This window comes from Mucilaginibacter gracilis (genome assembly GCF_003633615.1).
Taxonomy (GTDB): Bacteria; Bacteroidota; Bacteroidia; order Sphingobacteriales; family Sphingobacteriaceae; genus Mucilaginibacter; species Mucilaginibacter gracilis.
In genome coordinates this window covers 5,132,233-5,189,903 of sequence record NZ_RBKU01000001.1, presented here as the reverse complement: position 1 = coordinate 5,189,903, position 57,671 = coordinate 5,132,233, and the positions used below count along the sequence as shown (strand labels likewise).

At 42.0% G+C, this 57,671-nt stretch carries 56 protein-coding genes and 3 pseudogenes (2 of these 59 only partly in view); 45 read left to right on the top strand and 14 right to left on the bottom strand.

The features are described from left to right. Positions 1-106, top strand: the end of a protein-coding gene (locus BDD43_RS23025; RefSeq protein ID WP_121200153.1) for a hypothetical protein. It extends 398 nt beyond the left edge of the window; 106 of the gene's 504 nt are visible here — the last part of the coding sequence; its start codon lies off the left edge, out of view; its stop codon occupies positions 104-106. A 56-nt stretch (positions 107-162) separates the two neighbouring features. Here the strand turns inward: BDD43_RS23025 and BDD43_RS23020 are convergent, their stop codons facing one another. Both BDD43_RS23020 and BDD43_RS23015 read right to left on the bottom strand, forming a co-directional pair. Next, entirely contained in the window at positions 163-1,386 is a 1,224-nt protein-coding gene (locus BDD43_RS23020) for an IS4 family transposase (protein WP_121200151.1), read from the bottom strand. Between the two features lie 162 nt (positions 1,387-1,548). Then, positions 1,549-1,899 (bottom strand): helix-turn-helix domain-containing protein, encoded by a 351-nt coding sequence (locus BDD43_RS23015; protein WP_121200149.1) that lies wholly within the window; start codon positions 1,897-1,899, stop codon positions 1,549-1,551. Positions 1,900-2,042: 143 nt separating this feature from the next. On the opposite strand from BDD43_RS23015, the gene BDD43_RS23010 reads away from it, so the two are divergent. The 5 genes and pseudogenes from BDD43_RS23010 (at position 2,043) to BDD43_RS22990 (ending at position 7,232) form a co-directional block, all read left to right on the top strand. Next, entirely contained in the window at positions 2,043-3,665 is a 1,623-nt protein-coding gene (locus tag BDD43_RS23010) for a P-loop NTPase family protein (protein ID WP_121200147.1), read from the top strand. A gap of 3 nt (positions 3,666-3,668) precedes the next feature. Beyond that, positions 3,669-4,565, top strand: a complete 897-nt coding sequence (locus tag BDD43_RS23005) for a tyrosine-type recombinase/integrase (protein WP_121200145.1) — start codon at positions 3,669-3,671, stop codon at positions 4,563-4,565. After that, a complete protein-coding gene (locus tag BDD43_RS23000; protein WP_162847154.1) occupies positions 4,549-5,511 on the top strand; it encodes a tyrosine-type recombinase/integrase in 963 nt (320 codons plus the stop codon). The genes BDD43_RS23005 and BDD43_RS23000 overlap by 17 nt, the downstream gene beginning before the upstream one ends. 190 nt (positions 5,512-5,701) lie before the next feature. Beyond that, positions 5,702-6,481 (top strand): annotated as a pseudogene (locus BDD43_RS22995) (RHS repeat-associated core domain-containing protein); the annotation flags it as partial. After that, the gene (locus tag BDD43_RS22990; protein WP_121200140.1) at positions 6,471-7,232 is read left to right on the top strand and encodes a hypothetical protein; all 762 of its coding nucleotides are present in this window, start codon (positions 6,471-6,473) and stop codon (positions 7,230-7,232) included. The pseudogene BDD43_RS22995 and the gene BDD43_RS22990, both read left to right, overlap by 11 nt. Before the next feature lie 45 nt (positions 7,233-7,277). Here the strand turns inward: BDD43_RS22990 and BDD43_RS22985 are convergent, their stop codons facing one another. Continuing rightward, positions 7,278-7,658, bottom strand: a complete 381-nt coding sequence (locus tag BDD43_RS22985; protein WP_211339717.1) for a helix-turn-helix domain-containing protein — start codon at positions 7,656-7,658, stop codon at positions 7,278-7,280. 309 nt (positions 7,659-7,967) lie between these two features. On the opposite strand from BDD43_RS22985, the gene BDD43_RS22980 reads away from it, so the two are divergent. The 5 genes and pseudogenes from BDD43_RS22980 (at position 7,968) to BDD43_RS22960 (ending at position 13,028) form a co-directional block, all read left to right on the top strand. After that, positions 7,968-9,581, top strand: coding sequence for a hypothetical protein (locus BDD43_RS22980; RefSeq protein ID WP_121200137.1), 1,614 nt, complete (start codon positions 7,968-7,970; stop codon positions 9,579-9,581). Between the two features lie 6 nt (positions 9,582-9,587). Further along, positions 9,588-10,487 carry a tyrosine-type recombinase/integrase gene (locus tag BDD43_RS22975; protein WP_121200135.1) on the top strand — a complete coding sequence of 300 codons (900 nt, stop codon included), beginning with the start codon at positions 9,588-9,590 and terminating at the stop codon, positions 10,485-10,487. Continuing rightward, the gene (locus BDD43_RS22970) at positions 10,471-11,433 is read left to right on the top strand and encodes a tyrosine-type recombinase/integrase (RefSeq protein ID WP_121200133.1); all 963 of its coding nucleotides are present in this window, start codon (positions 10,471-10,473) and stop codon (positions 11,431-11,433) included. Before BDD43_RS22975 ends, BDD43_RS22970 begins: the two co-directional genes overlap by 17 nt. 327 nt (positions 11,434-11,760) lie before the next feature. After that, positions 11,761-12,573 (top strand): annotated as a pseudogene (locus BDD43_RS22965) (RHS repeat-associated core domain-containing protein); the annotation flags it as partial. A gap of 11 nt (positions 12,574-12,584) precedes the next feature. Then, positions 12,585-13,028: a hypothetical protein gene (locus BDD43_RS22960; RefSeq protein ID WP_121200129.1), complete on the top strand. Its 444-nt coding sequence runs from the start codon at positions 12,585-12,587 to the stop codon at positions 13,026-13,028. Positions 13,029-13,153: 125 nt separating this feature from the next. Here BDD43_RS22960 and BDD43_RS22955 read toward each other — a convergent pair whose 3' ends face one another. Then, complete coding sequence (locus tag BDD43_RS22955) at positions 13,154-13,507, bottom strand: helix-turn-helix domain-containing protein (protein WP_121200127.1); 354 nt, start codon at positions 13,505-13,507, stop codon at positions 13,154-13,156. Positions 13,508-13,650: 143 nt separating this feature from the next. Between BDD43_RS22955 and BDD43_RS22950 the strand changes: the two genes are divergently transcribed. From BDD43_RS22950 to BDD43_RS22930, 5 genes and pseudogenes are all read left to right on the top strand, one after another. Next, a complete protein-coding gene (locus tag BDD43_RS22950; RefSeq protein WP_211339716.1) occupies positions 13,651-15,273 on the top strand; it encodes a P-loop NTPase family protein in 1,623 nt (540 codons plus the stop codon). 3 nt (positions 15,274-15,276) lie between these two features. Then, positions 15,277-16,173 (top strand): tyrosine-type recombinase/integrase, encoded by an 897-nt coding sequence (locus BDD43_RS22945; RefSeq protein ID WP_121200125.1) that lies wholly within the window; start codon positions 15,277-15,279, stop codon positions 16,171-16,173. Then, complete coding sequence (locus tag BDD43_RS22940; protein ID WP_162847153.1) at positions 16,157-17,119, top strand: tyrosine-type recombinase/integrase; 963 nt, start codon at positions 16,157-16,159, stop codon at positions 17,117-17,119. The genes BDD43_RS22945 and BDD43_RS22940 overlap by 17 nt, the downstream gene beginning before the upstream one ends. Before the next feature lie 190 nt (positions 17,120-17,309). After that, positions 17,310-18,038: pseudogene (locus BDD43_RS22935) on the top strand (RHS repeat-associated core domain-containing protein); the annotation flags it as partial. Positions 18,039-18,041: 3 nt separating this feature from the next. Then, on the top strand, positions 18,042-18,554 hold the full coding sequence (locus BDD43_RS22930; protein ID WP_121200122.1) for a hypothetical protein: 513 nt from the start codon (positions 18,042-18,044) through the stop codon (positions 18,552-18,554). Positions 18,555-18,622: 68 nt separating this feature from the next. On the opposite strand, the gene BDD43_RS22925 is transcribed toward BDD43_RS22930, so the two are convergent. After that, positions 18,623-18,955 carry a helix-turn-helix domain-containing protein gene (locus BDD43_RS22925; protein ID WP_121200120.1) on the bottom strand — a complete coding sequence of 111 codons (333 nt, stop codon included), beginning with the start codon at positions 18,953-18,955 and terminating at the stop codon, positions 18,623-18,625. A 142-nt stretch (positions 18,956-19,097) separates the two neighbouring features. Here BDD43_RS22925 and BDD43_RS22920 point away from each other — a divergent pair, with 142 nt between their 5' ends. The 15 genes from BDD43_RS22920 (at position 19,098) to BDD43_RS22845 (ending at position 32,924) form a co-directional block, all read left to right on the top strand. Further along, complete coding sequence (locus tag BDD43_RS22920) at positions 19,098-20,204, top strand: hypothetical protein (RefSeq protein WP_121200118.1); 1,107 nt, start codon at positions 19,098-19,100, stop codon at positions 20,202-20,204. Between the two features lie 106 nt (positions 20,205-20,310). Further along, on the top strand, positions 20,311-20,550 hold the full coding sequence (locus tag BDD43_RS22915; protein ID WP_147425722.1) for a hypothetical protein: 240 nt from the start codon (positions 20,311-20,313) through the stop codon (positions 20,548-20,550). A 69-nt stretch (positions 20,551-20,619) separates the two neighbouring features. Further along, positions 20,620-21,573 (top strand): fibronectin type III domain-containing protein, encoded by a 954-nt coding sequence (locus BDD43_RS22910; RefSeq protein ID WP_121200114.1) that lies wholly within the window; start codon positions 20,620-20,622, stop codon positions 21,571-21,573. Positions 21,574-21,583: 10 nt separating this feature from the next. Then, positions 21,584-22,078 (top strand): hypothetical protein, encoded by a 495-nt coding sequence (locus BDD43_RS22905; RefSeq protein ID WP_121200113.1) that lies wholly within the window; start codon positions 21,584-21,586, stop codon positions 22,076-22,078. Further along, the gene (locus BDD43_RS22900; protein ID WP_121200111.1) at positions 22,075-22,656 is read left to right on the top strand and encodes a toxin-antitoxin system YwqK family antitoxin; all 582 of its coding nucleotides are present in this window, start codon (positions 22,075-22,077) and stop codon (positions 22,654-22,656) included. The genes BDD43_RS22905 and BDD43_RS22900 overlap by 4 nt, the downstream gene beginning before the upstream one ends. Positions 22,657-22,704: 48 nt before the next feature. Further along, positions 22,705-23,964, top strand: a complete 1,260-nt coding sequence (locus tag BDD43_RS22895; protein ID WP_121200109.1) for a hypothetical protein — start codon at positions 22,705-22,707, stop codon at positions 23,962-23,964. Next, positions 23,946-24,323 carry a hypothetical protein gene (locus tag BDD43_RS22890; RefSeq protein ID WP_121200108.1) on the top strand — a complete coding sequence of 126 codons (378 nt, stop codon included), beginning with the start codon at positions 23,946-23,948 and terminating at the stop codon, positions 24,321-24,323. The genes BDD43_RS22895 and BDD43_RS22890 overlap by 19 nt, the downstream gene beginning before the upstream one ends. Beyond that, on the top strand, positions 24,310-24,840 hold the full coding sequence (locus BDD43_RS22885; RefSeq protein ID WP_121200106.1) for a PulJ/GspJ family protein: 531 nt from the start codon (positions 24,310-24,312) through the stop codon (positions 24,838-24,840). The genes BDD43_RS22890 and BDD43_RS22885 overlap by 14 nt, the downstream gene beginning before the upstream one ends. Beyond that, on the top strand, positions 24,827-25,972 hold the full coding sequence (locus BDD43_RS22880; RefSeq protein WP_121200104.1) for a type II secretion system F family protein: 1,146 nt from the start codon (positions 24,827-24,829) through the stop codon (positions 25,970-25,972). The genes BDD43_RS22885 and BDD43_RS22880 overlap by 14 nt, the downstream gene beginning before the upstream one ends. 1,555 nt (positions 25,973-27,527) lie before the next feature. Continuing rightward, positions 27,528-27,851: an ArsR/SmtB family transcription factor gene (locus BDD43_RS22870; protein ID WP_121200102.1), complete on the top strand. Its 324-nt coding sequence runs from the start codon at positions 27,528-27,530 to the stop codon at positions 27,849-27,851. A gap of 44 nt (positions 27,852-27,895) precedes the next feature. Further along, positions 27,896-28,387 carry an SRPBCC family protein gene (locus BDD43_RS22865; RefSeq protein WP_121200100.1) on the top strand — a complete coding sequence of 164 codons (492 nt, stop codon included), beginning with the start codon at positions 27,896-27,898 and terminating at the stop codon, positions 28,385-28,387. 44 nt (positions 28,388-28,431) lie between these two features. Continuing rightward, positions 28,432-28,866 (top strand): VOC family protein, encoded by a 435-nt coding sequence (locus tag BDD43_RS22860; RefSeq protein WP_121200098.1) that lies wholly within the window; start codon positions 28,432-28,434, stop codon positions 28,864-28,866. A gap of 449 nt (positions 28,867-29,315) precedes the next feature. After that, entirely contained in the window at positions 29,316-29,657 is a 342-nt protein-coding gene (locus BDD43_RS22855) for a hypothetical protein (RefSeq protein ID WP_147425720.1), read from the top strand. Between the two features lie 81 nt (positions 29,658-29,738). Continuing rightward, complete coding sequence (locus BDD43_RS22850; RefSeq protein ID WP_121200094.1) at positions 29,739-31,907, top strand: TonB-dependent receptor; 2,169 nt, start codon at positions 29,739-29,741, stop codon at positions 31,905-31,907. 63 nt (positions 31,908-31,970) lie between these two features. Next, on the top strand, positions 31,971-32,924 hold the full coding sequence (locus tag BDD43_RS22845) for an alpha/beta hydrolase (RefSeq protein WP_121200093.1): 954 nt from the start codon (positions 31,971-31,973) through the stop codon (positions 32,922-32,924). Positions 32,925-33,095: 171 nt separating this feature from the next. On the opposite strand, the gene BDD43_RS22840 is transcribed toward BDD43_RS22845, so the two are convergent. Continuing rightward, a complete protein-coding gene (locus BDD43_RS22840; RefSeq protein WP_246001747.1) occupies positions 33,096-33,257 on the bottom strand; it encodes a YiaA/YiaB family inner membrane protein in 162 nt (53 codons plus the stop codon). Positions 33,258-33,421: 164 nt separating this feature from the next. Between BDD43_RS22840 and BDD43_RS22835 the strand changes: the two genes are divergently transcribed. Then, the gene (locus tag BDD43_RS22835; RefSeq protein ID WP_121196770.1) at positions 33,422-34,549 is read left to right on the top strand and encodes an ISAs1 family transposase; all 1,128 of its coding nucleotides are present in this window, start codon (positions 33,422-33,424) and stop codon (positions 34,547-34,549) included. Here the strand turns inward: BDD43_RS22835 and BDD43_RS22830 are convergent. Beyond that, positions 34,526-34,846 carry a YiaA/YiaB family inner membrane protein gene (locus BDD43_RS22830; protein ID WP_246001746.1) on the bottom strand — a complete coding sequence of 107 codons (321 nt, stop codon included), beginning with the start codon at positions 34,844-34,846 and terminating at the stop codon, positions 34,526-34,528. The two genes, BDD43_RS22835 and BDD43_RS22830, sit on opposite strands and share 24 nt — an antisense overlap. Positions 34,847-35,112: 266 nt before the next feature. Here BDD43_RS22830 and BDD43_RS22825 point away from each other — a divergent pair, with 266 nt between their 5' ends. From BDD43_RS22825 to BDD43_RS22815, 4 genes are all read left to right on the top strand, one after another. Further along, positions 35,113-35,499 carry a hypothetical protein gene (locus tag BDD43_RS22825; RefSeq protein WP_121200091.1) on the top strand — a complete coding sequence of 129 codons (387 nt, stop codon included), beginning with the start codon at positions 35,113-35,115 and terminating at the stop codon, positions 35,497-35,499. A gap of 138 nt (positions 35,500-35,637) precedes the next feature. Then, the gene (locus tag BDD43_RS22820) at positions 35,638-37,947 is read left to right on the top strand and encodes a GH92 family glycosyl hydrolase (protein ID WP_121202091.1); all 2,310 of its coding nucleotides are present in this window, start codon (positions 35,638-35,640) and stop codon (positions 37,945-37,947) included. Between the two features lie 5 nt (positions 37,948-37,952). Further along, a complete protein-coding gene (locus tag BDD43_RS30220; RefSeq protein ID WP_162847152.1) occupies positions 37,953-38,129 on the top strand; it encodes a hypothetical protein in 177 nt (58 codons plus the stop codon). A 52-nt stretch (positions 38,130-38,181) separates the two neighbouring features. Beyond that, a complete protein-coding gene (locus BDD43_RS22815) occupies positions 38,182-38,997 on the top strand; it encodes a sterol desaturase family protein (protein ID WP_121200089.1) in 816 nt (271 codons plus the stop codon). Positions 38,998-39,197: 200 nt separating this feature from the next. On the opposite strand, the gene BDD43_RS22810 is transcribed toward BDD43_RS22815, so the two are convergent. Both BDD43_RS22810 and BDD43_RS22805 read right to left on the bottom strand, forming a co-directional pair. Beyond that, entirely contained in the window at positions 39,198-40,280 is a 1,083-nt protein-coding gene (locus BDD43_RS22810; protein ID WP_121200087.1) for a hypothetical protein, read from the bottom strand. A gap of 64 nt (positions 40,281-40,344) precedes the next feature. Continuing rightward, positions 40,345-42,945 (bottom strand): TonB-dependent receptor, encoded by a 2,601-nt coding sequence (locus tag BDD43_RS22805; RefSeq protein WP_121200085.1) that lies wholly within the window; start codon positions 42,943-42,945, stop codon positions 40,345-40,347. Positions 42,946-43,263: 318 nt separating this feature from the next. On the opposite strand from BDD43_RS22805, the gene BDD43_RS22800 reads away from it, so the two are divergent. The 3 genes from BDD43_RS22800 (at position 43,264) to BDD43_RS22790 (ending at position 50,222) form a co-directional block, all read left to right on the top strand. Further along, positions 43,264-44,247 (top strand): DNA/RNA non-specific endonuclease, encoded by a 984-nt coding sequence (locus tag BDD43_RS22800; RefSeq protein ID WP_121200083.1) that lies wholly within the window; start codon positions 43,264-43,266, stop codon positions 44,245-44,247. Between the two features lie 128 nt (positions 44,248-44,375). Continuing rightward, complete coding sequence (locus BDD43_RS22795) at positions 44,376-49,310, top strand: beta strand repeat-containing protein (RefSeq protein ID WP_121200081.1); 4,935 nt, start codon at positions 44,376-44,378, stop codon at positions 49,308-49,310. Positions 49,311-49,328: 18 nt separating this feature from the next. Then, a complete protein-coding gene (locus BDD43_RS22790; RefSeq protein ID WP_121200079.1) occupies positions 49,329-50,222 on the top strand; it encodes a PorP/SprF family type IX secretion system membrane protein in 894 nt (297 codons plus the stop codon). 78 nt (positions 50,223-50,300) lie between these two features. Here the strand turns inward: BDD43_RS22790 and BDD43_RS22785 are convergent, their stop codons facing one another. The 3 genes from BDD43_RS22785 to pdxH all read right to left on the bottom strand — a co-directional run bounded on the left by BDD43_RS22785 (position 50,301) and on the right by pdxH (position 52,757). Then, a complete protein-coding gene (locus BDD43_RS22785) occupies positions 50,301-51,485 on the bottom strand; it encodes an NADH-quinone oxidoreductase subunit D (RefSeq protein ID WP_121200077.1) in 1,185 nt (394 codons plus the stop codon). A gap of 130 nt (positions 51,486-51,615) precedes the next feature. Continuing rightward, positions 51,616-52,113 carry an NADH-quinone oxidoreductase subunit C gene (locus tag BDD43_RS22780; RefSeq protein WP_121200075.1) on the bottom strand — a complete coding sequence of 166 codons (498 nt, stop codon included), beginning with the start codon at positions 52,111-52,113 and terminating at the stop codon, positions 51,616-51,618. Further along, entirely contained in the window at positions 52,110-52,757 is a 648-nt protein-coding gene (gene pdxH / locus BDD43_RS22775; RefSeq protein WP_121200073.1) for a pyridoxamine 5'-phosphate oxidase, read from the bottom strand. The genes BDD43_RS22780 and pdxH overlap by 4 nt, the downstream gene beginning before the upstream one ends. Before the next feature lie 133 nt (positions 52,758-52,890). Here pdxH and BDD43_RS22770 point away from each other — a divergent pair, with 133 nt between their 5' ends. Both BDD43_RS22770 and BDD43_RS22765 read left to right on the top strand, forming a co-directional pair. Beyond that, positions 52,891-53,454, top strand: coding sequence for a YqgE/AlgH family protein (locus tag BDD43_RS22770; RefSeq protein ID WP_121200071.1), 564 nt, complete (start codon positions 52,891-52,893; stop codon positions 53,452-53,454). Between the two features lie 137 nt (positions 53,455-53,591). After that, a complete protein-coding gene (locus BDD43_RS22765; protein WP_121200069.1) occupies positions 53,592-54,176 on the top strand; it encodes an LOG family protein in 585 nt (194 codons plus the stop codon). 424 nt (positions 54,177-54,600) lie between these two features. On the opposite strand, the gene BDD43_RS22760 is transcribed toward BDD43_RS22765, so the two are convergent. Continuing rightward, positions 54,601-55,779 (bottom strand): S1C family serine protease, encoded by a 1,179-nt coding sequence (locus BDD43_RS22760; RefSeq protein WP_246001744.1) that lies wholly within the window; start codon positions 55,777-55,779, stop codon positions 54,601-54,603. After that, positions 55,737-56,306, bottom strand: coding sequence for an RNA polymerase sigma factor (locus BDD43_RS22755; RefSeq protein ID WP_211339715.1), 570 nt, complete (start codon positions 56,304-56,306; stop codon positions 55,737-55,739). Before BDD43_RS22755 ends, BDD43_RS22760 begins: the two co-directional genes overlap by 43 nt. 226 nt (positions 56,307-56,532) lie before the next feature. On the opposite strand from BDD43_RS22755, the gene BDD43_RS22750 reads away from it, so the two are divergent. From BDD43_RS22750 to BDD43_RS22735, 4 genes are all read left to right on the top strand, one after another. Then, positions 56,533-56,754 (top strand): hypothetical protein, encoded by a 222-nt coding sequence (locus BDD43_RS22750; RefSeq protein WP_147425719.1) that lies wholly within the window; start codon positions 56,533-56,535, stop codon positions 56,752-56,754. A 95-nt stretch (positions 56,755-56,849) separates the two neighbouring features. Next, entirely contained in the window at positions 56,850-57,062 is a 213-nt protein-coding gene (locus BDD43_RS22745; protein WP_121200066.1) for a hypothetical protein, read from the top strand. A gap of 116 nt (positions 57,063-57,178) precedes the next feature. Further along, a complete protein-coding gene (locus BDD43_RS22740) occupies positions 57,179-57,385 on the top strand; it encodes a hypothetical protein (RefSeq protein WP_121200064.1) in 207 nt (68 codons plus the stop codon). A gap of 109 nt (positions 57,386-57,494) precedes the next feature. Further along, positions 57,495-57,671: the beginning of a phytoene desaturase family protein gene (locus BDD43_RS22735; RefSeq protein ID WP_121200062.1), read on the top strand. It continues 1,281 nt past the right edge of the window; 177 of the gene's 1,458 nt are visible here — the first part of the coding sequence; its start codon is at positions 57,495-57,497; its stop codon lies off the right edge, out of view.

Genomic DNA, 57,671 nt, shown 5'->3' with positions numbered 1-57,671 from the left:
AATTATATCAAAGGTTAATATGGCTAATAACAAAATTGACCTTCTTATCAACAATAGACACTATTATAAAATATCAAAAGACCCCAATACAGTTAAAAATCAGTAATAATATGAAAGCCCCTTTTAAGGCACGAATGGTCGGAAGAAATTCCGGCCATTTTTTTATGTTTTAAAAAAGAGTCCGGGATCACCTCCACATTGAACGACAATAAGTGCGATAGCCAGGTCTCTGACCTCCATTGTAAAACGTCTTTTAGCGGTTTTGTAACCGATGCCGTTGCCCTTTTTATAGATCAACAGCAGCATGCTGGTGATCAGTGTCATATATAGCATTACCTGTAAGCCGTTATTATTAAGTGAAACCAGATGGCTTACATTGAGTTCCTGTTTGAGGAACCGAAAAAAGACCTCGATATCCCAGCGCCTGCGATAGGCCTGTGCGATATCTTTGGCTAATAAGTCGAACTCATTGGTTAACAGCCAGTATTCTTTACCCTCATCAGATTTACTTTTTACAATGACCAGGCGAAAAGGACGATCGACCAGTATCTCTATGTAATGTTTGTTTCCGCGTTTATTGATTACAGGCATCCCTGTATAAAGCCGGACAATGCTGTCTTTTAGTAAAATGGATTCCCCCATATCCATGTCCTGCCCTTCGACAATCAGCGATTCTACAGGCTCGAACTTCCTGTTCTCCTTTGCCCGGCAGATGAAGGTTATCTCGCTTTCACTGAAAGCTTTCATTGTCCGGGTAGATTGAAGTCCCCTGTCTAATACATAGATATTCTGATGTCCCGGCTCTTTTTTAACATGCGAGATGACTACTTCCGGTAAGGCATTGTCTTCGTTGCCATAGTTTGGGCTGGTGAATACTTGAGCCAGACCGGGCAGTATACCATCAAAAGCAAGGCTGTATTTGACCGCTTTCTTACTGCTGCCGGAAAGGGCGATGCCTTCGGTTAACTTTCCGGCGGTTTCACTAACTATTGTACTGTCTACACGGATCAGGTTATATTGCTTTCTTTCTGTTAAAGTGTAAGCCGCGGAAAACTGCTCATAGATAAATTCGTAGATCTGCCTGAAATAATCCGGGTCAACTTTAGATAATCTTTCCGAGATAGAACTCCGGCGCACCTTTTCATCTTCATCAAGGTTAAAAAGCAACTTGAACATGGAATCGTTAAAGGTATCCTCAAGACTTCTCTGGCTAAGCCTGTCATTTTCCAAAATTCCGTACAGCAGCAAATAAAACAACTTATTGCCATGCAAAACCTTTGCGTAATGATCGATCTTGGTTGTGAGTGACAAATTTGCTATCAATGCTTCAGGAATGAAGCCTAAGAGCTGTTTTACGGTGACGCTATGATCTTTAAAAATGGCCATATCTTATTGATTTACAGCATTTAATATACCTAAAATCATTAAGAAAAACAAACAAATAATTGATAATCAGATAGTTAAATAAAAAACAAAACCTCTCTGAAAACAAAAAAGTCGGAAGAGTTAATCTTCCGACCATTCGTGCTTTTAAGGGGCTTTTTTCATTTACTTTACATATTCCTGTATGTGCCTTTTAGTTAGAAAGGCATCGATAAAAACCTTTACAATATGCTTATCTTCAGCATTCAATAACTCTACTTCTTTAAACTGTTTAAGCAGTTCCCGGTCGGTCAATTGTGCCGTTATTGCCGGATCACTCACATCATCATTAACCAGGTAGTCAGCAGTTGTATCCAATGCTTTGGCCAACTTAGAAAGCATATCGGCTGCTGGTTTAGCCTTTCCTATCTCATAACGGCCAATCTGCACATACGTCAAGCCGACGATTGCGCCAAGCTCCGCCTGTTTTAGTCTTTTTTGGGTACGTAGCTCCCTGATCCGGCTTCCTAAACTCATTCTTCCTTTAATCCTTTAACCTCAAAAATACTAAGAATGATACATAAAATGCGTGGTAAAATACAAATGGGTATCATTTGCTTTTATGAGCATAGCATCATTATTATTGCTGCACTAAAAAGCATTATAACATCTAATTAGATATGAATGTAGTACCTAAGTTAATTATAGATAATCCAGAGTTATTACTTTACATGGATGGTAAACTGCATATAACCGTCCTGGGCGGTATCAAACTGACCGGCTTTGACCGCTTAAAAGTAACATTGAAGATGGTCTGTGGTGGCAACACAAACAAAGCCTTTCGCCACAACCTCGACCTGTACAACAGTGTTCAGGCAGAACACCTGATTGAAAAGTCAGCCGAGGCATTAGATGTGGCTGCCGCTGAACTGGCGAAAGTCATCAGCCGCCTGACTACTGCCCTGGAAGATTACCGATCCGAACGGCTGGAAGCCATGAAGCCTAAACAGGCAGAAAAGAAACAGCTTACCGAGGCCGAACGTAAGATTGCCCTGCAATACCTTAAAGCGCCAGGCCTGCTCGGACGGACCCGGCAGGCCATCTCTGCCAGCGGCATAGTTGGCGAGGAAGTGAACAGCCTGATCGCCTACCTGATCTATACCTCCAGAAAGCGGAATACACCGCTGCACCTGATGTGCCTGGGGCCTTCCGGAACCGGTAAGACCTGGTTACAGGAAAGGGTCAGCGAGCTGATCCCGGAAGAAGACAAGCTGGAGATCACCATGCTGTCCATGAACGCTTTTTACTACTTCGGTAAGGATGAGCTTAAAAATAAGTTGCTGCTAATCGAGGATATGGACGGCGCGGATAACGTGCTGTACCCGCTCCGGGAACTGCAAAGCAAGCGACGGATCAGTAAAACGGTGACCCTGAAAGACAGCAAGGGTAACCTGAAAACAGTTACGCTTAATGTCGAAGGCCCCGTGTGTGTCAGCGGGTGTACCACCCGCGAACAGCTTTACGAAGATAACGCCAACCGCTGTATCCTGCTCTACACGGATGATAGCCCAGAGCAGGATAAAAAGATCATGGACTACCAGCGCAGGCAAAGCGCCGGGCTGCTTGATCACCAGGCCGAGCGCAACGTTCGTGAACAGCTGAAGAATGTCCAGCGCCTGCTGCAGCCGGTCGGCGTTAAAAACCCTTTTGCTACTTACCTGCAACTGCCGGAGGCTATCTTTAAGCCCAGGCGCACCATGCTGCTGCTCTTGTTGTTTACCGAAACGATAACGTTCTACCACCAGTATCAGCGGGAACTGCAAACTGATACCACTACCGGTGAGCAGTATGTGGAAACCACGATTGAAGATATTGAGGTTGCCTTTTCGCTGCTGGAAACCACCCTCCTTAAAAAGAGTGACGAGCTAAACGATGCCTGCCGTTCATTCTTTGAAAAGCTGAAAGCCTGGCTTCGGCAAAACGACAGCGAAACCTTTTACAGCAAGGAAGTACGTCCCGTCTTTCGGCTCAGCCCAAGCAGTTTGAGCCGTTACCTGTATGAACTGGAACGCATGGGTTATATCAAGATCGCGCGCGGCAGCCGCTATAAAGGCTTTGAATACAAGGTACAAAGCTGGGATGATCTGGAAACCCTGACCAATGATGCCCATGAAATGATGGAAAATATCCTTATTGAGATACGTAAGGTAAATCATAGTAGCCCAGGTGTAGCCCAAAGCCCCGATGGGTTACATAACACGCAGAAAACCAGCAAGAAAACCGCAGTAGCCCAACAACAATAGAAAATGCAAGGCACCCTAAAAAATCCGCTGTATATCCGGCTGCATGCCGGGTTCACTCAATGGCTGCGGATACTCAACTTTGAACCTACCAGTCCCCGCGATATGCCCAAAATGCTGGCCGAGTTCCTTCTTTACTTAGAAGCCCAAAACTGCGACCATCCACACGATATTCAGCCAGATCACCTTAAAAAATACCTGGAATATCTGCATGAAAGGCCAAGCCAGACCGCTGCCGGTGCGATCAGCCTGAACTATATCCGGAAACACTTACAGGTGATCCGCAAGTTCAGCCGTTACCTGATGGAGAGCGGCCAGCCCAGCTTTACCGTGAAATTGCGTATCAAAGGCAAAAGCACCAATATCAAAAGTATATTGACCCTGGCCGAGATCAGCAAGCTTTATTGTGTGGTTAAAGATGATATATACGGGCTAAGGGACAGGGCGATGCTTGCCCTGTATTATGGCTGCGGGTTACGAAAGAATGAAGCTATAAACGTCAATGTTAGGGACATTCTGCCCGATAAGGAACTGGTTTACGTCCGCAAAGGGAAAGGTTATAAAGAGCGTTATGTGCCACTGGCGGGTACTGCTAAAACCGATCTGGAGAACTACATTCTGTATGCCCGTCCGCACTTCGCCGGTGATAAAAAAGAGGATGCTTTACTGCTCAATGTTAGTGGCAAAAGGCTCACTGGTCAAACCTGCTATGACCGTTTACAAACACTGAAAAAAGCGGCGACTATCCAAAAACCTGTGGGCCTGCATACCCTGCGGCACAGTATTGCCAGCCACCTGCTTCATTCCGGCATGCAACTGGAACAGATACAGCGCTTTTTAGGGCATGGCAGCATGGAAAGTACGCAGATCTACACCCATCTTCAGCATGAACAAAAAATATGAGTTCGCCCCGGCTACGCTGGCCGCTTTAGAACCTTTCCGGGAATATCTGAAACAAGAGCAGTTCAGCCACAGCTACATCCATCAAACCATCAACTATACAGCTACATTCCACGAATGGTTAACCGGCCAAAGCCTGGAGTTAGCGCAGCTTACCCATGCCGATGTGATGGAGTTTGCCGACCAGCTCAGGCAGAAAGGCTTTAGCATCAAGCTAATCAACCAGATCATGCGGACTTTGCGATATTACTTCTCGCACCTGCAACAGGAACAGGAGATTGGCATCAATCCGGCAGCGGGAATCATACTCAAAGGTACGGTCAGAAACCTCCCGCACGACCTGTTAACCATGCCTGAAATGGAGGCGCTATATGAAAGTTACCAGGTCACTGACAATCGTACATACCGCAATAAAGTGATCATTGGCTTGCTTGTTTATCAGGGTGTTACGCGGGATGAACTGAGCCATCTGCGCCCTGAACATCTGAAACTAAGAGAGGGCAAAATCCATATCCCCGCAACTGGCAGACAACTGGGCCGGTTACTTCCATTACAGCCTCACCAAATCCTCGAACTGCATGAATACCTGTTGGTGATCCGTCCGAAAATACTGGCCGAGCGCCTGGCCGAACGACCAGGGCGAAAGCCGAATCATTACAAAGATGAACAGGAAATTGAGCGTTTGTTTATCAGCATAAATGCCCAGGAAGACATCAAAAACAGCCTTTTACACCTTAACTACGCGCTTCGAAGACTCAACCCTAAATACAAACACGCAAAACAGATCAGGCAGAGTGTCATCACGGAATGGCTGAAAGAAAAGAACCTGCGTACTGTTCAATATATGGCCGGGCACCGCTATGTAAGTTCAACTGAAAGGTATAAAACCACCAATCTGGAAGACCTAAAAGAGGCGCTTAACAAGCATCATCCACTAACTTTATCTTAAAAAAAACGCCGCCCTTACCCAACAGAATCTTTAAAAAATAACCAACCCGGCAGGCCTGTGTGGTAAAAATCAACCAACAACCTGGGCTTGTAAGAAAAAAAATATCTGTTAACTTTACGAGCCTAAACGTTCTTTATAGCACCGAAAACGTGCAAGCTGAAAAACCAGGGAAAATCTTAAAAGTTACAAGGGGCTATACGATTATGGCGCGCGCTTTTATGATCCGGTAATTGGAAGAATGACAACTATTGACCCTCATGCAGAAAAGTACGCAGGCCTGTCATCTTACGCTTATGTTGGCGACAATCCAATGAGCTTTATTGATCCGACAGGGAAAGATTTAATTAGAATCCCGGTGCCCAATGGAAATGGAGGAACAAAATATGCTGTTGTTGATTCCAAAATAGCAAAGCAAGCCTATGATTTTGCATGGAAAATGTATGATACATATGGAGCGGTAGTGACTGAAAGTTACAGGACAGATGATCAACAAAGAAATGTTTCCGGCTCAGGGGGGCTTAAGGCTAAAGTTGGTAAAAGTAGGCATCAACAAGGATTTGCTTTAGATTTTGGAGTTAAAAAAGCCTATTACGAAGATAAAGATTCGCAAAAAAGTGAATCTTTGAACGCCTATAAGACTGAAGTAGGCCAATATGGGGAGGGTGTAAGTAATTTTGATTGGCGGTATGGATTAAAAGATTATCCTCACTTTGAACAAGATGCCCGAGATTATGGTTATGGTTCTTTTCAAGATGCATATAACACTAATAAAAATGATTATGCGAATAAAGGAGGGGTTAATGGGTTACCCATATATGATCCCAGTAAAGAAACTGACGTAACGTTAACAGTTAATGTTAACGGAACGGATGTCACAGTTCATGGAACCAGGTTGTCCGACAGCGAAGTTCAAGCAGTAAAAGATTATCTTAAAACAATACAGGATAAAAAGAAAAAGGATGATAAGTAGTAAAAAAATAGGAATTATATTAGGGCTTTTTGTACTTTATAGTGCAGTAGCTCAGGGCGATAAATTGAGTAATGGGGTTTTAAAATCAAATTCTCGCCTGTACTTGTCGAGTGTATCTGATTTTCTGAAAAATAAAGATACTTCGACTTTTAATCTTACAAATTATGGTGGAACAAAAGTGCTTGATTTCGATGATAATAACACAATCAATATAATTTCAAAAGGAATAAAACTAATTGTAAAAGAAGAATCGGAAGACTCTTATACTTTATTGGTTAACATAAAAGGTAAATTAATACTGTCGAAAAAACACATTAAAGGAATAAGTAAAGTGTTCATTGATAAAGATTACCTGCTGTTTTCAATATTTACATATGTCGATGAAGATGGCAATAATGAAGGTAACGGATATATTCTTAACTTAAATAACAACTCGGTTAAAGCTTTTTCAAGACAACTGAAAAATACTTGCAATCCATTGATTATGAATAGCTATGTCTACTTTATTGATGGTCTAAGCTTAATTAAAACGGATTTGGACTTTAAAAGTCAAAAAAGTTTTAGAATTACATATTTAAGTACAAGCAAAAAGAAAAGCCTCACTTACTTGGACAAGTACCTGATCTGTAGGCTATCAAAGCAGGATAGCACTAAGCTTGTAATTGATTTTGCACCCGATAAATCGTTGAGTAAATGTAAATCTTATTGTGGTAATGTAGATGCTTCTTCAAAAGTTATATTATTGAAATAGGCTGATAAATAAACAAACAAAGTCCCGAATCGGGGCTTTGTTTGTTTATGCTAAGTTGAGCGCGTTAGAAAGCGATTCCTTTAACCTTTTTTTAGATACCAGGGCATCCAATATTGTAAAAAAGGCTGACTTCTCTTTTTCTTCTAACTGATCGATCAAAGCCATTTTCTCAATGATCGATTTATCATAAGAGTTCACTTCCAGAATATCTTCTTCAACATTCACCAGTTCAGCAAGGCCAACACCTAAGGCCTGGGCCACTTTCTCAATGGTAGAGAAAGCAGGATCTGTTTTGCCGTTCTCAATTCGTGAAAATTGTGCCTGATCCATATCCAAAGATAAAGCCACCTCTTTCTGTGAGAGATTCTTAGCCGTTCTTATCTTTTTTATCTGGTCGCCAATGTTCATGTAAATGCTTAATAGCACATCTAATTTCGCTATTGATGATTGATTATTCAAATTGTTCCATTGGGTAAGTAAATGAAAATTGACTAATATATCAAATATAAGAACTATCGGTCTTAATCGATAAGTCAAGGCCGATATTCGTGTATAAGATCGCCAAATCAACCCTTTTAATATGACAGAGCAAATAACACACGTAAAATATATTATGTGATCCTATTGCCACTTTTGATAAATTATTCAAACGTAAATTGAAATACGTATCATATTTGATTAATTAATCAAATATGATAGCTTTGGTGTTTGATTAATAAGCTATAAACTTTATTCATGGCTAAAACGCAACTGATCACAGACAACCCGGAACTGCTATTGTACTTAGACGGCAAGCTGCACATCACCGTATTGGGCGGCATCAAGCTGACCGGGTTTGACCGTCTGAAAGTAACGCTTAAACTGGTGAATACGGATGATAAGCAAAACGTCTTTCGTCATAGCTTAGACCTTTACAACAGCATTCAAACCGAGCAGCTGATCGAGAAGTCAGCCGATGCACTCGACACCGGCACCCGCGAGATCAGCACGGCCATAACCGGGCTGACCACTGCCTTAGAGCAGTACCGATCAGAGCGATTGGAGGCGATGAAGCCCAAGCAGCCGGAAAAGAAACAGCTTACCGATGCCGAGCGCAAAGCCGCCATAGCTTACTTAAAAAGCCCTGACCTGTTAGGCCGGACAAAGCAGGCCATCGGCCAGAGCGGTATCGTGGGCGAAGAAACCAACGCCTTGATCGCTTATCTCATTTATACCTCGCGTACCCGTGAAACGCCGTTACACTTGTTATGCCTGGGTGCCAGCGGCACCGGCAAGACCTGGTTACAGGAAAAAGTTGGCGAACTGATACCCGAAGAAGATAGACTGGAAATCACTACGCTCAGCGTAAACGCCTTTTACTACTTCGGCAAGGATGAATTGAAATACAAGCTGCTGTTGCTTGAAGATATGGACGGCGCAGAAGATGTGCTGTACCCGATCAGGGAACTGCAAAGCAAGCGTAAGATCAGCAAAACGGTAACGCTGAAAGACAGCAAGGGCAACCCAAAAACCATCACCCTGCAAGTAGAGGGGCCTGTTTGTATCAGCGGCTGCACCACCAGGGAGCAGATGTATGAGGACAATGCGAACCGCTGCATCCTGCTTTACATGGATAACAGCCCGGAGCAGGACGTGAAGATCATGGACTACCAGCGTAAAATGAGCGCAGGCCTGATCGATCAGCACGCAGAAAAGAAAGTACGCGAGCAGCTTAAAAACGCACAGCGCCTTTTAAAACCTGTCAGCGTTAAAAATCCTTACGCCCCATACCTGCAACTGCCGGAGGCTGTTTTTAAGCCACGGCGCACCATGCTATTGCTTTTGCTGTTTACCGAAACGATCACCTACTACCACCAGTACCAAAGGGAACTGAAAACGGACGAGGACACCGGGGAGCAGTATATTGAAACCACGATTGAGGACATACAGGCCGCTTTTAGCTTACTGGAAACCACTTTGCTTAAAAAGAGCGACGAGTTAAACGATGCCTGCCGGGGCTTCTTTGAAAAGCTTAAAATCTACCTGAAAGAAAAGGACACCGATACTTTTTACAGCAAGGAAGTACGTGCCGCATACCGGTTAAGCCCGAGCAGTATAGGGCGTTACCTGTATGAACTGGAACGGATGGGCTATATCAAGATCGCCCGTGGCAGCCGCTACAAAGGCTTTGAGTATAAAATACAAAGCTGGAACGACCTCGAAAACTTAGCCAGCGATGCGCAAAGCATGGTCAGATCAATCCTGGAAAACATTCAGTTAGTAACCCGTATCCCACCGGTAACCCAAAGCCTTAGTGGGTTACATAAAATGCAGAAAATCAGTGGCGAACAACCAGTAACCCACGACTAACAGAAAATGCAAGCCACCCTATATAATCCGCTCTATATTCGCCTGCATGCAGGCTTTACCCAATGGCTGCGCATCCTCAACTTTGAACCCACCAGTCCGCGCGATATGCCTAAGATACTGACCGAGTTCCTGATCTACCTGCAAGATAATAACTGCCATCGCCCGCATGACATCCAGCAGGAGCATTTGAAAAAATACCTGGAACGCCTGCACGAGCGGCCAAGCAAAACCGCCGCCGGTGCAATCAGCCTGAACTACATCCGTAAGCACTTACAGGTGATCCGCAAGTTCAGCCGCTACCTGACCGAAAGCGGGCAGGAAAGCTTTACGGTAAAGCTGCGCATCAAAGGCAAAAGCTCCAACGTGAAATCCATCCTTAGCCTGGCCGAGATCAGCAGCTTATACGAAGCTGTCAAAGATGAAACGCCCCTGGGCTTGCGGGATAAAGCTATCCTGGCCTTGTACTACGGCTGCGGCCTGCGTAAAAACGAGGGGGCCAATATCAATGTTAAAGACATCCTGTTAGATAAGGCACTGGTTTACGTGCGTAAAGGCAAAGGCTATAAAGAGCGTTACGTGCCGCTGGCCGGAACGGCCAAAGCCGATCTGGAGAACTATATCGTGTATGGCCGCCCACTTTTGGCCACGGATAAAAAGGAGGATGCTTTGTTATTGAATGTAAACGGCAAAAGGTTAAGCGGTCACATGGCCTACGAACGCCTGCAAAAGTTAAAGGACATCGCAAAGATCAAGAAGCCAGCAGGCTTGCATACGCTACGCCACAGCATTGCCAGTCATTTACTGCATTCAGGTATGGCTTTAGAGCAGATCCAGCGCTTTTTAGGGCATAGCAGCATGGAAAGTACGCAGATCTACACCCATCTGAAGCATGAACAAAAGATATGAGTTCACCCCGGCCATACAGGCGGCTTTGGACAGTTACCAAACCTATTTACAGGAAGAACATTACGCCAAAAACTATATCCGGCAGAACAGCAACTATGCGGGCATCTTCCTGGAATGGATAGAGAAAGAAAGCCTGGCCGCCACACAGGTTACCCATGCAGATGTATTGGAGTTTGCCGATCAGCTTAAACAGGACGGCTATACGATCAGGCTCATTAACAGGGTAATGCTGGCCGTCAGGTATTACTACACGTGGCTGCAACATGCCGGGCAGGCCACACATAACCCCGCAGCGGGTATTATCCTAAGAGGCACGATCAGGCACGTTCCCCACGATCTGTTAACCCAACCGGAGTTAGAAGCACTTTACGAAAGTTACCCGATAACCGACGAGCGAACCCACCGTAATAAGGTCATTGTAGGCTTGTTTGTTTACCAGGCATTAACGCGGGAAGAACTGGAAACGTTGCGCCCTGAACACCTGAAACTACGGGACGGTAAAATACACATCCCTCAAACGGGTAAGCTGAATAGCCGCGTACTTAGCCTTGAACCTCACCAAATCTTAGACCTACAGGAATATATACTGATCGTTCGGCCTAAGATACTGGCTGAACGTATGACCGAACGCTCCGGCAGGAAGCCGGACAAGTATAAAGCGGTGGAAGATGTACAGCGGCTTTTTGTTACGATGAATGGGCAGGAAACCCTTAAAAATAGCCTGTTGCACCTTAACTATGCTTTGCGAAAGATCAACCCGAAGTATAAACACGGGATGCAGATCAGGCAAAGCGTGATCACGGAATGGCTGAAAGCAAAGAACCTGCGCACGGTTCAATACATGGCGGGGCACCGCTATATCAGCAGCACCGAGCGTTACCAGACCAGCAACCTGGAAGACCTGAAAGATGCGCTTAATAAGTTTCACCCCTTAAACCTCACCTGATCATCAGGTGATCTTCTGTTAAGCAACCAAAAGCGGGAGAAGGCGGGGCAGTCAAGGGAACGTGGAATAAATGGCCTGTGGGTGAATGCCTTGCGGGTTTATGCCGCGAAAGTCCCTTTACTGCACTGGCTTCGGAGGCTACCTTTGCTGCGACAGATGATCAACCAACCCGGTCAATCCCGGCCACAAAAACCATCAACCAACGACCTTGCAAATGAAAAACTTACGCTTATCTTTACTGTTACAAACGTTCTTTATGGCACTGAAAAAGTGCAAAATGGAAAATATACACAAACGTAAAAACTTTGTGGCAGCCAATACGATTACGGTGCACGTTTCTACGACCCTGTAATTGGAAGGATGACATCGATTGATCCAAAAGCTGAACTGAATAGAAAGTTCTCTCCTTTTGTTTACGGCAATGATAATCCTATTAGGTTTATTGATCCTGATGGAATGTTTTCAACAGATGTTACCCAAAATAGTGACGGTACTTATAAGGTTGTTGCTGCTAAAGCTGATGGTGATAAAAAGGTCTATGTGCAAAATTCAGATGGACAGCGAACTGGTCAAGTGATTGGTCAAACGGTTACAGATCATTCGTTTTTAGGTGATAATGGTAAAGCTGTAGTTGGAGCGACCATTAATCTTTCAGATAAGTCAGGTCAGAACTTCCTAAATAATCTTATGGGAGATAAAAAATTGGGTCTTTTCAGTTATATGAATAACGCTAAAGGAGGTCAGAAATATGATTTTAAAACAAATGGCCCCAACGGAGAAGCAAACTGGATGAAAGGTAATGTTGCAAAGGGTGACCAAGCTGCTTATAGTTACCGGGGCGGTACTGTTGATGGAGTTCCAGGTTTAAGTGGTGGTGGCGGACTTCCAACAATTGCGTCTGCTCGTGACATAGGAAATATAGGGGCCGGATTTGTGGCTGGAAGTAACGGAATGAGTTGGAGCGATGCAAGATTAGGCTTTGATGCATTGCAAAGCAAGCAACAAGGACAAATTGCAACAGAGGGCCAAACCACACAAATGGCAGAAAGAGTAGGATACGGCTTAGGGGTAAATATGTTTAATACACAGCATCCCTTTAAGTCTTTATTCAAGATAGAGCCTGGTTTACCAGTTCATTAACATAGAAACAAATGAAAAAAATACTTTTGTTCTTTTTGGGATTAGTAATCTGTATATCAGTATGGTATGGAGAATCAAGAAAGTTTGTTCCTTTTCCAAACGGTAAAAATGTTACCGTTTGGAAAACCTATAACAATAAATGTTACATTATTGCAGGTAAGTATTATGGTTTGTTTAAGCCGTCTTTGGATCACGCTTATATAGAAACAACCAATACTTCATCTGGAGTAGATTTGATCTGGAAAGAAAGTTCCGATACGATACTTGCCCAAGTGGATAGTGGTAGTATGCTTCATAGTAATCCTTCAGTTAAAGTTCATATTACAGACTATAATCTTAACAAAATGCATAATGATAGTTTATATACTTACTTCGACACTAAATTGAAAGTAAAGCGTTATAAAAAAAATATCAATATCGTTTCTGTCTCTATTAATGAAATGGGTGCTTTATGACCTATTGAATTAACAACTGAAGCTTAAGATAGTATCCGCTGGCAAACCTCTAAAGTCGAAGAAAAAACAAGATAATTGTAACTAACAAAGCCCCAATTTGGGGCTTTGTTAGTTTTTATAACTTCTTACTTAACATATTCCTGAATATGCCTTTTGGTGATAAAGGCATCAATAAAAGTCTTCACCAAATGCTTGTCCTCCGGACTAAATAACTCCACTTCCTTAAACTGTCTAAGCAGCTCCCGATCAGTTAATTGGGCTGCTACGGATGCATCATTTACATCATCATTCACCAGGTAATCGGTAGTAGTATCCAGCGCTTTGGCCAGCTTGGAAAGCATATCTGCTGCGGGTTTGGCCTTGCCTATCTCATAGCGGCCAATCTGCACATAGGAGTTCAGGCCGACGATCTCAGCCAGCTCTGACTGCTTCAATCTTTTTTGGGTACGTAACTCTTTGATCCGGGTTCCTAAACTCATTATTCCTTTAATCCTATTCCATCAAAAATACTAAGAATGATACATATAGTGCGTGGTAAAATACAAATGAGTATCACTTGCTAATCTGCAATCACCATAGTTATCATTGCAGAATTAAAACGCATTATATAATCAATCCTGCAATGAATATAGTACCTAAGCTTATTACGGAGAATCCAGAACTACTGTTATACATCGATGGCAAGCTACATATAACCGTCCTGGGTGGCATTAAACTGACCGGCTTTGACCGCTTAAAAGTAACATTGAAGATGGTCTGCGGTGGCAACACCAACAAGGCCTTTCGCCACAACCTCGACCTGTACAACAGCGTTCAGGCAGAACACCTGATTGAAAAGTCAGCTGAGGCGTTAGACGTGGCTGCCGCTGAACTGGGAAAAGTCATCAGCCGCCTGACTACTGCCCTGGAAGATTACCGATCCGAACGGCTGGAAGCCATGAAGCCTAAACAGGCAGAAAAGAAACAGCTTACCGAGGCCGAACGTAAGATTGCCATGCAATACCTCAAAGCACCCGGCCTGCTCGGACGGACCCGGCAGGCGATCTCGGCCAGCGGTATTGTTGGCGAAGAAGTAAACAGCCTGATCGCTTACCTGATCTATACTTCAAGAAAGCGCAATACACCGCTGCACCTGATGTGCCTGGGGCCATCCGGCACCGGCAAGACCTGGTTACAGGAAAGGGTCAGCGAACTGATCCCGGAAGAAGATAAGCTGGAGATCACCATGCTATCGATGAACGCTTTTTACTACTTCGGTAAGGATGAGCTTAAAAATAAGTTGCTGCTGATTGAGGATATGGACGGCGCGGATAACGTGCTGTACCCGCTCCGGGAACTGCAAAGCAAGCGACGGATCAGTAAGACCGTCACCCTAAAGGACAGTAAGGGTAACCTGAAAACGGTTACCCTGAATGTCGAAGGCCCTGTTTGTGTCAGCGGGTGTACCACCCGCGAACAGCTTTACGAAGATAACGCCAACCGCTGTATCCTGCTCTACACAGACGATAGCCCTGAGCAGGATAAAAAGATCATGGATTACCAGCGCAGGCAAAGCGCCGGGCTGCTTGATCACCAGGCCGAGCGCAACGTGCGTGAACAGCTTAAGAACGTGCAACGGCTTCTGCAGCCGGTGGGCGTTAAAAATCCTTTTGCTACCTACCTGCAACTGCCGGAGGCCATCTTCAAACCCAGGCGCACCATGCTGCTGCTGCTCTTATTCACCGAAACTATTACGTTCTACCATCAATACCAGCGGGAACTGCAAACCGATACCACCACCGGTGAGCAGTACGTGGAAACCACGATTGAAGATATTGAGGTCGCCTTTTCGCTGCTCGAAACGACCCTGCTTAAAAAGAGCGATGAGTTGAACGATGCCTGCCGTTCATTCTTTGAAAAGCTGAAAGCCTGGCTTCGGCAAAACGACAGCGAAACCTTTTACAGCAAAGAAGTGCGCCCGGTCTTTCGGCTCAGCCCAAGTAGCTTGGCTCGTTACCTGTATGAACTGGAACGGATGGGTTATATCAAGATTGCGCGCGGTAGCCGCTATAAAGGTTTTGAATACAAGGTACAAAGCTGGGATGATCTGGAAACCCTGACCAATGATGCCCACGAAATGATGGAGAATATCCTTACCGAGATACGTAAGGTAAATCATAGTAGCCCAGGTGTATCCCACAGCCCCGATGGGTTACATAACACGCAGAAAACCAGCAAGAAAACCGCAGTAGCCCAACAACAATAGAAAATGCAAGGCACCTTAAAAAATCCGCTGTATATCCGGCTGCATGCCGGGTTCACTCAATGGCTCAGGATACTAAACTTTGAACCTACCAGTCCCCGCGATATGCCTAAAATGCTGGCCGAGTTCCTGCTTTACTTAGAAGCCCAGGGCTGCGACCATCCGCATGATATACAGCCTGAACACCTTAAAAAATACCTGGAATATCTGCACGAAAGGCCAAGCCAAACCGCTGCCGGTGCGATCAGCCTCAACTATATCCGGAAACACTTACAGGTGATCCGTAAGTTCAGCCGTTACCTGATGGAGAGCGGCCAGCCCAGCTTTACGGTAAAACTCCGCATCAAAGGCAAAAGCACCAATATCAAAAGCATACTCACCCTGGCTGAGATCAGCAAGCTGTATGATCTGGTTAAAGATGATATATATGGGCTGAGGGACAGAGCGATGCTTGCCTTATATTACGGCTGCGGGTTGCGAAAAAATGAAGCTATAAATGTCAACGTCCGGGACATTCTGCCCGACAAAGAATTGGTTTACGTCCGCAAAGGGAAAGGCTATAAAGAGCGTTATGTACCACTGGCCGGTACTGCTAAAACCGATCTGGAGAACTATATCCTGTATGCCCGTCCGCACTTCGCCGGTGATAAAAAAGAGGATGCTTTACTGCTTAACGTCAGTGGCAAAAGGCTCACCGGCCAAACCTGTTATGATCGTTTACAGACCTTAAAAAAGGCTGCGGCCATTCTTAAACCCGTTGGTCTGCATACCCTGCGGCACAGTATTGCCAGCCACCTGCTGCATTCAGGTATGCAGCTGGAACAGATACAACGCTTTTTAGGGCATGGCAGCATGGAAAGTACGCAGATCTACACCCATCTTCAGCATGAACAAAAAATATGAGTTCGCTCCGGCTACGCTGGCAGCTTTAGAACCTTTCCGGGCTTACCTGAAACAAGAGCAGTTCAGCCATAGCTATATCCACCAAACCATCAACTATACAGCCACATTCCACGAATGGTTAACCGGCCAAAGCCTCGACTTAGCGCAGCTTACCCATGCCGATGTGATGGAGTTTGCCGACCAGCTCAGGCAGAAAGGCTTCAGTATAAAGCTGATCAATCAGATCATGCGGACCTTACGGTATTACTTCTCCCACCTGCAACAGGAACAGGAAATAGGCATCAATCCGGCAGCGGGAATCATACTCAAAGGCACGGTCAGAAACCTCCCACACGACCTGTTAACCATGCCTGAAATGGAGGCGCTATATGAAAGTTACCAGGTCACCGACAATCGTACCTACCGCAATAAAGTGATCATTGGCTTGCTTGTTTATCAGGGTGTTACGCGGGATGAACTGAGCCATCTGCGCCCTGAACATCTGAAACTAAGAGAGGGTAAAATCCATATCCCTGCAACCGGCAGGCAGCTGGGCCGGTTACTTCCATTGCAGCCCCACCAAATCCTCGAACTGCACGAATACCTGTTAGTGATCCGTCCGAAAATACTGGCTGAGCGCCTGGCCGAACGACCAGGGCGAAAGCCGAATCATTACAAAGATGAACAGGAAATTGAGCGTTTGTTTATCAGCATTAACGCCCAGGAAGACATCAAAAACAGCCTTTTACACCTTAACTACGCGCTCCGGAAACTCAACCCCAAATACAAACACGCAAAACAGATCAGGCAGAGTGTGATCACGGAATGGCTGAAAGAAAAGAACCTGCGTACTGTTCAATATATGGCCGGGCACCGCTATGTAAGTTCAACTGAAAGATATAAAACCACCAATCTGGAAGACCTGAAAGAGGCACTTAATAAGCATCACCCACTAACTTTATCTTAAAAAAAACGCCGCCCTTACCCAACAGAATCTTCAAAAAATAACCAACCCGGCAGGCCTGTGTGGTAAAAATCAACCAACAACTTGGGCTTGTAAGAAAAAAAATATCTGTTAACTTTACGAGCCTAAACGTTCTTTATAGCACCGAAAACGTGCAAGCTGAAAAACCAGGAAAAATCTTAAAAGTTACAAGGGGCTATACGATTACGGTGCACGGTTTTACGATCCGGTAATTGCAAGGTGGACAAGTGTGGATCCACACGCAATAAGTTACAAAGCTATCACGCCTTATGGTTATGTGGATAATAATCCGATAAAATCAATAGATCCTGATGGTAGAGATTTGATAGTGCTTAGTGCCCCTACTCATGTTCACGACTTAGGGCACGCCGCAGTGCTGATCGGTAATTCAAAGAAAGGTTATAATTTCTACTCGAAAAATGGCACTACAGAAAAGGGCGGAGCGTTAGGGCCATCTAATAAAAATCCGGTCATTGGTCGACACTATGACACGTTAGATGAATTTTTAAAAAGTGACGACAATAAAGATAAAGATGGGGCCTACCAAACTGCTTATGAATTAAAAACAGATGACGCGACAGATCATAAAATGGAATTGGCGGCAGAACAAACAATATTGGAGCCATACAACGTATTAGCCAATAGCTGTATTGACGTAGCTTCAAATTCATTAACAGCCGCAGGGCGCAACCCAGGATATCAATCGAATCATGCGCCACCGCCATATGGTGGTTCACAACAATATTTATCCCCAATACCTAATGCAAGATTTTTAGCTATTATAAAAGATAATCCCGGAGGTAGAATAATACATTTTGTCTACACATCATCAACTCCCGAAAAGAAAACAAACATCACTGTAGGAAAGTTATCAGACCCCAAAGTTTTACCAAACCAATAAAATATGAACTTAATAAAGCATAGTAAACACCTTTTCATTCTCCTGCTATTCATTTCAATATATTCCTGTCATGAAAATGCAATTAACGGTATGTTATCTGCGAGCAGTGATATCAAGGACTCAAAGAAAAGGGGTGTGTTCGTAAAGGAATACATTGGCCAAACAAACCCGATTAAGATTAATGATTCTTTATCAATCACGATCAAGTCCGCATGGTTGGAACAAATGTGGCGTGGTGATGGCCCGAGTAACGAAAAAGCAAAAGTTCAAGATCATGGTTACCAGTTATTAGTAGTAACAGATAAAGAATGTCTAAAGAATTATAGGGATACATGGATGATAGGACTAAACGCAGATGGCTATTTCCGAAGGGCATCGGAAGACGCAATTATAGTGGATTTTAAAACACTCCCTAAAGCTTCAATATTAGAGTGGCAAGTGCAGAATGGTTATAGTCTTTCAAGGAATGATAAGAAAACGATAATCGGCAAGTTTGCTTTAATAGCCAAAAAGTAACCAATATATCATTAACTCTCCGGCTGTATAGGAGCGAAGATAAAGCCAGGCTATCAGCTTGGCTTTACTTACTTCTTATAAGCCATCCTTGTTTTAGCATGTTGGATAAGGCCATCAATGGAGTACATGATGTGTTCTTTATCTTCATCAGGGAGTTGTTGGATGCTTAATACCTTGTTTAGAATGGCTTGATCTATTTGCTGCTCTGCCTTGCCTACCAAGTAATCCAATGATACGCCTAACGCATCAGCTATCTTGCTTGCAACGTCGACTGATGGTATAGCTTCCTCTCTTTCATATCTACCTATAAGGTTAGCATGAACACCAGCCTTTATGGCTAATTCACGCTGTGAAACCTTACGATCCTTTCTAATGGCGGTTAAGCTGCTTCCAAAACTCATATCAATATAGTGCTTCTACCTTATGCGGTAGCGTTATCGTAAATATAAGTAACTTCTTTGTTAGTTAAAATACCTTATAGGGTTTGCATTGGTTTACCCTATTCAGTACCTTTACATCGTAAAGGTTAAATGCACTACAGCGATGCACAAACCCACTCTCATCACCAACAATCCCGAACTACTGCATTACAAAGCAGAGAAGCTACACATTACAGTATTAGGTGGCATCAAGCTAACAGGCTTGGACAGGATGAAAGTAACGTTGAAGATGGTATGCAGTGACAATATGCAAACTGTGTTCAGGCACAACCTTGACCTATACAACAGCATCCAAAGCAGTCAATTGATAGAAAGGTCAGCAGAAGCACTAGGCGTTGATACAAGCAAGGTAAGCGAGGCCATGAGTGAACTAACATCCCTACTGGAAACCTACAGGGTAGAGCAATTGGAAGCGTTAAAACCAAAGCCACAGGAGCAAATCAAACTCACCGAAGCAGAACGCAAAGCAGCATTCACCTATCTTAAAGCACCCCACCTGATAGAGCGTACCAAGCAAAGCATCACACAAAGCGGCATTATAGGTGAGGAAACCAACTCACTCATAGCTTACCTCATTTACACATCAAGGAAACGCAGTGCACCATTACACCTGATATGTTTGGGTGCAAGCGGGGTTGGCAAAACATGGCTACAGGAAAGCGTTGGTGCATTGATACCTGATGAAGATAAATTGGAAGTCACCACGCTAAGTAACAACGCATTCTACTACTTTGGTAAGGATGAACTCAAACACAAACTCTTACTCATTGAAGATTTAGATGGAGCAGATAACGTCCTATATCCCCTACGTGAACTCCAAACCAAACGCAGAATATCAAAGACAGTCACCTTAAAGGATAACAAAGGCAACCTCAAAACCATTACGCTCAATGTTGAAGGACCGGTATGCGTGAGTGGTTGCACCACCAAAGAGCAGCTATATGAAGACAATGCCAATAGGTGCATATTACTTTACATGGATAACAGCAATGAGCAAGACCACCGCATTATGGAGTACCAACGCCAACTAAGCGCGGGACATATTGACCAGGCAGAACAGCGAACCATCAAAGAGCAACTCAAAAATGTGCAACGCATGTTACAGCCAGTGGTAGTACGCAACCCATTTGCCACATACTTAAAATCCCAGTTCTCCGTAGTGTGTTGTCCGAATGTCTCAGACTTCGGACAGCTATGTTTACGAGCGTAAAGTGTATGTAATATCGCCTAGGATTATGTAAGCGGGATAGTTTACCAAAATAATGCGGTCAGTTTTATCCAGACGGAAGAAGGGAGAGCCGTTTCGGTATTCGATTGTGAAAGGCGCACAAATCGACGGCGATTTGCTGGATCAATATCTTTCAGCATCCTATACCATTATGCAGGAAGCTATAACGAATGATTGGCAATTTTCAAAATGTTACCCTGCTGGCGCAAGTATGTCGGGTGGACAGGAGGGCAAAAGCTACTTATGCCGAACTATGGAGCTTAATACTTTCATGGTTTTAAATTGTTTAACCAGTTCCCAAAGAGGAGCGCTTTATACGACCACCTGATTTCTTTTTCTCAATTTAATCCCCAATAAATATTTTTTCTCCCGGTTTATTTTTTAATTTTAATGCTGCATGAAATCAAAACATATTTATTGGTTTTTATTGGGATTGACGGCTATCGCGGTCACATCCTGCAAAGAGATTTTTGAACCTAACATCAGTAACAGAAACGTAACGCTGGAGGCACCGGGCAATAATTACCAAAGCACTAAATATGCCGTCAGCTTTTGGTGGGATAAGGTTGATGATGCATCGGGATACCGCTTGCAGGTGGTTACGCCCAGCCTGGATACCATTGGCGCACTGGTGGTAGATACGCTGGTTAAGGGCAACACGTTTACCATGTCGCTCGATCCGGGCAGGTACCAGTGGCATGTACGGGCGGAGAACGGAAGCAGTAAAACGGCGTATTCTACCGGGCGAAGCTTTACAGTTTTGCCTTCAACAATTACCACGCAAAGCGTGTTGCTAACATCACCCGCCAATAATGCCCTCACCAACCAGTCGGCAATTAATTTCCAGTGGGGCAGTATGTATGGTGCTACAAAATACCGCCTCGAAATTGATACAAACAACTTTGTGAACGAAGCGGCTGTAATTTACAACCAGGTTACGCCGGCTCAATTGATAGCCTATACATTCCCTAAAGATCAAACCTACCAGTGGCGGGTAAGGGCGGAGAACGACACGGCGCAATCTAAATGGTCGGCCATTAATTTAATTGTATATAACCATACGCCGCCGGGCATCGTCACGTTAACTGCCCCGGCCAATAACCAGACTGTACCTTTGCCTGTATCATTGCAATGGAACAGCACGAGCAAGGCCGTAAAATATAAGCTGTATGTTTTAAAAAGCGATTCTACTACGTGGTATAACCAAACGTTTCCGCTTACTTTAACTACAACCAGCTATAGCTTTAACCTGGGCGTATCATTTGATAAAGTGTATTGGAAGGTAACGGCCATAGATGCGGCAGGGAACGAAGGGCAGCCCAGTGTGTTGCGCCATTTTGTGATTCAGTAAACAGCGGTAGATGAAAAACAAAAAGCTGACCTACTTTTTAGGCTTCCTGGTGGTAACGATATGGGGGCTCATCATCGTCAAGCTATTTAAAGCCATCAACGGCGACGATGAACCTTTAGCCATTGCAACGCGCCCGGCCATGAAAACATCGCTGGCAGATTATGCCATCCCTAAAGATACCACGCACTTACTGCTCAACTACCGCGACCCGTTTAGCGAAAAAAAAGCCGAACCGGTGGAAAAAGCTACCGACGAACCAAGCCATAAAATAATTGTACCGCAAAAGCCTGCTATCAACTGGAATAACATCCGCTATTCGGGATATATCCATAACGCAGGCTCAAAAAAATTAATCGCCATGGTGAACGTTAACGGAAAAGAACTGATGCTGAGTGAAGGCGAAACGGCAGAACAGGTTAAGCTCATTAAAAATATGAAGGATTCCATCAAAATACTATACCAGGGTACAAAGAAGTTTATTCCCTTGAATAATAAATCGCTATGAAGAGATCGTTTATTGTATTGTTGCTTATTTTTTCGGTTAAGGTATTTGCACAAAAAATGCCCGATATGGGGCTATATAAAGTCCGCATCAGCACCAGCGATAAAAACATCACAGCCGAGATCAAACCCGTAAAATCGGAACCGTCGTTACAGTCCGACCGTTTTTATAACTGGTATTGTTCCAACCAGATCAAACAAACACAGGGTGCTTACAGCGGAGCTCTGCTAAACGGACAGTATAACGAGTTTTATCCCAACAAAAACCTCAAAGAACAAGGTGTTTTTAACAAAGGATTAAAAAATGGCATCTGGAAAAGCTGGACTGAAGATGGCGTACTGGTGCAAAGGATAACCTGGAATAACGGAATTAAACAAGGTGAATATGATTGGTACGATGAAAAAGGTAACCTGAAACAAAAAGGCACCTACCACCATGATTTGCTTAATGGCAAACAGTACAATTATGATGGCAAAGGCAAAGTGGAAGTTTCGACTTATAAAGACGGAAACTTAGTACCCAAAGAAACAAAAAAGGCGTCTTTCTGGTCAAAGCTTAATCCATTCAAAAAGAAACATTGACCGGCTATCGTAATAAATAATTCAAAAAAATAATTGTAACCAGAATACATGATCCGGGCCTCCGCTTTATATATCGTGATCGTTATTGCGTTGGTTATCGCGGTACTTTGCTCGTCTCTTATTGTAGCCGCTTATTATTATAAGCTGCAATACCAAAAGAAATTCAGGTATGATGAACTGACCAGCAACTTAAATTCCGGGATCAATATTTTACTGGCGTCCGATTCCATCGCCTATAAAAGCGAAAAGAAATTTGGATTATATGGCACTGATGCCGATACGGTAATCTTAAAAAAAACAAACTGGGGTGTTTTTGAGGTTGGCTTTTGTAAGGCTTTTATCCAAACGGACACGCTAAAGAAAACTTTGATGATTGCCAATAAAATCGATTCACTCAAATGGGCTGCTGTGTACCTCATTGATGAAGATAGGCCCTTATCGGTAAGCGGAAAGACGATGATACGCGGCGATGCCTTTGTACCCAAGGCGGGTGTGAAAGAAGCTTACGTGGACGGAAAAGCATACCAGGGAGACAAGCGACTGGTGATTGGTAATAAGCATGACAGCGAACGAACGCTGCCCGAATTACAGTCCGCTAAGTTAGCACAGATCAAAGGCTTAAAAAGCTATGCATACACCGATACCTCCTTTTATCACCGGGACACCATCAGTAATTCTTTCTTCAATCCCACGCTTATCATTAATTTTAAGAAGCGGGTTGAGACCATCCATGATATTAAACTGAGTGGAAATATAATCGTGCTATCAGACACTACCTTAATTATCGAAAAGACGGCAATGCTCAACAACGTGATCGTTTACGCCAAGGGCATCAGCGTTCAGGAAGGTTTTAACGGGAAGTGCCAGTTGTTTGCATCGGATTCTATCGGGGTACAGAGGGACTGTGTGTTTGCTTACCCATCCTGCCTGTGCGTATTGCGCTTTAAAAGCAATAAAGCTGTTCAGGCCAGAATTAACCTCGGCGAAAACACGATCATAAACGGCGCAGTATTTACCTATGAGAAAGAAAAGAGCCAGCTACAAACCTTAATTGATATTGGTAAAAATGTTAAAATAGCCGGGCAGGTATACGCCCAGGGATTGGTACGTTTTAACAATGGAGGCGACATAGCCGGAAGCGTGTTTACCAACCGTTTCCTTTATCAATCCACCTACACTACTTTCGAGAATTATCTCATCAATACCCGGCTTGATGTTAAAGGTTTATCGCCTTATTACCTCAGCAGTTCCTTGTTCCCGGTATCGGGCAAAAAGCAGAAGATATTACAATGGCTGGAATCCAATTAAAGATCACCATGAACCCGAAAGGACGGGTACGGGCTTCCAGCATCCTGGAGGTGATTATTTCGATGGTGGTCATCGTGATCGTATTCAGTATTGCTATGGCGATCTTTGCCAATGTGCAACGGCTTTCACTATCGGCAAAAAAAATACGTGCCGAAGCTGTTTTGAAAGAAGAGCTCATTAAAATAGCAGAAGCACCGCAACTATCCAAGCAATCCAGTACGGTTGATGGTTTAAGCATAGAAGAGGAAACCACAAGTTATAACAACAATGACAACCTGTTCCAGGTTAACTTAACGGCATACGACGCCAATAAGGAGAAAGTAGCGGAGCTAAAGGAGGTGATTTATGATGCCAGGTAAGCCGAATACAGTTAAAGCATTTACGCTATTGGAAATGACGATTGCCATGCTCGTCGCTGCTGTGGTAATCGGCATAACTTATACCTCTTATCAGATCATTAGCCGGAGTTATCTCGACTTTAAATTAAGGAACGAGCGCATGGTCACCCTCGCCAGCCTTGACCAATTATTGAGGCGTGATTTCGATCAGGCGGAAATTATCAGCGGCAGCAATAAGCACATCCGCATCGACAAAGAAAATAAACCCGCCGTGGAGTATGAATTTGCTGATCGTTACATCATCAGGAAAGCGATTATTATAGATACCTTTAAAGTGACTAATGATAGCTGCCGGATGTTTTTCGAAAAACAACAAATAATAAATGATGAAACTACAGAGACAGCAAATACAGAAGACAACCGTATAGACGAGCTTCTATTTAATGTGAGCTACAATAATGAAACGATACCATACCATTATAATAAAGATTACAGTTCCGAGAACCTGATAAAAAGAAACCCGAATGCCGTCAATTGATTTAAGCAGGTACGAAAACAAAAAAGCCGCTAAGAAAACAGCGCAACAACCCGGTTTTAGTTTAACCGAATTGTTGAATAAGGATATTTCTTTCGGAAGCAGGGAACTCAGCGATAAAAAGAAAGAATATCTGTACTTGGAACTAAGTTCGTTGTTGCAGGCCGGTATCGATCTGAAAAGCAGCTTTGAATTGATTACTGCCGACCAGGAAAAAGAAAAGGACAAAGCCCTGTTTGTTACCATTCAGCAATCCGTATTAGGAGGAACCACGTTCTCGCAGGCCTTGCAGCAAACCGGCAGGTTTTCATTATACGAAGTGTTCAGCTTACAGATCGGTGAGGAGACTGGTAAACTGATCGAAGTATTACGCGACTTGGCTAAATTTTACCAGAGCAAGATCAAACAACAGCGCAAAATCGTATCGGCATTGACCTATCCCTGTATCGTACTAAGCACTTCGCTTGGCGCGGTGTTCTTCATGCTCAAATTTGTGGTACCGATGTTTGGCGACGTGTTCAAGCGCTTTGGCGGCAAACTGCCCTGGATCACCGAAAAGATCATCGGGATATCGGAAGTATTACAGAATAATTTTAGTAAAGTGGTTTTGCTGTGCCTGGTTATTGCCGTGTTTATTTTTACATTCCGCAAAACGGAAAAATTCAGGAAAATATTTTCTAATACGATACTTCGACTCCCGCTGGTAGGTAACCTGGTACAAAAAATATACCTGGCCCGGTTTTGTAATTCCATGCGTTTGCTCATCAATGCCAGGCTGCCGCTGTTACGCGCCATTGCCTTAATCAGGCAGATGATCCGCTATTACCCGATAGAAGCTTCACTAACCATTATCGAAGAAGACATCATGAAAGGCAAAACACTGTATCAAAGCCTGCAACAATTCAAAGTCTATCCCCCTAAAATGGTACAACTGGTTAAAGTAGGCGAAGAAACCAACCAACTCGATTATTTTTTCGGCATCATATCCGAACAATACATAGACGAAGTTGAATACAAAACCTCCACCATCAGCAGCTTGATGGAACCGCTTATCATTATCTTCCTGGGTCTGATTGTCGGGGTTATTTTAATATCGATGTATTTGCCTTTGTTTCAAATGAGTAATAGTTTTTAGGTGAAAGGCATTTCATCTGGTGATTTCCCAGTTAATAAGTTGGCAGTCGCTTGGCACGATGCCAATTTGGTCATCTCCTTAAATCACTCGAGGCTGGAAAAAAGCTACTCGACAAAAATCTTTTGCAAGGCCAGCCGGAATTTTATCATCACCCGTGATGCTGTCGATAAAATGAGAAGACCAAAACTAAATGTCCGGTTGCGGCCAGCGGCTACAGGCCTCCCGCGATAGAGCGGGTTACCTGCCACCGCCCGCCTCACCTCGCGCGGCAAGACGGAAATTCGCTACGCTCATAACCGACTGGCTTTTTTTCCGTTGCTGGTGAAAAAAGAAAAAACAACCAATTATAACCACCATCGCAAAGATAGCCACCGCCGGGATGAAACGTAAAGGTTATATAAACAGGCGGTTGTTGTTTGTTTTTTTATTAGCCCGCCCTTGACATTTCGCCCGGCTATCCGCTTTTGTTGCTTAAGTGGTGAAAAGAGTTGGTGGGTGTAATTACTTCCAGTCGGAATGTTCGCTTTTACAGCCTTTCAGGCGGTGAAGTTTGGCGGTGGGTTCATCATGGTCTATATTTACCGTTATGGTCGTTTATTTTGGTAGCCACACAATCAAAGGATATATTACAAAAGCTGAAACTGTTTCACAGATTACTAACCTTACCGGAATGCACATTCGGTAATCTGTATAACATTTGTATTCTTAGAACCTTAGAACCAGTCAAAACCTACTAAACTAATTTGAAGTTTCAAACCCGAATTGCTGCTTGCGAAGCATAAAATTTGATAGATATTGTATTAATTCGTATCTTTATATCATAAAGATTTGCAATTAATCTGTAGCAAAAAAGTGGTGCGTAATTCGGTGCGTAAGCTTTTATCCCACTCATAAGACATTGGTTATCAATCCCGTTTAGAGGTGTTACAAAACCCTAGCTCTCCGCCAGGTGAAATATTAATAAGGTTGCGTCATTCATGGCGTTGCTAAGTTAAAAATCACTAAAAGATGCGCTGGAAGCGATAAAACAGATTAGGTTCTGTTCCCTCTCTCTCCGCAAATTACATTATCAAAAGAGTAAAAAGCCTGCAAATACTGAGTTTGCGGGTTTTTTATTTTGTGGCAAATTGCCAGATTTCATAAAATTTCCCGCAATTCATTAGCGTCTTTCGTAGCGTCTTTTATTTTGAAAAAAGACGCAAGGATTTTTAAATAAAAGACGTTCAATTGTTGATTTAACTAATTGTAAATCAACATATTCATGAGATTAACATCTTGTTTCATCTTAACTGCATTCCGAAATTTGTTTAACTTTTAAATGTTTCGTTATGTTGGAAAAAAGCTTCGGGTTGTTCTTCTTCTTAAAACAACCCAAAAATCAGAAAAGTGATGTGCGGTATGTTTATCTTCGGATAACAGTTGATGGGACATCAAAGGAATTATCTACTAAAAGAGTTTGGGGTGACTTAATATAAAATATTGAAAAAATATATTGCGCAACTAAAAAGTTGCATGTATATTTGCAACCTGAGGGTTGCTCAATTAATAACCAAGAATGAAACAAGATATATTCCAGGCCATAGCCGACCCTACACGCAGGGCTATTTTAACTTTAATAGCCATACAGGCATTAACACCAAATGCTATGGCCGAAAAATTTGATATGACCCGCCAGGCGGTATCAAAACATATTAAAGTATTGCACGACTGCGAATTGATTACACCTAAGCATAGCGGCAGGGAGATTTATTATCACTTTAATGCGAAAAAAATGCAAGAGTTTGACCATTGGTTAGCCCAATTTAGGCAAAACTGGGAAACTCAATTTAACCAACTTGACCAATTGTTAACAACTATTAAAGACCAGACCACGAAGTAGCATTGATGCCAAAGAAAAACAATTAATTAACTAATCAATAAATAATGAACAACGATTTGCTATTTGATTTTAACGTTGACAAGGCAGCGAAAACGGTTTATATAACCAGGGAGTTTAATGCCAGCCAATTTTTAGTATGGGATGCCTTTACCAAAGCCGAATTACTTGACCAATGGGGCGCACCTGCGCCCATGCGCGCCAAAACCAAGTACATGAATTTTGAAGTAGGGGGGAGGCGATTTTACGCCATGATAAGCCCCGATGGGCAGGAGCGTTGGGCGGTGCAGGAATTTACATCAATCACCCCGAAAACCAATTTTAAGATGTACAACGCCTTTGCAGATAAAGACGAAAACCGTGAACTGCCAGGTTCTGAATGGGATTACAATTTTAGCGAGCAAAATGGCATAACTAAAGTACACATTATCATTTTTAATGAATCGTTTGAACGATTAGAAAAGTTATTGGAGGGCTTTAAAATAGGCTTCACCATGACCTTGAAAAACCTGGAAGAACTGCTGGTTACCTTATCGTAAAAAACATAAAAAGAAAATTTACAATCACTTTTAAATATTAAATTATGAGAACAATTAATCCCTGGATCAACTTCAACGGAAATGCCGAAGAAGCGTTTACGTTTTACAAATCGGTTTTTGGTGGAGAATTCACTAAGATTATCCGTTTTGGCGACTTAGCGAGCGATGAATTTCAGATACCAGAAAATGAAGCCAACAAAATAATGCACATTGCGTTACCGCTTGGCAAACACAATGTTTTGATTGCCAATGACGTTCCCGAATTTATGGGACGGGTAAACGAAGCCGAAAACAGATCTAAAATATTAATTAATGCCGAAAGCCGTGAAGAGGCAGACCAAATATTTAACGGCCTATCGGCAGGTGGAGATATTGAAGGGCCTATTGGCGACAGTCCTTGGGCTACCTACGCCGGAATGTTTAGAGACAAATATGGTATAGAATGGATTGTGGAATTTGACCCCAATTATAATGGGTGAATTTAACCGCAGAAAAAGCTACCCCATACATGGCACTCCATGCAACGTAATAAAGTTAAGTCAACCATTTGCTGTTAAAGATTAAATTTAGGGTAATAACACACTTAAATTAACAAGTTTTGATAAATGTGATTTTAAAATTTAAAGTCTCCCAAAAGGTTAAAAATGATATAGGGTGTTCGGTAAGTAAATCCCTTCCCACTCCGCGAAAGATAAAAATATACGCAAAAAAATTCTGATCATAAGCGCCTTAGATATTTTGTCTAAATCGCTTATGATTTGTTGAGGTAACGGCGTCAGTACAAATCACTATGCTTCGGCATACAGAAAACCCAATATTTATTTATCAAGGCTAAATAATTAATATTATCTCCTACTTTTGCAGTATAATGCTTTTAAGAAAAATTACATTGTACTATTTTACCTGCTTATTTTTAATAAGCAGTACAATGCTACCGTTAGGTGATTTTACTTTAATGAGCGATTTGCCGCGGATGTACCATAATTATGAAAAATTAACCAAGCCGGAAGAAGCAGGTTTGATTGATTTTATTGGTGATTACTTGTTTGCCGGCAAAATATTATTAGGACATAATAAACAAGACAAGCCCGAAACTCCGTCAACATCTGTACAGTTTCAACATAGTCCTTCTGCTTTTAATTTTTTATACAGCAGGCTTGAAGTACCTTTTATCTCAATAAAGGTTTTAAAAGTTAGCCATACGTTGCTCAGGATCCCCATTAGTATTACAGATTTTCATCCCGAATTATTTCGTCCGCCGTTAGCTTAACCAACTTAGTGTTAATTAATGCTTAGCATTCTTTTTGGGGTGCTGCTAACTGCTTATTGCCTTCGGCAACAATTTAATTTCATGAAAAAACTTTTTACAACAATGCTAATATTGGCTGGAAACGCCATATATGCTCAAAATATATTTAAGGCTTTCGTTAAAGATGGCGACACCAACAAACCCTTAACAGGCGCTACAGCAACAATCACCACATTAAAAAAGGGCACAACTGCTGATACAGCCGGCCGAGTGGTTATAACCAATATACCGGATGGCAAGATAGAAATCACATTTAGCTTTGTCGGGTACATACCCAAAGACATAACCATTGTTTACCCTGAAAAAAAACCCGCAGTGCCATTAGAGATTTATCTTGAGCCATTGGCGGGGGAGCTGGCCGAAGTTATTGTACAAACCACCAGAACAAACCAAAGTATCAAAGATATACCAACCCGCATTGAGGCTCTGCCATTGGAGGAATTGGACGAAAAGGGTACCATGCGTCCCGGTGATATTAAAATGCTATTGGGCGAAATTACAGGTATACAGGTTCAACAAACATCTGCTGTAAGCAGTACGGCAAACTTTAGGATAGAGGGGCTGGATAGCAGATACACACAATTGCTAAAGGATGGTATGCCACTTTATCAGGGCTTTTCAGGCGGTTTGAGTCTATTGCAGGTTTCGCCATTAGATTTAAATCAGGTGGAATTTATAAAAGGTTCTGCATCTACTTTGTACGGTGGTGGTGCAATTGCCGGATTGGTGAACCTGATTAGCAAAACCCCACGGGATAAACCGGAGTTGACATTTTTACTAAACGGTACCAGTGCCGGGGGCGCCGATGCTGATGGCTATTATTCTCAAAAATGGCAACATATTGGCACTACTGTATTTGGCTCATATAATTATAACGGTGCGTACGCTCCGGCTGGAAATACCTTTACCGCAATACCTAAAACCGACAGGTTTACCTTAAACCCCAAAGTTTTTTTTTATATTAATGATAAAGATTCGGGTTGGATAGGCTTGAACGGCACTTATGAAAACAGGTTGGGCGGCGATATACAAGTTGTAGAAAGTAAACCCGATAATCTGCACCAATATTTTGAGAAAAATATAACTTATCGCTTTTCTACACAATTATCGTTTACGCATAAGATAGATACTGCCAGTCAAATTAATTTTAAAAATACTATTGGCTATTTCAACCGCAATTTAACAGCACCGGGGTATGAGTTTGGCGGCAAACAAACCTCATCGTACAGTGAAGTAAATTATGTGTATCATAATCACAAATTTAGTTGGGTTATGGGTGGCAACCTGCTTACCGATAAACTGGACGTGCCTTATCCTCTTAATTATTTTAGCTATAACTATACAACTTTAGGCGTATTTGTTCAAAGCACTTACAAGTTAACAAACTGGTTTTCTTTAGAAACAGGTTTAAGGCTTGACTACAATACCCCGGCGCCTGTTAATAAAGCTAATGGTGTTTTTGTTTTACCCCGCGTAAACGGTTTATTTAAAGTAGATGAGCATTTAACCAGCAGAATAGGGGGCGGATTAGGTTATAAAATGCCAACCATATTTAGCGACCAAACAGAAGAACAGGAATACAGGTACATTGAGCCTGTGGTTGTTTCAAATTTAAAAGCCGAACAATCATACGGTTTTAATGGGGATGTTAATTACCGAAATGCTATTGGCGACGCTGTTATCAATATCAATCAATTGTTTTTTTATACAAAGGTTAATCAGCCTCTCCTCTTGATAAACAATGTGTACGGCAATTCGCCGGGTGAACTAAAAACATCGGGAGCCGAAACAAATATTAAATTGTTTGCAGATAATTTAGGCATCTATTTGGGATATACATATACAAACACCAAACAACAGTTTAGCAGTGTTAGCACTACGCAACCTCTAACGCCAAAGAACAGGATAAGCGCAGATGTAACTTATGAAGTTGAGAACAGTTTTCGGGCAGGGATAGAAGGGTTTTACAACAGCGAACAGTTATTGGGTGACGGAACAACAGGTAGGGGTTTTTGGACTTTTGGCTTACTGGTTCAAAAAATGTGGAAACACTTTAACATATTTATAAATGCTGAAAACCTGACCGACCAAAGGCAAACACGCTGGGGAAGCATTTATACAGGAACAATTACCAACCCGGTTTTTAAAGATATATATGCCCCTTTGGATGGCGTTATTGTTAACGCTGGTATAAAAATTAAGGTGTTGTAATTTACATAGCCCAATAATTTACGCCTTAAAACAGTAAGTTTGCTTACCAATTATAGCACCCATATGAATACTTTGTTTATTAAGCAAAACTTTCAACACCGATGGTTAATTATGTTTTTGCTCTTTGTTTTAATAAACAATGTAGTGATAGCCCAGGCTTTACCCAAGGTTGCCTGCGGCTCGGTTAAGCGGGTAGAAAACTTTTCGTCGCGGTATGTGATGCCTCGTAACGTGGACGTTTGGTTGCCCGAAGGTTACACAAAATCGAAAAAATACGCCGTGCTTTATATGCACGATGGCCAAATGCTTTTTGACAGCACCACCACCTGGAACCACCAGGAATGGGGTGCTGACGAAGCGATGTGTAAGTTAATAGCATCTAACCAAATAAAAAACTGCATTGTTGTTGCCATATGGAATACCACACAGCGGCACCCGGAATACTTTCCGCAAAAACCATTTTACAGTATGACCAACGCCGATCAGCAGCGGATGCTTGATATTGGTAAGGAAAAAGGTACTCCACTCATGGGTAAAGGGCCCGTATCAGATAATTACCTTAAATTTTTGGTGCTTGAGCTTAAACCTTATATCGATAGTCATTTCAGTACCAGAACAGATCGGCAAAATACTTTTATTGCGGGTTCCAGTATGGGCGGCCTCATTTCTATGTATGCCATTTGCGAATATCCTGATGTTTTTGGCGGCGCAGCCTGCTTGTCAACCCACTGGACCGGCATTTTTACCAATCAAAATAATCCCATTCCTTCGGCTTTTTTGCATTATTTAGATGCACACCTGCCATCGCCTAAAAACCATAAAATTTATTTTGATTATGGCAGCAAAACGCTGGATAGTTTGTATAAACCCTACCAACTACAGGCCGACGGCATTATGAAAGCAAAAGGATATACCCCAAAGAACTGGATAAGCCTCGAATTCCCCGGCGAGGATCATTCCGAAAAGTCGTGGCGTAAACGGTTGGATATACCTCTTCTTTTTTTATTGAAAAAATAGCTTTAAATTATCTTAGGCAGTATTTTTAATACACAAAGGAGAGGTTACAATGCAGAAATTAAGGAATTGCAAACCACATTAAATTACAAACTTAATTTGCTAAAAAACTTGCGGAAAATTAAGCGTTGCATATCGCACTAAAAACATTGCAGTGCAAAACCTGGAATGTTTTTAATTGATATTGCTCTTACCTGCCATTTTATCAAAATTTATCATATCCCGTGTGTTTTTTTGAACCGCTATGGCCGAAAACAACGTTAGTAAAAACGACATGGCGTAAAAGCCTTTTTCGCTCAAGGTTAGCGTGGCGTTCCACAAACCTACAGTAAGCAATAATATTGCAATTAGGGTGCAAAGTCCAGCTTAAACCCAGGGCTGACGCATAAGAATAGTTAAAAGTTGATATGGTTATGAACAAAGTGTTGGAAACGTAGGTATAACTTTTGTGGTTTCGGGAGGATTAGAGTCGGGTTAGCGTTTTTTCTTTGTAAAAGCATATGACGACTTCACTTCACAATCATTTTAGATGGATACCTGATCCTCGTACAGGTAATAATAAGAAACACAATTTACTGGAAGTTATCATTTTGTCGGTATTGGCCGTTCTATGTGGTGCAGAAAGCTGGTACGAGATGGAAGAATTCGGGAAGGAGAAAGAAGATTTTTTAAAGCAGTTGCTGCCTCTTGAAAACGGCATACCCAGTCATGACACGATCAACCGGGTTTTTATGCTGATCGATTCGGCGCTTTTTGAACAGTGTTTTCGTGCCTGGACAGCGGAACTTAGCCGGGGTCTTGAGGAGTCGGGCCTGTCTGGCGAAAAGGAGTTGATCGCTATCGATGGAAAGAGCATCTGTAACAGCGCCTGCAAACACCAGGGGTTGGGGGCCTTGCATTTGGTAAGCGCCTGGTCGGGTCGTAACCAGTTGGTACTGGGGCAACAAAAAGTGGATGACAAGAGCAATGAGATTACGGCGATCCCAGCATTGTTATCGCTATTGAACATCAAAGGGGCGGTAGTAAGCATCGACGCAATGGGTACACAGAAAGCGATTGCTGAACAGATTGTCGAAAGCCAGGGCGATTATATCCTTGCTTTGAAACAGAACCAGGAAACACTTTATGAACAGGTAATCAATCAGTTCAACTTTAAAGAAGACAGTTACAGCCAGCACCTGGATAAGGGCCACGGGCGGGCGGAGATCAGAGACTGCAAAGTCATTCATGAACTTAACTGGGTTGACGAAAAGGAAAATTGGAAGGGAATAAAGACCATCATCAAAATAACCTCGGAAAGGATAATAGGTGACAGCCACTCCATACAAGACCGCTACTATATCTCCAGCCTCCGTGCTGATGCTGCCTATTTTAACCAAGCCATCCGCGCACATTGGGGCATTGAGAACCAATTGCACTGGCAGTTGGATGTCGGATTTGGCGAAGATTACAATACCACACGGAACAAACAGACCGCCCAAAACCTTGCCGTAGTCAGAAAGATAGCCCTAAATATCCTAAAAGCCGACAAAACCAGTAAGGCCAGCCTGAAAGCAAAAAGAAAAATGGCCGGGTGGAACCATAAATTTCTTCTTTCATTACAATTAATCGCTAAAACAAATTCCTAATGCGTCGGCCCTGAGCTTAAACCGCAATAAATGTTGGTTTACCGGGATATTTTCTAATTTATCGCGCACACTTTTTTGTACAGATACGGCGGCAAACAAACCAAAAAGTAATACAGTAAAATAATATTCTTTTTCGTTAAGTAACATTGTACCGTTCCATAAGCCAACATTATAGCTAATAAAACCTATAATTAGTGCCGCCCACGATGCTCCAATAAAAGCGTTTGATGGTTTTTGATCTATACAATTGTAATAATTTATGATAAAGATAACAGAAGGTACCGGAAAATCAATCACAGCGGCCTAAATTATTGGCTGTTTAGTGCTGCAATGCTTTAATATTGAGCAGCAAAATTAAAGTTGAATTACGTGTGGTAAGTGTTTAAATCCAATTGCATGTAGGTGTTTATAAATTGCTTAGCCCCATTTATTTGCTATTAACTTCGGTATTAAATAAGTTTAATATAACTTGAAAGTTAACATACTATTTGTTTGTTAACATAATGATAATATCAAATTAACAACAAGGTAATCTATCTTTGCTGTTAATCGCTTCTATAAATATGAAAAATACTAAACGAAAATCACTAATTAAGTCTGCCAGAAAAACGGCTAAAAAAAATATTCTCGTAAGTTTAATAGCCGAACTAAAAAAGGTTTCGGCTAATATAGGCGCCGGGTCTCAAAAACTTGAGAAGGTAATTGAAAAGGGCTCCGGCAAACTTGCAAAAAAAGTTGCTAAAGAAATTATGTTAGATGAGGTGGCCATTGTTGCCGCCGGCGAAGTTGAAAAAACAGCAGAGATCCCGGTAACTAAAAAAGGTAAAGTAAAAGCTGCTCCGGCTGATAAAGCGGATGCGGTAAAAGAGGAGCCGGTAGCTTTAAAAAATCCTGATAAAAAAGCTTCTAAAAAGAAAGCTAAAACCACAGAAGTGGTAACGGCATCGTAATTTAATAACTGACTTTATATTTTACCTGGCATCCTGTTTTAGGGTGCCATTTTTGTTAAAAAAAATATGAAGGTGTGGTTTTAAAATAATTACCTAAATTGGTTGCTGTGGTTTATTAAAAAAACCAGACCGAAATCGATGCATAAATTACACGTTTATAAAAATATAGTTTTATTTGCTTTAGCGGCGTCGGCCTTTAACGGCATGGCGCAAACTAAATATCCCGGTGGATTGGTGCAATATGTTAAGCCAATTGTTGGTACACAGCGCATGGGGCACACTTATCCGGGAGCTACGGTGCCTTTTGGGATGGTGCAATTAAGCCCCGAAACCGATACCGTGGGTTATATTAAAGACGGTAAATACGACCCCGACGTTTATAAGTATTGCGCCGGTTACCAGTATGACGATAAAAGTATTGTAGGCTTTAGCCATACCCATTTTAGCGGTACGGGCCACTCGGACCTTGGCGATTTTTTGATTATGCCTACCGTTGGTAAACTGATGCTTAACCCGGGTGTGGCCGATAAGCCACGGAGTGGTTACCGGTCGGCATTTTCGCATCAAAACGAGGTAGCACAAGCTAACTATTACAAAGTTAAGCTCGACGACTATAACATAACAGCCGAATTAACCACCAGTACCCGCGTTGGTTTTCATCAATACACCTTCCCCAAAAGTGAACACGCCCATATTATTTTAGACCTTATGGCCGGTATTTATAACTATGAGGATAAAAACGTGTGGACTTATATGCACGTTGTTAATGATACACTCATTACCGGCTACAGGCAAACCAGCGGGTGGGCAAAAAACCGCACCCTGTATTTTGCCATGCGGCTATCAAAACCTTTTAGCAGCTATGGCAACGTTAACAACTCAAAAAAGGAAAAGTATGGTGGTTTTTGGGGCAAATTCAACCAATCGCGAAACTTCCCCGAAGTAGCTGGAAGGCAGATCAGGGCTTATTTTGATTTCGCGACAAGCGAAGGGGAGAAGATCAAAATTAAATTCGCCATTTCGCCTGTAAGTATGGATGGTGCTCTAAAAAACATGCAGGCCGAAATACCCGGCTGGGATTTTGACAAAGTAAAAGCCGCCGGCACGCAGCAGTGGGAGCAAGAATTGCATAAAATTGTGATTAACGGCAGCACCGATGATAAAGAAAATTTTTATACATCAATGTATCATGCCATGATAAACCCCACCATTTATATGGATGTGGATAGGCAATATAAAGGGTTAGATCAAAATGTGCATACGGCCGATGGATTTAGCAATTACACCACGTTTTCGTTATGGGATACGCATAGGGCACTGCACCCTTTGTTTAACATTATAGAGCCGGAGCGTAATGCCGATATGATAAAATCTATGCTCGTGCACTTTGATCAAAGCCCGGAACATATGTTGCCGGTGTGGTCAAATTCGGCAAACGAAAACTGGTGCATGAGCGGTTACCACAGTGTATCGGTAATAGCCGACGCCATTATAAAAGGAAACGTATCGTTTGATGTAAACAAGGCGCTTGATGCCTGCGTTACTACCGCACGCCGTCGTAGTTTTGAGGGCATTGGCTATTATATTGATAAGGGTTATATACCCGATGAAAAGAATGGCAATTCGGTTTCGTCAACATTAGAATATGCTTACGATGATTGGTGCATAGCGCAAATTGCCAAAAAGCTAAACCGCGATGATATTTACCAGGAGTTTAGTAAACGCGCGCAAAACTATAAAAACGTGTACGATCCATCGGTTGGCTTTATGCGGCCCAAGTTAGATAATGGAGCTTTCCGCCCAGGTTTTGATGCCCTTACCACACTTGGGCAAGGTTTTATTGAAGGCAACTCGTGGAACTATACCTTGTATGTTCCGCACGATCCGGCTGGTTTGATTAAACTGATGGGCGGTAACAAACGCGTGGTGCGATACCTCGATTCGTTATTTACAATGGAACTGCCCGATAAATTTTTCGCCGAAACCGAAGATATTACCCGCGACGGTATTATTGGTAACTATGTGCATGGCAACGAACCATCGCACCATGTAGCTTATTTGTACAACTGGACCGATAAACCCTGGAAAACCCAGGAGCGCATACGCATGATACTGAAAAAAATGTACAAAGCAACTCCCGATGGTTTGGGTGGTAATGACGATACCGGGCAAATGAGTGCCTGGTATATTTTTAGCACGCTCGGCTTTTATCCGGTAGCTCCCGGTTCGGATGTGTATGCCATTGGTAGCCCCGCAATACAAAATGCTGTTATCAAGGTTGCCGATAATAAAACCTTTACAATTAATGTTAAGGAGCAGAGCGATAAAAATGTGTATATTAAAAAGATATTACTTAACGGTAAACCGTTAAACAGTCTGTTCTTGTCGCATGCCGACATTATGAATGGTGGCGAAATAACCTTTTACATGGGTTCGCAACATCATTAGTAGCCATGCTTAGTGCTGCCGATATTGCGTTGTACCTCCAACTATTTAAGGGTTTGGATGTGGCCGATATTTTAGAGCCATCGTTAATATCTAGTCACGTTATTGGGTATTACGCCGGTATCATTGAGCCGTATCCGCAAAAGAATTTCGACTGCGCGCAAGCGTTAATTAACCTTTGTTAATCTTTACGCGGTAATGTTACCTTAGTTTTGCATTGTTAAAATAACAATAGCTATGGAAAACGTTGTTCATCTGTTTCTAAAAATATTTACCATCTCGGCTACCCGGTATTTTGTTATTGCAGGTATTGCTTTTTTGCTATGCTATAAAATACTATCTAACTGGTTAACAAAGGCAAAAATACAAAGCCGTACCGCAGCCAATGCCGATTTTTACCGCGAGATATTACATTCGGTGCAAACTACAGCCATACTGGCTGTTATAGCATGTTTGGTACTCAACACGCCGTTAAGAAATTATACATGGGTTTATAGTAACCTGGCTGACTATCCAACATGGTGGATAATAGTGAGTTTGGTTTTATGCCTCATTATTCACGATACCTATTTTTATTGGATGCACCGTTTGCTTCATCATCCTAAATTATTCAGGCATACGCATTTGCTGCATCATAAATCAACCAATCCATCACCTTGGACTTCTTATTCCTTCCATTTTTTTGAGGCCTGGACGGAAGGCGGCGTATTGTTGGTGATAGTTTTTGTGTTGCCGGTGCATACGCTTACCATAGCCTTATTCACCTTTACCGGTTTTATAATTAATGTTTACGGCCATTTGGGTTACGAAATAGTACCAAAGCGTTTCCGTAAATCGCCCTTGTTTGGCTTGTTTAATACTTCGGTTCATCACAACCTTCACCACAAAAAGTTTAATGGCAACTACGGCCTCTACTTTAGGGTATGGGACAGGCTAATGCGAACCGAACACACGGACTATGTAAAGGAATTTGACCGGGTTCAGCAAAACCGATTTGGAACTCAAATTAGTGATACCAACGAACCATTGGCAACTTATCAGGCGGTTAAATAACACAAACACTTCGATATTTTATTGGTGGAGCTCACAGAGTCACAAAAAATGAGCATCGCGTTAGCCATGCTGCTATAAAAGGTTATTGAGTATACCGATGAAGGGGGGAAATAAGGTGATTTTTTTTAAGGAAAGTGCCTTTAAAAGCAAAAAAGAGCGATGGGCAACCATCGCTCTTTTTTGCTGATATGTTTTGCAGCTTACTGCGGCGGAATCACGAATGCAGTTCCGTTAAATATAAATGTTGTTGAAACAGTTGTACTGCTACCCGGATAAGTTACGTAAGTTATTTTATACGGAACGCCAACCGTTGCTGTAGGGAACTTATGTAACAGTATAGCAGCTAAAGCACGTGTTATCTCGTCAGCTTGCCATACTGCTGCATTTGATGTACGAAGTTCAAAATCTCCATACCTTGCTGTACCCGCTCTTGCCGCGTCGGTACCAATAGTTGTTGTTTGAAGATAAAGATAATCCGGATTATTGGCAGCAGCCGGTTCGTTTACATACACAGTAGGGTCGGGTACCCAGGTGCCGTTAAGTTTTAAGAAAGCAAATGTAGCTTGGTCTGCCCATTTTGTTCCGTCAAACATTAAAGCCAATACGTTTTGGCTGGTGCCGTTGTATTTGTAGCTCACGTATTTAACATCGCCAACTTTAGGAGTTGGAATCATAGGGTCGTCTAACAATAACGAGCTTAATACGCCCGGTATGTTTGGCAGGTCGTTAGTAACAAAGTAAAGGTTTGTACCACGGCCCGCTGCTGTATATTGCGCGGCCGATAGGGTATAAATTTTTGTCCAAATGCCACTTAAAAACATATACGAATCGGTAGTTATAACGCCGGTACTTGGCGTAACACCACTTTCAAGATAGTTATATGTTAATACAACCAGTTGGTTGGCAACAGGTGTTGGATATTTGGCAGTTAAAAATGTAACTGCCTGCGCCGTAGTGAAAGATGTACCGCTATAATCGGCAGCAACGGCGGTATAGCCCACGTGCGACAGTAAAAAATCGGGCGCGGTTGGTATAACTACCGTAGTTGAGTACGGGAAGGTTATAGAAGCCGTTGAGCCTTCGGCTAAATTGCCATATTTTGTGTTTAACAAAGCCGATAAACCTGTTTTAGCGGCATCGCCTGATGCATAGGTTGTAGTTGTGCTAAAAGTAAGAGTGCTGGCCGCAGGTTTTGCGTCAATATCCTTATAAGTTTGGCTCAACGGATCGCACGAGGCAAACCCTACAGCAATTAAGGCCAGTAAATAATATAATTTTTTCATTTTACTTAATTTTTATATGTTAACAAATCACCGGTATGATGATTTCATAGTAATCTTATTTAAATTAAAATTTTATCCTTAAAGTGGTAGTATATGTTCTGCCAGTACCATAGTATACGCCAATGGTTGATGCCGTATTGTTTAAACCGCTGCTGTCAAGAGCGTCAGATATATAGGCGGTGTTAAATAGGTTACGGCAGTTGCCAATAAATGAAGCATCCAGGCCGGCAAATTTAAATCTGAATACTATGTTTAGGTCATATAAAGTATAGTTTGGTATTTTATAGGGTACGTAATTAGCCCCGGTTATATTATCAGCATAAAAATTAGCAGTATAGTTAGCATAGTAGTTTACCACAGGGTTAATTTTCACCTTAGGTAAAATATACCAATCGGCACCAAACGAGCCTGTTGTTTGTGCAGCATCACCTACATTAAGTCCTTTTACGTGCAGTGAAGGTAAAGTATTTGGAAAGCCGTTGTCACTTATTACCTGGATTGGGCCTGTATCAGATAGATACGTCCATTTACCTACCGAGAACATACCCCTAAAAGAAATAGCCCGGTTTGGTTTATAATTCAGGTTAAATTCTACCCCTTGGTGAAGTTCATTTAATCCCGAAAGGTTAACTGATGAAACCGAACCGTCGGTATTAACCTCGGTAACAGGAGCCACAGATTTGTCGTGATAGGTTGATCTGTAAAGGTTAACGTTTCCTGTTAACTCTGCACTTCTAAAACCGTAACCTAACTCATAGCTCATTAGTTTTTCGGGTACAGCGTCAGTGTTAATGCTATTATTGTTATTAACAAATACATTGGCAACTAATGGTGCGCGTTGTAAAAAACCAATATTGAAAAATACGTTATTATTGTTGTCAAGGTTATAGTTGGCACCGCCTTTAGCTTGCAAGCCTAAAAAGTAAATATATTTACTCTCACGGTTAGGGTCGGCGTTTAAATAGTTAAAATAATCTATCCTTTTATTACCTGTATTAGAGATAGCACCCGATGCAAATACCGTAAGGGCTTTCTTGGTGTACTCAACCTGCGAAAATAAACCTATCGAACCTACATCAAACTGGTAATTTCTGTTAAACCTATCGCCCACTACTACTTTGTGATAAGGGTTATTAATATCGCCCGAGCCTGCGTTTACACCACTTGAATTACTGGTTGTACGCGGATCGTAAACATACTGGCCACCCAGTAAATCTTGCATTTGGTAGTAATGTTGGCCTTCGTAGTATCTTAGGTCGGCTCCCAGCATCAAATCAAGATTGTCGCTAAAATTCTTTTTATAAGTGGATAGCACATTGTATTGCTGATGACTATTGGCAACATTTTGAAAATAATTTAATGAAGAACCATCGCCGTTAGCCATATTATTTTTAACTAATGCGTCAAAGTCAACAGGCGAGTAGGCGTCCCCTGTTCTTGGATATTCGCCAGATTTATTTGGCAATAGTGTTTTATAAGGCGACGCGCTTGCATTGGTAACATATCTTGATGCGCCTGTCCCAAACGAAGCCTGTGCCACAGTAGATAATGACGAACTTGAATTAATTGTCCAAATGTGGTTAAGTGCAATTGCTGGTTTGTTATAATAGTTTATTTCGGCGCTTTGTACCTGTCCATTATAATAACCCCAATCAGAGTTATATTGTGGGCCCTGTGTAGCATTTTTATAAGTTGTTATTAGGTTTTTGTTGTAACGCTGCCCATGTAATTGCGCTGCCCCCATTATGTTTAACGATAGTGTTTGGCTTTTTGTAAGTAATTTACTCACGTTGGCAAAGTAGCTATATCCGTTAAAATATAGACCCTGTGCAATACCATCGCCGTTGGTACGTGATAGTAGGAAAGATGTTGCCCATCCTTTATCACTTAAGCCAGACGATACCGATACACCCTCTTTATTAGCATTAAAACTACCCGCGCTACCAATTAGGGTACCGCCGGGCTGCGCGTCAAGGCTTCGGGTTGTAATAGCAATTGTACCACCTAATGATGGTGCTGCAACCTTAGATGCTCCAATACCGCGCTGTACCTGTATTGATGATGTAATATCAGTTAAACCTGCCCAATCGCTCCAGTAAACACGGCCGTTTTCAACATCGTTAACGGGTATACCGTTAATTAGCACGGCCACGTTGTTGGCACTAAAGCCACGGATACTGATGCGCGAATCGCCATAACCACCGCCGTTTTCGGTAACCATAACACCCGGAGTTTCTTTTAGTAATTGAGGAAAATCAACACCCGAACCTTTTTCTTCTATAAATTCGGCATTTACGGTTGAAACAGCTATAGGAGTTTTACGGTCAATAGCCGGAGCGTTAATTACAACCTCGTTTAACGACGACGAATTAGCAACCAGCAAAACCGATCCGAGATTTTTACTTTCTGAAACCGGAATTTCTTTTGATATATAACCAATATAGCTAAATACCAACACGCCGCTGCCGGGGGCAGGGAGGGTGATTTTAAAGGAACCGTCTAATGATGCCGAAGCGGCAACGGTGCTTCCTTTAACTACAACAGTTGCTCCAATTAGTGCTTCTTGAGTTTTTGAATCGAAAATTTTGCCGGTTATACGGCTTTGCGCAAATAGCTGTGCCCCGGATAACATCAGAGCTAAGAAAAAAAGTAAAATTAATCTCATAAGAGTTTTTTTGTATGAAAATTGAAGATTCGAAATTAGAGTAAGTTTTCGTTTAAGTTATTATGTTATGATTAGTTGTTTTTTAATTAATTGTTAAATATCCGGTAAGTATAAAAAAAAAATCGCATAGGTTGAGTATTTTTTGTTTATTTTGGGTAATTTATAACGAATAATGCATAAATTTTACTTTTTTAAAAGAAAATCGCACAATTGCCTGTTATTCTTTGATTTTTTTTGTTAATTAGTGGTTTATTTAAAAGTTTTAACGTTCAGTTAACATCTTAACTATTTATTTGTAAAACATTTTATTTTCGATAGATGAAATTTAGACACTTACTAATTTTTGCCCTCTTTGCTACCTTTATCGTGTCCTGTTCTAAAAACAAGGGCGATAATTTTTCTTTCATCCCCGATGCTGCCGACACCTCCGGTACAGGCTCGGCAACAACCCCGGTTACTATTCCGGTAGGTAACGATGCTCCACCCACTTCGGGGGAAGACAGCAATAATTTTCTGGGCAACCCTACACCTGCAAGCACAGATGTTGTTGTTAATAAAGACGATTATTTAATAAATCAAGGTTATTACGTAGAAAGCTATAGCTCAACCAGAGAAACGCCAAACTGGGTTTGCTGGCATTTGGATAAAACTTCTATTGGCGGTACCAAACGCAGCGATGCATTTGCAGCCTATGCAGGCTTGCCTTCCGCATTTTTTGCTGTACAAAGCGATAGCTATAATTATGCTACCTACGGTTTCGACAGAGGGCATGATTGCCCTTCGGCAGATCGTACAAGTTCGTTAACTGCAAACAAGGCTACTTTTTTAATGACTAACATGATACCTCAGGCTCCGCAAAATAATCAGCAAACCTGGGGCAACCTTGAAGACTATATACGTACCCAAGTTAACAGCAACGGTATGGAAGCATATATTATAATGGGTAGTTATGGTACAGGCGGCACCGGTTTGTATGGTACCTTCAGCACAATAAAATATAGCAAGTATACAAACGAAGCCGTTAACGTGCCAAGCTATGTTTGGAAGGTTGCGATATTGATACCATCCTCAACCGGCGATTTGAGCCGAATTACAGCTTCGAGCAAAATTATTGCGGTTAATACACCTAATATCAACTCTATTAATGCCGACTGGACACAATACATTACTACTGTTAACGCAATAGAAGCCGCCAGTAACGCCTCGACAGGTGCAACAGCCGGCCAAAAAATCAATCTGTTTGGCGCACTACCGGCCGATGTAAAAGCCGCCTTGAAAGCCAAAACAGGTGATGGTAAATAGCATTTTTATAAAATGCCTATTGGATATTCAATATCTCAATTAGCTTAACACGAGGCTGTTAAATAGCCTCTTAACACTCCTTGGCAGGAGATTTAATTAAGTAAATAACGTCTTAATAACAATACTTTATGAAAAAAAGGTTACTCTATTTTGTGTTCTCATTGTTTTTTTTGTTAGTCAGCAATCTCAGTTTCGGGCAAGCTTTTACAGCCACGTACGATTTTAGTAGTTTTGTTGTGGCATCGGGGCAATCTGATCCAACGGGTGCTACACCCGCCAGTATTCCTGGGCTTACATGCGGTTTATTTACTGCTGCATCAACACTTTCTACTTCCTCCAGTGCAGGTAACCGATTTAGTTTTAGCAAATGGCCCCCGGGAGCAACCGCCGGCTCCGACGCATTTACCGGTTCTATTGACACCACTAAATACTATTCGGTAACGTTAACCCCAAATGCGGCGAAACTGACTTTAACAACAATGACCTTTACCGTACAACGTTCTTCCACAGGGATAAGGCAATATGCAGTACGCAGCAGTTTGGATAGCTACAATAGTAATCTTGCCGCATCAATTAATCCTACTAGTGCGGCACTAAGCGTTGTTGCAACTAATATTTTTCAAATAACAGACGCAACCACTGGCGCTACTAATGGTAGTACAATTACATTTGATGCCACCGCCTTTGCTAACCTAACAGCCCCGGTAACGATTCGTTTTTATGGAATAAATGCTAATGGAACTGCAGGCGGCGGTACCTTTAGTATAGATAATGTGGTTTTTAATGGTTCAACAACAACCGTTTCATCAACACCGACCCTGGTAGCAACGCCAACTTCGTTAGATTTTGGCGCGACAACAGGTGTTAACGGTTCGTCAGTAAAAACATTTACTTTATCAGGAAGTAACTTAACAGCCGGTGCAACTTTAACCACCGCCGACCCATACAGTATTTCTGTTGATGGTGGTACAACTTTTAATACCACGGCAACTATTACTGCCGCTACATTAGCTGCCGCACAAACCATATCGGTAAAATTTAGCCCAACCACAACAACAGCTACAACAGGTAATATAGCTATAACAAGTACAGGTGCTGCCACACAAAATGTAGGTTTGGCAGGTACAGGTGTTACACCCACTTTAACTGCAAGTGCAACCACTTTAACATTTACAAGCCAGGCTGTGGGTACAACTTCTACAGCACAATCTGTTACCTTATCGGGCGTGGGTTTAAGCACTAACACAACAGTAAGCGTTGCAGCACCATTCGCAATATCAAAGGATGGTACTAATTACAGTACTTTAGTAACCTATACACCTGCCGAACTTGCGGCAACAACATCTCCTACGTTATCGGTGGTATTTGCGCCAACAGCGGCAGGCACACCAACAGGTACTATAACTATAGCAAGTGCCGGAGCTACAAGTAAAACAGTATCGTTAAACGGTACAGCTACCGGTAGTGGAAATTCAATTGCTAATCACGTAGTTATTAGTCAACTTTATACGGCTGGTGGTAACAGCGGTGCTATATATAACTGGGACTTTATTGAGCTATATAACCCAACAAGCGCCGATGTTAATTTGAGTACATGGTCACTTCAGTATCAATCGGCAGCTGGAGTTGGAGCGTTCAGCGGTCAAACCACATTCCCGGCTGGTACGGTTATAAAATCACATGGTTACTACCTTGTGCAAGAACAACCCAATAGCCAAACTGTAACGGTTGGGGCTGCTCTGCCAGTAACGGCCGATTTGGCCACTGTTGGAATAGTAAACAATTTTAACCTGGGTGCAGGTGCAGGTAAACTTGCTTTGTGTAATAGCACAACTGTGTTAAACGGTACGCCTCCCAATACCGCAGCAACTTCTCCGCCGCTACTGTTATCTACAGCAAATATTGTTGATTTTGTAGGCTGGGGATTAGTAAATTATAATGAAAGCTTCGTTTTAGCTAATCCTGCTGTACCGACAACAACATCTTTAACAGGGTCTGCCCCTGCAATGAGTGCTACAGGTGGTGATATTAGGTTGGCCAATGCATCATCAACAGCCGCTACATTGGCACCGGGTGGTTCAGATGCAACTGCCGGTAACGGATACGACACCAATGTTAACTCAACAGATTTTGTTTTGGAAACAGGCATTGCAAACATTGTACCTCGTAATTCACAAACAACAGCAACTGTTACAACAACTACTCCACCGGCCTTAACAACTTCAGTTTCATCAATTGACTTTGGTACAACAGTTTTGGTAAATTCGGGTACTTTGGTAAAAACATTCACTTTATCAGCAAGTAGCCTAACAGCACCGGTAACGTTAACAACTGCCGCGCCGTATACCATTTCGGTTGATGGTGGTACAACCTACGTTACAACGGCAACTATTACGGCTGCAACATTAGCTACTGCACAAACCATATCGGTTAAATTTACACCAACCACCACTACCGCAGCAACTGGTAGCGTTAGCATTACCACAACCGGCGCAATAGGGCAGGGTGTTATACTAAATGGTACAGGTACTAATGTGGTTGCATTGCCAACGCTAACAGCTACGCCAACAACTTTGGCCTTTGGTAACGTTAATGCAGGAGTTACATTGGTTAAAACATTTACTTTAGGCGGTTCAACACTTACAACTGCAACTACTACGGTAAACGCAACGGCTCCTTACACGGTATCAAAAGATGGTACAACATATACAGCAAGCGTAACCTACTCGGTTGCCGAACTTACTGCAACCACTGCGCCAACCGTATCGGTTAAATTTAGCCCTTTAGCTGCAGGTGCCGCAAACTCAACCATTACTTTTACCAATACCGAGGTAGCTACGCTGCCAACGGTAACAATAACAGGTACTGGCGTTATTCCGGTTTTAACCGCTACCACAGCTCCGGCTACTACACCTACCGCCGTTGATTTTGGTAATCAAACTATTTCTACCTCGGCTGTAAAATCGTACGCATTATCAGGTGTTAATTTGGTAGGTAGTACTACAGTACATGTTACAGGCACAGGGTATTTGATATCAAAAGATAACACAACTTTTGCAACTACCGATTTAACTTACACAGCTGCCGAGTTAACCGCAACTACTGCGCCATCGGTTTATATCAAATTTACACCTGCAACCATTGGTACATTGGCTGGAAGTATAACCAATACCACAACCGGTACAGGTGCAGTAGTGCTGCCAGTAGCCTTAACAGGTATATCAGTAGCTGCCCCGGTTCCGGCTGTAACGCTTAACCCTGCTGCTCTTACTTTCAGTGCAACTGTAAATACAACATCGGCATCGCAAAGCTTTATCATAACAGGTGCTAATATATCAGGTGCCACAACTGTTACTGCAACTGCGCCATATACTATCTCAAAAACAGCAGGCGGAACCTACGGTACAAGTTTAGCCTATACCCTGGCCGATTTTCCTACAGGTGCAGGTGCTCAAACAGTATTCGTACAGTTTAGTCCAACTTTAGTTGGTACAGCTACGCCAAATACAAACTCATTGGCTATTGCAACGGCAAGCGGTAATACCCAAACTTTAATATTAAACGGTACAGGTGTTGGCGTACCTGCTTTAACTGTAGCCACAACGCCAACTACTACACCAACAACATTAACGTTTAGCGGTGTAATTAATACTACTTCAACACAAACCTATAGCTTATCGGGTGTTTATTTAACTGCAAATACAGTACTTACCGCTACCGGTCCTTACACCATATCTAAAGACGGTACTACTTTTGCAAGTACGCTTACCTATACAACTACCGATTTAGCTTCGGCCCAAACTGTTACAGTTAAATTTAGCCCACTTACGGTAGGAGCTAACAATGGCACAATAACTAATGCCAGCACAGGTGCCGCAACTCAAACAGTTACATTAACAGGTACCGGCCTTGGTGTGCCTACGTTAACTGTGGCTCCTGCAGCTTTAACTTTTGCACAGGGTTCTGGAACAACCTCGGCAGCACAAAGCTTTATAATAACTGGTGCTAATATAACTGCGGCTACCATTTTAACAACTGCTGCACCTTATAGCATTTCTAAAACAAGTACCGGCACTTATGGTACTACGTTAACCTATACCGCAGCAGATTTTGCTAACCCACAAACGGTGTACGTTATATTTGCCCCAACTACCATTGGTTCAGCCAATGGTACTATATCAGTAGTAAGTACAGGTGCAGCTTCACAAACGGTTACTTTAACCGGTACTGGTGTAAATTCAGCACCAACACTTGCAGCAATCTCCGATATTGCTTTATGTTATACAGCAACAGCGCAAACTATACCATTAACAGGTATCTCGGCAGGCGAATCAACTCAAACTACTATTGTTTCTGCAACGTCAGATAACCCTGGTTTATTTTCACAATTTGGTGTATTGCCTTTAACATCGTCAACGGCACAAATTAACTATACACTTGCTTCGGGCGCAAGCGGTGTGGCCAATGTAACTGTTACCGTTAAAGACAACGGCGGAACCGCAAATGGTGGTATTGATACTTACACCCGCACATTTAAAATTACGGTAAGCTCGTTGGCTGTGGTAACTATTACCAGCGATGCTAACGGGAATGTGGTTTCAAAAGGCAGTAATGCAACCCTAACCGCAACCGGTGGCACCAGTTATAGCTGGACGGCTAACTCAACCATAATTAGTTCGCTTACCAATGCATCAGTTACCATACGCCCCAGCGCTACAACTACGTATACAGTAACAGCAACTAACGCCGGCGGCTGTACAACAACCCAAAGCATTACTATACAGGTTGTTTTGGCAAAATCGTTAGAAACAAGCAATGTAATTACACCTAACGGCGATGGTAAAAACGATATTTGGGTTGTCCGTAATATTGATCTTTACCCGGCCAATACCGTAAAGGTGTATGATAAAACCGGCAAATTGGTATACTCAAAAACCGGTTACAATAACGATTGGAATGGTTACTATAACGGATCTCCATTACCTCAGGGAACCTATATTTATGTAGTTGATTTAGGTACCGGTGTACCATACAAAGGTGTTATAAGCGTTGTTAGAGACTAAAAAAATTAAAGAAAGCAAATGAGATCAAATACATATTATAAGTTAACCGCGGCCCTTTTTATAGGTTTACTTACTTGCGGTGTTACAACAGTAAAGGCGCAGGTAAGCCCGCTTTCATCGCAATATTACCAAAACCAATACCTGTTTAACCCTGCAATGGCAGGGCTAAACAGCGGCTTTAATGTTAATGTTGATTACCGTAAACAACAGTTGGGTGTTAACGGTTCGCAAAATTCGCAAGCCGCCTCGGCCGAGTACCAAATGGATAAGGTAGGTTTGGGTGTTAATTTAACCAACCAGTTATCGGGCGTGTTTAGGCAAACAAGGGCTATGGTTACGTATGCATACCATTTGCCTTTAAGCGGCGACAACCAAAAATTAAACTTTGGTTTATCGGCAGGTGTGGTTGATAACCATTTAAATATCGACCAGGTTTTTGGCGACCAAAGCGACCCTACCCTGGCTAATTATAACAGCAAAGGAACATCATTTGACGGCGATTTTGGTGTGGCATATACCAGCGACAAGTTAACCGTGCAAGGAGCACTACCAAACCTGCGTTATTTGTTTAAAGACAATGGCAGCCTGCAAGAAAGAGAAGTTTTTTTTACCGCCGTAAGCTATAAGTTTTTTGACCCCGCCAATGTTAGCGTAGAACCAAAAGCTGCTTACCGCCAGGTAAAAGGATACGATAATATTTTTGACGCTGGTGCAAACGTTGCCTTTAATAACGAGCAATTTAGCTTACAGGGTTTTTATCACACCTCAAAAAGTGCAACTTTTGGTGTGGGATATAGCTTTGCCGCTTACTCAATACTTGGTTTTTATACAACCAACACTTCGTCATTAAACTCATACAGCAGTGGCGATTTTGAAATTAGCTTAAAGATAAACCTTTCGAAATTGAAATAAACGATATTGCTTATCAAGCAAAAAGCCATTCCGGGTTATCCGGGATGGCTTTTTTTATTTTGGTGAGTATAAAATATTTTACCTGTCAACCTCGCCGAGCATAAAATCTATCGAGCCTACAATGGCTACTAAATCGGCAATGAGTACACCTTTTGATATTTCGGACAATACCGATAGGTTACAAAAACTCGGTGCGCGCGATTTTACACGGAAAGGTTTTTCGGTTTTTCCATCGGCTATAAAGTAAAAACCTAATTCGCCGCGCGGGTTTTCGGCGCGAATGTAAAAATCCTGGGCCTTTGGTGTAAGCTTTCGCGGAAGTTTGGCCCTGGGGTCAAAATCGGGAGTGCGTTTCAATTCTTTTTGCAGGCGGTTTACACACTGTTCCATAATTTTAAGCGATTGTTCTATCTCATCAACCCGCACTTTGTACCTGTCCCAACAATCGCCAACTTTTCCCATCAATCCGGTACCAACCGGAATATCAAACTCCAGTTCGGGATAAGCCGAATAGCCATCTATTCGCCGCAAATCGTATTTTAAGCCCGATCCACGCAGCATAGGGCCGCTGCATCCATAATTAATAGCAACATCTAAAGGTAGTATACCCACATTGGCGGTGCGGTTAATAAACACCTGGTTATCGGTTAATAGTTGATTTAACTCAACCATCTTGGGCTTAAAATAGCTAATAAACTCCAGGCAGCGTTCTTCAAAGCCAACAGGCAAATCGTAAAACAAGCCGCCAACCCAAATATAGTTGTAAAGCATGCGCGAGCCCGAAGCCCACTCCAGCATACCCATAATATGCTCTCTATCCCTAAAGCACCATAAAAAAGGGGTAAAGGCACCAATATCAATACCATAAGTGCCAATGGCAATTAAGTGCGATGCGATGCGGTTCATTTCGCAAACCAGCACGCGGATGTACTCAACCCGTTTGGGGATCTCTTTATCAATCCCCATCATGCGTTCAACACCCATTACCCAGGCATGGCTGTTATTCATTGAGGCCAGGTAATCCATCCTATCGGTAAACGGAATAGTTTGCTGGTAGGTTAACATTTCGGCGTGTTTTTCAAAACAGCGGTGCAGGTAACCCATGTGCGGGATAACTTCGCGCACTATTTCGCCATCGGTAATTAACTCCAAACGCAAAACCCCATGCGTAGACGGATGCTGCGGACCCATATTGAGCACCATTTCATCAGCCTTCACACTGGCTATTTTTTTACGGTAGTTTTCGAGTCCTTCGTTATACATTTCGGATTTCGGATGTTCGATCTATTTTGTCATTGCGAGGTACGAAGCAATCGCACGGATACTTGCTCGTTTTGTATGTCGGCTCGGCTTCCGTGCGTTTGCCACGCTATCGCTCGCAATGACACTTTTGTCATTTTATTTTAATGCCTTTATATTCTTCCGCTTCCACATAATCCTTCCGTAATGGAAAACCCTCCCAGTCATCAGGCAATAAAATGCGCCTCATATCGGGGTGGTTTTTAAAAAAAATACCCAGCATGTCGTAAGCTTCCCGCTCATGCCATTCGGCAGTTTTATATACCGATGATACACTTTGGCAGGTTGGCAGCGCATCGGCATCAGGGTTAATGGTGCAGCTAACTTTTAAGGTTAGCTGCGTATGGTAGGGGATAGATGCCAGGTGGTACACTACCCCAAACCGGTTTTCGGCAGTACCATAATCAACTCCCGATAGGTTGGATAAAAAATCAAAATACGTTGCCGGGTTATCCCTCAGTTCAAGGCAAACGGCAGTTATATTTTGCGGCGCTATTAACAAAGCCCACTGTAAGCCCGATGTTTCTTCACCAACAATTATATCGGAGCCAAATTTTGTTATTAGTATATTTTTAATATCCTCAAAAATCATGGAGCAAGGCGTACTATTTTCCAGGTTTTTTTATCGGTACGTTTATACAAAATACGGTCGTGCAGGCGGCTGCTGCGGCCTTGCCAAAATTCAATTAGTGTGGGCTTTACAATAAAACCGCCCCAATGTGCAGGTTTTGGCACCGCAGTTTCGGCATAAACAGCTTCAAGTTCGTTCCATTTTTGTTCTAAAAGCTCACGGCTTTCAATTTCCTGGCTTTGCGGCGAAACCACTGCACCAACCTGGCTGCCTTTTGGGCGGGTATTGAAATATTTTTCGGATGTTTCACGGCTTAGTTTTTCAATCGTACCTTCAATGCGCACCTGGCGCTCAAGCTCGGGCCAAAAAAACAACAATGCTGCCAAAGGGTTTTTAGCCAACTCCTTACCTTTGCGGCTCAGGTAATTGGTGTAAAATATAAAACCTTCCTGGTGAAAATCTTTAAGTAGCATGATGCGGGCCGACGGTCGGCCATTGCTGGTTGCCGTAGCCAGTGTCATGGCATTGGGTTCGTTTACTTTAGCATCAACAGCCGCTTTAAACCAATTCTCAAACTGGTTAATAGGGTTGGCAACTACATCTTTTTCCAATAAAGAAGCCGAACTGTAGTCTACCCTTAAGTTTTGTATAATATCGCGATTCATTGCGGGCAAAGTTACAAAATTGCTATCGGCTTATTTTATTTTTAGTCAAAACTAAAACCGTATATTGTAATTTTACTTATATACGTTAACTAATTAATTAAAAAAGCGTAAATAGCACCAAATATACATACACATGCTTAGTTCAATTTCGCCGGCGGCAGGGAGATTATTGATCTCGGAACCGTTTATGCTCGATCCTAATTTTAAGCGTTCGGTTATTTTAATAGCCGAATTTTCTGCCGGAGGCGCAATGGGTTTTGTGCTTAACCAAGTTAGCGATATGTTATTGGGTGATATTATTCCCGAAATATCGTATTCCGAATTTCCGCTCTTTAAGGGCGGCCCCGTGGGTAGTAACACGCTTCATTTTGTACACCGCTGTCCGCAAAAAATTGACGACGGAATAGAAATATGCAGCGGTATTTTTTGGGGCGGTGATTTTGAACAAGTGAAAGAGCTGGTTAATACCTACCAGCTAAATGATACCGAGATTAGATTTTTTGTAGGATACTCTGGCTGGAGCGAGGGGCAGCTTGAGGGCGAATTAAAAGAAGATACCTGGATTGTTGCCAATTTAATTAACCCCGATATTTTATTTAATAACAACGAAGAATCGTTGTGGAAAAGCGCCGTGGTTGGCCTTGGCCAGCGTTATGCCCATATTGCTAACTTTCCCGAAAACCCGGCGTTAAATTAGTTCACCAGCCGTTAGTTTACTAGTTGCTAATTTATTGGTATTACATTCTTAATAGTTTTTTTACATTTTTAATTAATAATACTGCTACGTTTGCACATACTAATAACCATTTAACTAATGGCTAATGAACTAATTAAATGAAGAGTATATGCGTTTTTTGCGGAGCCAATTTTAATGGCGACCCTGTTTTAAAACAAGCCGTTAACTTATTGGCCGAAGTGCTGGTTTCCCAAAATATAACTTTAGTATTTGGCGGCGGTAAAGTAGGGGTAATGGGCCTTATGGCCGATGCTGTTTTGCAGCGTGGCGGTAAAGCAATAGGTGTTATTCCGGGCTTTTTGATGGATAAGGAAGTTGGCCATACTGGTTTAACCGAAATGCATGTTGTTGAAAACATGCATCAGCGCAAGCAATTAATGAACGACCTTAGCGACGGTATTATAACCCTGCCCGGCGGTTTTGGTACCCTCGAAGAATTTTTTGAGGTGCTAACCTGGCTGCAATTAGGGCTGCACAAAAAACCTATTGGCATACTTAACGTAAACGGATTTTACGACTTTTTGTTGAAACAGATGGATGTAATGGTTGAGCAACGCTTTTTAAAACCTGCTAATCGCGAACTGGTATTAACATCTGCCGATGCAACCGAGTTGGTTAGCCTGATGCAAACTTTTAGTGCCGAACCTGATGAGGTTTGGTTTAAAGAGCGTAATTTATCATAAAAAAAATTGCCCCCTTAAAGTGTGTGCGTGTGGGTTGTAATAAGCCATGCCGCCAAAATTATAATTACCGCTAACGAAAGCACTATAGCTACCAGCGATAATAAGGTGAGCAATTTTGATTTCATAAAAGAGCTACGTAATTGCATGGTAATTAATGGGTTTTGTTTTGAGATAAGCCTAAAAGAGGGCACCCTATACGGATGATGAGATAGTTTACTCTGGTTAGTTTTTTCATGCTTGGTTGTTTAGATGCAGCTAAACTACCCGGCTTAAATGAAAATTAGATGAAGGCGGGCTCAAGTTAACATTATTTAACAAATTGAATATTTGCAGCTAATTGTAAACCCGCTAAAGCTGATAGCATAATAAAAAAGGGGAATAGCTATTACTCTGTTCCCTTTTTTTATTATGCTTATTTTATTAGTTATTGGTACACCTTAACCATGAATACATAGTTCTGCAACTTGCTTATTTGTTGGGTACGGCTAACGTTTGTTAACTTGCTTTTGGTGTTTAAGATGATTTTATCAGATTTTAACGAATCTGATTGGATAGATTGAATAGCTTTAAACAAGTATTTAGATTTTATGGCGAATGCATTTCCATCAGCATGTGCAACTTTGCCACTTACCATAGCAATAATATTACCTCGTGAATCAAAAACGGGCCCACCGCTATTGCCGAAGTCGACATCCATCGATAATTGATATTTAACGGTATCACCTTTATAGCCGTTCCCTGAGCTTAAATAGCCTTTTGTATAAACGCCATCTTCTTTTGAATAGCCAGAATATCCGTAAGTAAACACATCTTCACCCATGTCCGATTTGCTTTTCTTAAAACCATATGGTAATGCAGCTAAAGCTTTAAAAGATGGATCGGAAATTTTCAGGATGGCAATATCGTGAGCTGGATCTGTAGAGATGATCTTTGCGTGAAAAGCTTCGCCGTCGGCATTTTGTACGTATACAGAATCGGCCGCGCTTACTACGTGGAAATTAGTTGCCAAATAACCATCTGTTGTTAATGCAAAGCCGGTACCTGTGTTATGATAGTTAGATGGAGGAGGTTTAACACCAATAGTATTACCGGTTAAATGTGTAAGAGAACTTTTTATGTCTTCGTTAGACTTTTTAATTTGCCCCACTTCCCGTGATAGCTGGGTGTATTTGTACTCGGTATTTTGTGTTTTTAAATATCCGGTAAAAAATAAGGTACCCAAAACCGCAAATATAGCGATAGAAGCAGCTACTGATATTTTAGAATGATGATTTCTCCACAAGCGTACTATTAACGATGGGTGATGTACAAACTCATCCTTTAATGCCTGTACATCAATTTCGTTATGAATATCGTTAAGCAGGTTTTCAAACGCCACACGTTCGCCGTATTGCTTTATGCGGGCGGTAAATTCCTGGTGTTCTTTTACAGCACTATCAACACCAGTATTTTCGTTACGCAGTATCTCAAAACGGGTACGCTCGTCGGCAGTCATTTCGCCGTTAAGGTACCTTTCAATTACCGCCAATAATTCAATATCACTCATCTTCTTTTCCTCCATTACTTTTGCTGAAAAAATAGTTTTTTTAACCGTTGCAGGCATTTATATTTTTGCGTTTTGGCATTATCAGCATTGGTATAGCCAAACTTTTCGCAAATTTCCTGCATCGATCTGTTATTTATATAAAAGTCTTCAATAATGGTTTTACAGGGTTCGCCTAATAAACTCAGTGCTCCGGCCATTTTATCAAACTGTATATCCTTTTCCTCGTGGTTAGTAAGGTCTTCCTCTACAGGCAAAAAATCCTGAAAATCATGAATGTCGCCACCGTAACGGCTCATCTGGCTTAGCCTTTTAAGCCATAGCCTGCGGCAAACCGAATAGATAAACGTTTTAAGCTTACTGCTTAATTCAAAATTACCTGTCCTAACCTTATTATAAAGAACGATAATAGCTTCCTGGTAAACGTCTTTAGCATCATCCTCATTGCCATTATTGCTGATAACCAATTGCAGCACCATAGGGAAATAAGCGATATAAATTTTTTTAAGCATAGCTTCCGAATTATTCAGAATGCCTAAAATAGCTTCGTTATCTGCCGGTGCTGTGTTGTTCACATTATTATTCACTACTTAATACGTTTATTTTTAAATTGTAACCCAAGCAAAATAATATATTTTTTTTGGAGGGTGGGGGTGTGTTGTAAAGAGCCTCAAAAGTAGTTTAAAATTAACAAAAACGGGTTTAAGTGCCGCAGCTTATCGGGTTAATTACTTAACCACCTCATTTAAAATGCAATTTTTGTTAAAAGGTTACCTTTTATGCTTTCTGGTATCAATACAAAAAACAAAAATCATGAAAAACTCAACTAAATTAACTGCACTAGTTTTAACACTTACATCGTTAATTGTGGCCTGCGATCCGTCAAAAACTTCTTCTGCCCAAAAGCCCGATTCGCTTGCCACTACCACAACCACCAGCGTGGTTGACACGGTTAAAAAAGATACAACAGGCAAGGTTGTAGCCGAGAAAAAAGACTCAACAACCACCCAAAAAACCGTTGCAGAAAAAAAATAATTATGATAGCTTTTTATTTTTATTAAATAAAAAAATAATCGGGTTACCTTTTCTAATTATGCGTATTAAAGTAAAATCTAAAAAAAATTCTCAACATGAAAAATTCATTCAAATTAGGCGCTTTAGCTTTAGTAGTATCTTTAACTGTTGCAGCTTGCGGTAGCAACAAATCTACTACTACCACTACTGATACAACTAAAACTACTACTGTAGATACTTCAGCTAAAGCTGCTGGTGATACAACTAAGAAAGACACTACTAAAACTACTGTTACTTCTTCAGTAAAAGATACTGTTACCAAAAAGTAATTTGTCAAAGTAATTAGTAAAAAAGGTAATTCAATTATTTTTTTAAATAATTGGGTTACCTTTTTGCATTTACAGTATTAAGACTAAACTATTAATCACTTTTAAAAAAATTAACAATGAAAAACGCAATTAAATTAGGCGCATTAGCTTTAGCAGTATCTGTATCATTTGCTGCTTGTTCTGGTAAAAAAGCAGCAGCTGGTGCTGATTCAGCTGCTAAAGCAGATTCAGCTGCTAAATTGGCTGCTGACACAACTAAGAAAGACACTACAGCTAAAATGTCTGCTGACACAACTAAAAAAGATACTACTAAAAAAATGTAATTCTTTCTTTAGGAAAAGAGAAAGCCTTGCAATTTATTGCAGGGCTTTTTTTTGTGCCATAGCCATCCCAGGCAGCACCATTGCTAGGTTTTAAACGTACTTTTACCGCATGAAGGCGGATAAGCGCGATTATGATGCTATAGTAGTAGGCTCGGGACCAAACGGCCTTGCCGCCGCCATAGCTATGCAGCAGGCCGGTCTTTCTGTTTTAATAGTAGAGGGTAAAGATACTGTAGGCGGCGGCCTGCGCTCGGCGCAATTAACTTTACCTGGTTTTGTACACGAT

Coding starts and splice junctions, on each gene's coding strand:
- BDD43_RS23020 (WP_121200151.1), bottom strand. CDS start 1,386: ATGGCCATTTTTAAAGATCATAGCGTCACCGTAAAACAGCTCTTAGGC.
- BDD43_RS23015 (WP_121200149.1), bottom strand. CDS start 1,899: ATGAGTTTAGGAAGCCGGATCAGGGAGCTACGTACCCAAAAAAGACTA.
- BDD43_RS23010 (WP_121200147.1), top strand. CDS start 2,043: ATGAATGTAGTACCTAAGTTAATTATAGATAATCCAGAGTTATTACTT.
- BDD43_RS23005 (WP_121200145.1), top strand. CDS start 3,669: ATGCAAGGCACCCTAAAAAATCCGCTGTATATCCGGCTGCATGCCGGG.
- BDD43_RS23000 (WP_162847154.1), top strand. CDS start 4,549: ATGAACAAAAAATATGAGTTCGCCCCGGCTACGCTGGCCGCTTTAGAA.
- BDD43_RS22990 (WP_121200140.1), top strand. CDS start 6,471: ATGATAAGTAGTAAAAAAATAGGAATTATATTAGGGCTTTTTGTACTT.
- BDD43_RS22980 (WP_121200137.1), top strand. CDS start 7,968: ATGGCTAAAACGCAACTGATCACAGACAACCCGGAACTGCTATTGTAC.
- BDD43_RS22975 (WP_121200135.1), top strand. CDS start 9,588: ATGCAAGCCACCCTATATAATCCGCTCTATATTCGCCTGCATGCAGGC.
- BDD43_RS22970 (WP_121200133.1), top strand. CDS start 10,471: ATGAACAAAAGATATGAGTTCACCCCGGCCATACAGGCGGCTTTGGAC.
- BDD43_RS22960 (WP_121200129.1), top strand. CDS start 12,585: ATGAAAAAAATACTTTTGTTCTTTTTGGGATTAGTAATCTGTATATCA.
- BDD43_RS22955 (WP_121200127.1), bottom strand. CDS start 13,507: ATGAGTTTAGGAACCCGGATCAAAGAGTTACGTACCCAAAAAAGATTG.
- BDD43_RS22950 (WP_211339716.1), top strand. CDS start 13,651: ATGAATATAGTACCTAAGCTTATTACGGAGAATCCAGAACTACTGTTA.
- BDD43_RS22945 (WP_121200125.1), top strand. CDS start 15,277: ATGCAAGGCACCTTAAAAAATCCGCTGTATATCCGGCTGCATGCCGGG.
- BDD43_RS22940 (WP_162847153.1), top strand. CDS start 16,157: ATGAACAAAAAATATGAGTTCGCTCCGGCTACGCTGGCAGCTTTAGAA.
- BDD43_RS22930 (WP_121200122.1), top strand. CDS start 18,042: ATGAACTTAATAAAGCATAGTAAACACCTTTTCATTCTCCTGCTATTC.
- BDD43_RS22925 (WP_121200120.1), bottom strand. CDS start 18,955: ATGAGTTTTGGAAGCAGCTTAACCGCCATTAGAAAGGATCGTAAGGTT.
- BDD43_RS22920 (WP_121200118.1), top strand. CDS start 19,098: ATGCACAAACCCACTCTCATCACCAACAATCCCGAACTACTGCATTAC.
- BDD43_RS22910 (WP_121200114.1), top strand. CDS start 20,620: ATGAAATCAAAACATATTTATTGGTTTTTATTGGGATTGACGGCTATC.
- BDD43_RS22905 (WP_121200113.1), top strand. CDS start 21,584: ATGAAAAACAAAAAGCTGACCTACTTTTTAGGCTTCCTGGTGGTAACG.
- BDD43_RS22900 (WP_121200111.1), top strand. CDS start 22,075: ATGAAGAGATCGTTTATTGTATTGTTGCTTATTTTTTCGGTTAAGGTA.
- BDD43_RS22895 (WP_121200109.1), top strand. CDS start 22,705: ATGATCCGGGCCTCCGCTTTATATATCGTGATCGTTATTGCGTTGGTT.
- BDD43_RS22890 (WP_121200108.1), top strand. CDS start 23,946: ATGGCTGGAATCCAATTAAAGATCACCATGAACCCGAAAGGACGGGTA.
- BDD43_RS22885 (WP_121200106.1), top strand. CDS start 24,310: ATGATGCCAGGTAAGCCGAATACAGTTAAAGCATTTACGCTATTGGAA.
- BDD43_RS22880 (WP_121200104.1), top strand. CDS start 24,827: ATGCCGTCAATTGATTTAAGCAGGTACGAAAACAAAAAAGCCGCTAAG.
- BDD43_RS22870 (WP_121200102.1), top strand. CDS start 27,528: ATGAAACAAGATATATTCCAGGCCATAGCCGACCCTACACGCAGGGCT.
- BDD43_RS22865 (WP_121200100.1), top strand. CDS start 27,896: ATGAACAACGATTTGCTATTTGATTTTAACGTTGACAAGGCAGCGAAA.
- BDD43_RS22860 (WP_121200098.1), top strand. CDS start 28,432: ATGAGAACAATTAATCCCTGGATCAACTTCAACGGAAATGCCGAAGAA.
- BDD43_RS22855 (WP_147425720.1), top strand. CDS start 29,316: ATGCTACCGTTAGGTGATTTTACTTTAATGAGCGATTTGCCGCGGATG.
- BDD43_RS22850 (WP_121200094.1), top strand. CDS start 29,739: ATGAAAAAACTTTTTACAACAATGCTAATATTGGCTGGAAACGCCATA.
- BDD43_RS22845 (WP_121200093.1), top strand. CDS start 31,971: ATGAATACTTTGTTTATTAAGCAAAACTTTCAACACCGATGGTTAATT.
- BDD43_RS22835 (WP_121196770.1), top strand. CDS start 33,422: ATGACGACTTCACTTCACAATCATTTTAGATGGATACCTGATCCTCGT.
- BDD43_RS22825 (WP_121200091.1), top strand. CDS start 35,113: ATGAAAAATACTAAACGAAAATCACTAATTAAGTCTGCCAGAAAAACG.
- BDD43_RS22820 (WP_121202091.1), top strand. CDS start 35,638: ATGCATAAATTACACGTTTATAAAAATATAGTTTTATTTGCTTTAGCG.
- BDD43_RS30220 (WP_162847152.1), top strand. CDS start 37,953: ATGCTTAGTGCTGCCGATATTGCGTTGTACCTCCAACTATTTAAGGGT.
- BDD43_RS22815 (WP_121200089.1), top strand. CDS start 38,182: ATGGAAAACGTTGTTCATCTGTTTCTAAAAATATTTACCATCTCGGCT.
- BDD43_RS22810 (WP_121200087.1), bottom strand. CDS start 40,280: ATGAAAAAATTATATTATTTACTGGCCTTAATTGCTGTAGGGTTTGCC.
- BDD43_RS22805 (WP_121200085.1), bottom strand. CDS start 42,945: ATGAGATTAATTTTACTTTTTTTCTTAGCTCTGATGTTATCCGGGGCA.
- BDD43_RS22800 (WP_121200083.1), top strand. CDS start 43,264: ATGAAATTTAGACACTTACTAATTTTTGCCCTCTTTGCTACCTTTATC.
- BDD43_RS22795 (WP_121200081.1), top strand. CDS start 44,376: ATGAAAAAAAGGTTACTCTATTTTGTGTTCTCATTGTTTTTTTTGTTA.
- BDD43_RS22790 (WP_121200079.1), top strand. CDS start 49,329: ATGAGATCAAATACATATTATAAGTTAACCGCGGCCCTTTTTATAGGT.
- BDD43_RS22785 (WP_121200077.1), bottom strand. CDS start 51,485: ATGTATAACGAAGGACTCGAAAACTACCGTAAAAAAATAGCCAGTGTG.
- BDD43_RS22780 (WP_121200075.1), bottom strand. CDS start 52,113: ATGATTTTTGAGGATATTAAAAATATACTAATAACAAAATTTGGCTCC.
- pdxH (WP_121200073.1), bottom strand. CDS start 52,757: ATGAATCGCGATATTATACAAAACTTAAGGGTAGACTACAGTTCGGCT.
- BDD43_RS22770 (WP_121200071.1), top strand. CDS start 52,891: ATGCTTAGTTCAATTTCGCCGGCGGCAGGGAGATTATTGATCTCGGAA.
- BDD43_RS22765 (WP_121200069.1), top strand. CDS start 53,592: ATGAAGAGTATATGCGTTTTTTGCGGAGCCAATTTTAATGGCGACCCT.
- BDD43_RS22760 (WP_246001744.1), bottom strand. CDS start 55,779: ATGCCTGCAACGGTTAAAAAAACTATTTTTTCAGCAAAAGTAATGGAG.
- BDD43_RS22750 (WP_147425719.1), top strand. CDS start 56,533: ATGAAAAACTCAACTAAATTAACTGCACTAGTTTTAACACTTACATCG.
- BDD43_RS22745 (WP_121200066.1), top strand. CDS start 56,850: ATGAAAAATTCATTCAAATTAGGCGCTTTAGCTTTAGTAGTATCTTTA.
- BDD43_RS22740 (WP_121200064.1), top strand. CDS start 57,179: ATGAAAAACGCAATTAAATTAGGCGCATTAGCTTTAGCAGTATCTGTA.